49 protein-coding genes and 1 pseudogene are annotated in these 57,671 nt (G+C 64.3%); 35 read left to right on the forward strand and 15 right to left on the reverse strand.

Annotated features, from left to right (window positions below):
* The 3 genes from BN9444_RS15135 to BN9444_RS07105 all read right to left on the reverse strand — a co-directional run.
* Positions 1 to 1,010: molybdate ABC transporter permease subunit (locus tag BN9444_RS15135; protein ID WP_233423609.1), on the reverse strand; the 1,010-nt coding region annotated here is incomplete at its 3' end.
* A gap of 28 nt (positions 1,011 to 1,038) precedes the next feature.
* Positions 1,039 to 1,869: a molybdate ABC transporter substrate-binding protein gene (gene modA, locus BN9444_RS07100; protein WP_420888718.1), complete on the reverse strand. Its 831-nt coding sequence runs from the start codon at positions 1,867 to 1,869 to the stop codon at positions 1,039 to 1,041.
* Between the two features lie 134 nt (positions 1,870 to 2,003).
* Complete coding sequence (locus tag BN9444_RS07105) at positions 2,004 to 2,264, reverse strand: DUF2249 domain-containing protein (protein WP_068801656.1); 261 nt, start codon at positions 2,262 to 2,264, stop codon at positions 2,004 to 2,006.
* A 186-nt stretch (positions 2,265 to 2,450) separates the two neighbouring features.
* Here BN9444_RS07105 and BN9444_RS07110 point away from each other — a divergent pair, with 186 nt between their 5' ends.
* From BN9444_RS07110 to BN9444_RS07120, 3 genes are read left to right on the forward strand one after another with little or no spacing between them, the layout of a single operon-like run.
* Complete coding sequence (locus tag BN9444_RS07110; RefSeq protein ID WP_233423561.1) at positions 2,451 to 3,371, forward strand: hypothetical protein; 921 nt, start codon at positions 2,451 to 2,453, stop codon at positions 3,369 to 3,371.
* Positions 3,328 to 4,575, forward strand: coding sequence for a beta-carotene 15,15'-monooxygenase (locus BN9444_RS07115; protein ID WP_066509372.1), 1,248 nt, complete (start codon positions 3,328 to 3,330; stop codon positions 4,573 to 4,575). The genes BN9444_RS07110 and BN9444_RS07115 overlap by 44 nt, the downstream gene beginning before the upstream one ends.
* Entirely contained in the window at positions 4,572 to 5,984 is a 1,413-nt protein-coding gene (locus BN9444_RS07120; protein WP_068801657.1) for a multicopper oxidase domain-containing protein, read from the forward strand. The genes BN9444_RS07115 and BN9444_RS07120 overlap by 4 nt, the downstream gene beginning before the upstream one ends.
* A 211-nt stretch (positions 5,985 to 6,195) precedes the next feature.
* On the opposite strand, the gene narI is transcribed toward BN9444_RS07120, so the two are convergent.
* The 5 genes from narI to BN9444_RS07145 are packed head-to-tail and all read right to left on the reverse strand — an operon-like array spanning position 6,196 to position 14,480.
* Positions 6,196 to 6,978 carry a respiratory nitrate reductase subunit gamma gene (gene narI, locus BN9444_RS07125; protein WP_066490788.1) on the reverse strand — a complete coding sequence of 261 codons (783 nt, stop codon included), beginning with the start codon at positions 6,976 to 6,978 and terminating at the stop codon, positions 6,196 to 6,198.
* A 9-nt stretch (positions 6,979 to 6,987) separates the two neighbouring features.
* Positions 6,988 to 7,794, reverse strand: coding sequence for a nitrate reductase molybdenum cofactor assembly chaperone (narJ, locus tag BN9444_RS07130; RefSeq protein WP_068801658.1), 807 nt, complete (start codon positions 7,792 to 7,794; stop codon positions 6,988 to 6,990).
* A complete protein-coding gene (gene narH, locus BN9444_RS07135) occupies positions 7,795 to 9,390 on the reverse strand; it encodes a nitrate reductase subunit beta (RefSeq protein WP_066490795.1) in 1,596 nt (531 codons plus the stop codon).
* Positions 9,390 to 13,127, reverse strand: a complete 3,738-nt coding sequence (locus BN9444_RS07140; RefSeq protein WP_068801659.1) for a nitrate reductase subunit alpha — start codon at positions 13,125 to 13,127, stop codon at positions 9,390 to 9,392. The genes narH and BN9444_RS07140 overlap by 1 nt, the downstream gene beginning before the upstream one ends.
* A 27-nt stretch (positions 13,128 to 13,154) precedes the next feature.
* Positions 13,155 to 14,480 carry a nitrate/nitrite transporter gene (locus tag BN9444_RS07145; RefSeq protein WP_066509389.1) on the reverse strand — a complete coding sequence of 442 codons (1,326 nt, stop codon included), beginning with the start codon at positions 14,478 to 14,480 and terminating at the stop codon, positions 13,155 to 13,157.
* 381 nt (positions 14,481 to 14,861) lie between these two features.
* Between BN9444_RS07145 and BN9444_RS07150 the strand changes: the two genes are divergently transcribed.
* Positions 14,862 to 15,245 (forward strand): molybdopterin-binding protein, encoded by a 384-nt coding sequence (locus BN9444_RS07150; protein ID WP_084759273.1) that lies wholly within the window; start codon positions 14,862 to 14,864, stop codon positions 15,243 to 15,245.
* A gap of 43 nt (positions 15,246 to 15,288) precedes the next feature.
* Here BN9444_RS07150 and mobA read toward each other — a convergent pair whose 3' ends face one another.
* The 5 genes from mobA to BN9444_RS07175 form a co-directional block, all read right to left on the reverse strand.
* Positions 15,289 to 15,855 carry a molybdenum cofactor guanylyltransferase gene (gene mobA / locus BN9444_RS07155; protein ID WP_068801660.1) on the reverse strand — a complete coding sequence of 189 codons (567 nt, stop codon included), beginning with the start codon at positions 15,853 to 15,855 and terminating at the stop codon, positions 15,289 to 15,291.
* Positions 15,855 to 16,307 carry a cyclic pyranopterin monophosphate synthase gene (gene moaC / locus BN9444_RS07160; RefSeq protein WP_068801661.1) on the reverse strand — a complete coding sequence of 151 codons (453 nt, stop codon included), beginning with the start codon at positions 16,305 to 16,307 and terminating at the stop codon, positions 15,855 to 15,857. The genes mobA and moaC overlap by 1 nt, the downstream gene beginning before the upstream one ends.
* 30 nt (positions 16,308 to 16,337) lie before the next feature.
* Entirely contained in the window at positions 16,338 to 17,564 is a 1,227-nt protein-coding gene (locus BN9444_RS07165) for a molybdopterin molybdotransferase MoeA (RefSeq protein ID WP_068801662.1), read from the reverse strand.
* 11 nt (positions 17,565 to 17,575) lie between these two features.
* Complete coding sequence (gene moaA / locus BN9444_RS07170; protein ID WP_068801663.1) at positions 17,576 to 18,694, reverse strand: GTP 3',8-cyclase MoaA; 1,119 nt, start codon at positions 18,692 to 18,694, stop codon at positions 17,576 to 17,578.
* A gap of 251 nt (positions 18,695 to 18,945) precedes the next feature.
* Positions 18,946 to 20,718: a long-chain fatty-acid--CoA ligase gene (locus BN9444_RS07175; RefSeq protein ID WP_068801664.1), complete on the reverse strand. Its 1,773-nt coding sequence runs from the start codon at positions 20,716 to 20,718 to the stop codon at positions 18,946 to 18,948.
* A gap of 401 nt (positions 20,719 to 21,119) precedes the next feature.
* Between BN9444_RS07175 and rho the strand changes: the two are divergent.
* The 22 genes and pseudogenes from rho to BN9444_RS07285 all read left to right on the forward strand — a co-directional run bounded on the left by rho (position 21,120) and on the right by BN9444_RS07285 (position 42,570).
* Positions 21,120 to 22,879 (forward strand): annotated as a pseudogene (gene rho, locus BN9444_RS07180) (transcription termination factor Rho).
* A complete protein-coding gene (prfA, locus tag BN9444_RS07185; protein WP_066509399.1) occupies positions 22,879 to 23,955 on the forward strand; it encodes a peptide chain release factor 1 in 1,077 nt (358 codons plus the stop codon). Before rho ends, prfA begins: the two are co-directional and overlap by 1 nt.
* 3 nt (positions 23,956 to 23,958) lie before the next feature.
* Positions 23,959 to 24,813, forward strand: coding sequence for a peptide chain release factor N(5)-glutamine methyltransferase (gene prmC, locus BN9444_RS07190; protein WP_068801665.1), 855 nt, complete (start codon positions 23,959 to 23,961; stop codon positions 24,811 to 24,813).
* Positions 24,814 to 24,886: 73 nt separating this feature from the next.
* Positions 24,887 to 25,549, forward strand: coding sequence for an L-threonylcarbamoyladenylate synthase (locus BN9444_RS07195; protein ID WP_068801666.1), 663 nt, complete (start codon positions 24,887 to 24,889; stop codon positions 25,547 to 25,549).
* 93 nt (positions 25,550 to 25,642) lie between these two features.
* Positions 25,643 to 26,818, forward strand: a complete 1,176-nt coding sequence (locus BN9444_RS07200; protein WP_068801667.1) for an MraY family glycosyltransferase — start codon at positions 25,643 to 25,645, stop codon at positions 26,816 to 26,818.
* Positions 26,819 to 26,867: 49 nt separating this feature from the next.
* Positions 26,868 to 27,359, forward strand: coding sequence for a Cg1360 family ATP-synthase-associated protein (locus tag BN9444_RS07205; RefSeq protein ID WP_420888713.1), 492 nt, complete (start codon positions 26,868 to 26,870; stop codon positions 27,357 to 27,359).
* A gap of 530 nt (positions 27,360 to 27,889) precedes the next feature.
* On the forward strand, positions 27,890 to 28,663 hold the full coding sequence (gene atpB / locus BN9444_RS07210; protein WP_230384023.1) for a F0F1 ATP synthase subunit A: 774 nt from the start codon (positions 27,890 to 27,892) through the stop codon (positions 28,661 to 28,663).
* Positions 28,664 to 28,767: 104 nt separating this feature from the next.
* Complete coding sequence (locus BN9444_RS07215) at positions 28,768 to 29,007, forward strand: ATP synthase F0 subunit C (protein WP_066490849.1); 240 nt, start codon at positions 28,768 to 28,770, stop codon at positions 29,005 to 29,007.
* 44 nt (positions 29,008 to 29,051) lie between these two features.
* The gene (locus BN9444_RS07220) at positions 29,052 to 29,612 is read left to right on the forward strand and encodes a F0F1 ATP synthase subunit B (protein WP_066490850.1); all 561 of its coding nucleotides are present in this window, start codon (positions 29,052 to 29,054) and stop codon (positions 29,610 to 29,612) included.
* 6 nt (positions 29,613 to 29,618) lie between these two features.
* The gene (locus BN9444_RS07225) at positions 29,619 to 30,437 is read left to right on the forward strand and encodes a F0F1 ATP synthase subunit delta (RefSeq protein WP_066490852.1); all 819 of its coding nucleotides are present in this window, start codon (positions 29,619 to 29,621) and stop codon (positions 30,435 to 30,437) included.
* A gap of 85 nt (positions 30,438 to 30,522) precedes the next feature.
* Complete coding sequence (gene atpA / locus BN9444_RS07230; protein ID WP_066490863.1) at positions 30,523 to 32,163, forward strand: F0F1 ATP synthase subunit alpha; 1,641 nt, start codon at positions 30,523 to 30,525, stop codon at positions 32,161 to 32,163.
* A 56-nt stretch (positions 32,164 to 32,219) separates the two neighbouring features.
* The gene (locus BN9444_RS07235; protein ID WP_066490870.1) at positions 32,220 to 33,194 is read left to right on the forward strand and encodes a F0F1 ATP synthase subunit gamma; all 975 of its coding nucleotides are present in this window, start codon (positions 32,220 to 32,222) and stop codon (positions 33,192 to 33,194) included.
* 3 nt (positions 33,195 to 33,197) lie between these two features.
* On the forward strand, positions 33,198 to 34,646 hold the full coding sequence (atpD, locus tag BN9444_RS07240) for a F0F1 ATP synthase subunit beta (protein ID WP_066490872.1): 1,449 nt from the start codon (positions 33,198 to 33,200) through the stop codon (positions 34,644 to 34,646).
* 10 nt (positions 34,647 to 34,656) lie between these two features.
* Entirely contained in the window at positions 34,657 to 35,028 is a 372-nt protein-coding gene (locus BN9444_RS07245) for a F0F1 ATP synthase subunit epsilon (RefSeq protein WP_066490883.1), read from the forward strand.
* A 270-nt stretch (positions 35,029 to 35,298) separates the two neighbouring features.
* Positions 35,299 to 35,802 carry a DUF2550 domain-containing protein gene (locus BN9444_RS07250; RefSeq protein WP_230384024.1) on the forward strand — a complete coding sequence of 168 codons (504 nt, stop codon included), beginning with the start codon at positions 35,299 to 35,301 and terminating at the stop codon, positions 35,800 to 35,802.
* Between the two features lie 81 nt (positions 35,803 to 35,883).
* A complete protein-coding gene (gene nucS / locus BN9444_RS07255) occupies positions 35,884 to 36,576 on the forward strand; it encodes an endonuclease NucS (RefSeq protein ID WP_068801668.1) in 693 nt (230 codons plus the stop codon).
* Complete coding sequence (locus tag BN9444_RS07260; RefSeq protein WP_068801669.1) at positions 36,576 to 36,860, forward strand: hypothetical protein; 285 nt, start codon at positions 36,576 to 36,578, stop codon at positions 36,858 to 36,860. Before nucS ends, BN9444_RS07260 begins: the two co-directional genes overlap by 1 nt.
* Before the next feature lie 38 nt (positions 36,861 to 36,898).
* A complete protein-coding gene (locus tag BN9444_RS07265) occupies positions 36,899 to 39,001 on the forward strand; it encodes a RecQ family ATP-dependent DNA helicase (protein ID WP_068801670.1) in 2,103 nt (700 codons plus the stop codon).
* A gap of 68 nt (positions 39,002 to 39,069) precedes the next feature.
* Positions 39,070 to 39,381, forward strand: a complete 312-nt coding sequence (locus BN9444_RS07270) for a thiamine-binding protein (RefSeq protein WP_066490903.1) — start codon at positions 39,070 to 39,072, stop codon at positions 39,379 to 39,381.
* Between the two features lie 3 nt (positions 39,382 to 39,384).
* Positions 39,385 to 40,296, forward strand: a complete 912-nt coding sequence (locus BN9444_RS07275) for a tetratricopeptide repeat protein (protein ID WP_068801671.1) — start codon at positions 39,385 to 39,387, stop codon at positions 40,294 to 40,296.
* A gap of 321 nt (positions 40,297 to 40,617) precedes the next feature.
* Positions 40,618 to 42,057 (forward strand): cation:dicarboxylate symporter family transporter, encoded by a 1,440-nt coding sequence (locus BN9444_RS07280; protein WP_066490913.1) that lies wholly within the window; start codon positions 40,618 to 40,620, stop codon positions 42,055 to 42,057.
* Positions 42,058 to 42,153: 96 nt separating this feature from the next.
* A complete protein-coding gene (locus BN9444_RS07285; protein ID WP_077210059.1) occupies positions 42,154 to 42,570 on the forward strand; it encodes an arsenate-mycothiol transferase ArsC in 417 nt (138 codons plus the stop codon).
* Between the two features lie 110 nt (positions 42,571 to 42,680).
* Here BN9444_RS07285 and glgB read toward each other — a convergent pair whose 3' ends face one another.
* Entirely contained in the window at positions 42,681 to 44,801 is a 2,121-nt protein-coding gene (gene glgB / locus BN9444_RS07290; protein ID WP_066490926.1) for a 1,4-alpha-glucan branching protein GlgB, read from the reverse strand.
* 129 nt (positions 44,802 to 44,930) lie between these two features.
* On the reverse strand, positions 44,931 to 46,976 hold the full coding sequence (locus BN9444_RS07295) for a maltotransferase domain-containing protein (RefSeq protein WP_068801673.1): 2,046 nt from the start codon (positions 46,974 to 46,976) through the stop codon (positions 44,931 to 44,933).
* 67 nt (positions 46,977 to 47,043) lie between these two features.
* Between BN9444_RS07295 and BN9444_RS07300 the strand changes: the two genes are divergently transcribed.
* Genes BN9444_RS07300 through BN9444_RS07340 form a run of 9 tightly spaced genes read left to right on the forward strand, consistent with a single transcriptional unit; the run spans position 47,044 to position 57,663 of the window.
* Entirely contained in the window at positions 47,044 to 47,871 is an 828-nt protein-coding gene (locus tag BN9444_RS07300) for an ABC transporter ATP-binding protein (protein WP_068801674.1), read from the forward strand.
* Positions 47,872 to 47,893: 22 nt separating this feature from the next.
* The gene (locus BN9444_RS07305) at positions 47,894 to 48,754 is read left to right on the forward strand and encodes an NUDIX hydrolase (RefSeq protein ID WP_068801675.1); all 861 of its coding nucleotides are present in this window, start codon (positions 47,894 to 47,896) and stop codon (positions 48,752 to 48,754) included.
* Complete coding sequence (locus BN9444_RS07310; protein WP_066490951.1) at positions 48,751 to 49,905, forward strand: THUMP-like domain-containing protein; 1,155 nt, start codon at positions 48,751 to 48,753, stop codon at positions 49,903 to 49,905. The genes BN9444_RS07305 and BN9444_RS07310 overlap by 4 nt, the downstream gene beginning before the upstream one ends.
* Before the next feature lie 42 nt (positions 49,906 to 49,947).
* Positions 49,948 to 50,736: an electron transfer flavoprotein subunit beta/FixA family protein gene (locus BN9444_RS07315; protein WP_066490956.1), complete on the forward strand. Its 789-nt coding sequence runs from the start codon at positions 49,948 to 49,950 to the stop codon at positions 50,734 to 50,736.
* A 12-nt stretch (positions 50,737 to 50,748) separates the two neighbouring features.
* A complete protein-coding gene (locus BN9444_RS07320) occupies positions 50,749 to 51,693 on the forward strand; it encodes an electron transfer flavoprotein subunit alpha/FixB family protein (RefSeq protein ID WP_066490961.1) in 945 nt (314 codons plus the stop codon).
* The gene (locus BN9444_RS07325) at positions 51,693 to 52,811 is read left to right on the forward strand and encodes a cysteine desulfurase family protein (protein ID WP_068801676.1); all 1,119 of its coding nucleotides are present in this window, start codon (positions 51,693 to 51,695) and stop codon (positions 52,809 to 52,811) included. Before BN9444_RS07320 ends, BN9444_RS07325 begins: the two co-directional genes overlap by 1 nt.
* A 60-nt stretch (positions 52,812 to 52,871) precedes the next feature.
* Positions 52,872 to 54,143 carry an alpha/beta hydrolase gene (locus BN9444_RS07330; RefSeq protein WP_066490963.1) on the forward strand — a complete coding sequence of 424 codons (1,272 nt, stop codon included), beginning with the start codon at positions 52,872 to 52,874 and terminating at the stop codon, positions 54,141 to 54,143.
* Positions 54,130 to 56,475 (forward strand): bifunctional lysylphosphatidylglycerol flippase/synthetase MprF, encoded by a 2,346-nt coding sequence (locus tag BN9444_RS07335; RefSeq protein ID WP_068801677.1) that lies wholly within the window; start codon positions 54,130 to 54,132, stop codon positions 56,473 to 56,475. The genes BN9444_RS07330 and BN9444_RS07335 overlap by 14 nt, the downstream gene beginning before the upstream one ends.
* A 48-nt stretch (positions 56,476 to 56,523) precedes the next feature.
* Entirely contained in the window at positions 56,524 to 57,663 is a 1,140-nt protein-coding gene (locus BN9444_RS07340) for a glycoside hydrolase family 25 protein (RefSeq protein WP_066490973.1), read from the forward strand.
* The last annotated feature ends 8 nt before the right edge of the window (positions 57,664 to 57,671 follow it).

Below are 57,671 nucleotides of genomic sequence, written 5' to 3' on the forward strand. Positions count from 1 at the left end.
CCGGCGATGATATTCATGAGCGTCGTCTTACCGGCGCCATTTTCGCCGATGATGGCGGAGATCGTGCCGGCCGGGAAGACCGTCGTGTGGTCGCCGTGGGACACCGTGACCGCGGCCGCTGAGTCCGGTGCGGTGAGCTCGCGCAGGCGCGCGGAATCGAGACACCCCAGCTCGCGGGCGCGCTGGCGCGGAGTCTTGCGGACCAGCGTCGGCACGCCAGCCACCGCGAGCGAGACGATGGCGAGCGCGATGAGGATGGCTGAGAGCACGTAGGCGTTTTCGGTGCTTACTTCGCGCTCGAGGTAGATGCCCAGCGGCATCGTGCGCGTAATTCCAGGCATGGAACCGGCGAAGGTGATGGTCGTACCGAACTCACCCAGGGACCGTGCGAAGGCGAGCGCGGCGCCCGTGAGGATGGCTGGGGCCGTCATGGGTGCGGTGATTTTGCCCAGAATCTGCCACTGCGTGAGCCCAATGCCGTGCGCCGAGGCGAGGATCTCCCCGTCGATTTGGCGCAGTGCCGTGTCGACGGCGACCACAACGAAAGGCAGCGCGACAAAGATATGCGCCAACACGACGCCGGAGAAGTCGAAGGCGAATTGGATGCCGAGGGCGTCGAGTATCGGGGCGAGCAGTCCGCGGCGCCCGAAAGCTGCGGTCAACGCGAGGCCTGCGACGACCGGAGGCATGGCCAGTGGCACGTAGACAAGCAGGCGCACGATGGATGCGCCGCGGCGCAGGTTGTGCAGCCACACGGCCAGCCCCACACCGAGTGCTACCGCGATGACTGTTGCTTGTGCGGCTGCCGCGAGCGTGATGATGAGCATCTCGCGGGTCTCGGCACGCGCGGCAATCTCGACGAAGCGTCCCCACGGCACGCGCAGGCCCAAGGCGATGATGGGCCCTACAATATACGCCACTGCCGCGATACCCAGCACGGTGAAGACGACCGGCGTCGCTACTGGAGCGCGGCGCAGGCGAAGCGGGGATTCGAGGTCAGTGGCGTTCATGTAAACAGCAGGTGGGGGTATCCGGGAACTAATCAGCCGGGGTGAAACCGAACTCCGTCCACGTGGAATCGAAGTCATCGGCGAGCGTATTCAACAGCTTAGTCGCCGCGTCCTTGTGCTCGGAATCCTTGACGGTGGCGCCCAGGATGGAGTTGGTGAACTTCTCGGCTCCCGGAATCTCGATGACCTCGACGGCATCACCGGCGGCTGCGGCGTCCGTGGAGTAGACCCAGCCTGCGTCGGCCTCGCCAGAGGTGACCTTGCCCAGCACGTCCGCGACCTGGCTCTCGAGCGAGTCTGCCTTGAGGTCGAGGTCCTTGTCGTCCATGATCTTCGTCGAGACGTCGCCGCACGGCACGGTGGGGTCGCAGAGCACGAAGGTCGTGTCCTCGTTCACGTCATCAAGGGACGTGATTCCCGCCGGGTTGCCCTTGGGCACGACCATGACCATGACGTTTTCGGCTAGCGTCTGCGGCTCGTCTACGGTGCCGTCCGCGACGGCTTGGTCCATCGTCTTCTTCGATGCAGTGAGCAACAGGTCCGCCGGAGCGCCCTCCTTGATCTGCTGGACGAGCGCAGCCGAACCACCGTTGTTGAAGGTGAGCGTGGCCGGGATGTCTGCCGCGGCCTTCTCCATGGCCTCGTTGAGGACGCGCGTCGAGGACGCGGCGAAGAGAGCCAGCTGCACGGATTCGGCGGCATCGGAAGCCGGGGTGTCAGAGGACCCGGAATTATCGGACGACGCAGACGCGGCTGTGTCGGCCGAGCCGGTGCTCGAGTCCTTCTGCTGAGTCGGGGAGCAGGCGCTCAAGGTGACGGCGGTGGCAGAGGCTGCAAGGACGGCGAGAAGCGGACGGATAAGACGCATGAGTGAACTTTCTGCAGAGGCGAGTAATGGGTTCAAGTTTAGTGGGTGCAAATACAAATATCTGATGAAAAACGCACCATCGCCCCGCACTGTGGGGCGGGGCGATGGTGCGAAGGCAGGGGAGTTTACGCGGTGCGCGTGAACTTGATGTGCACCTCCTGCGGCTCCTTCTTGAGGTACTCGAGCTCGAAGTCCTCCTCGCGGGCCTCGATCTCGCGCAGCAGCGGGATTGGGTCATGCGGGGCGACGAGCACCATGGACTCACCCACGTTGAGGGTGCCCAGCGCACCATGAATGGCGCCGTGGCGCACGACGTGCGGAATCGTGGTGGCATCGAGGGTCGGGATGTTGTTGCCCTTGTGGGCGTCAGAGATGGGCAGCTGCATGGCTGTGGTCCTTTCGGTTGATATTCGCTTTTATCTTAGGCTCAATATTAGTACGATAAAAGTCGTGAAAAATAATCGAGCCACGCAGAACGTCGCGCACCGGATGGCGTTCCTTGCCGTCGCGGGCGCGTCGCTCCTCGTCGGTCTCGCCGCCGGCGCCTCGTTGCTCGGCTTTACGTGGGGGNCGTGCGCACGTCCTGGGCGTGGGCGGGACCGGCGTTCCACGTCCTGGGCGTCGTGACGTTGCTCGCGGGCCTGCCGCGTGCCGTGCCCGCAGCCGCCTTTGCCGCTTCGTTCCTCGTCCTCGGCGCGATATACACCGAGATTTACCGCCACCGTCAGCCCATGCTCGCCGTGCTCGTGCAGGCCGTCGGCGTGCTCGGCGGAGTCTCCGCGGCCGTCCAGTGGGCCACCACCGGCGGATTCGCCGCCGCGATGCCGCTCGCGGTGCTCTACGCCGTGGCGACCATCCTGGGTGAACGCATGGAGCTCGCGCGGCTTACCATGTCCGGCGCCCGCGCCGGAGGTTCGCTCGCCGCACTCGTGTTGGCACTCGCCGCCGCGGCGGTGCTCTTCCTCGCCAACCCGGCCATTGGCTACCGCGTCATGGGGCTCACCCTCGTCGCGTGTGCGGCCCGCGCGGCCCAGCTCGACGTCGCGAAGAACCTCGTGCGGTCCACCGGCCTGCCGCGCTATACGGCCATCGCGATGCTCGCCGGCTACGGCTGGCTCGCCCTTGGCGGCGTGTTCTGGCTGGCCTTCGGGCCGGACGTGACGGGCTTTGCCTACGATGCATCCATCCACGCGGTCTTCCTGGGCTTCGTCATCTCCATGATCTTCGCCCACGCGCCGACCATTTTGACCTCGGTCATCCGGCGCAAGCTCCCGTATCACCCGGCGCTCTACGTGCCGCTCATCCTGTTGCACCTGGGACTGGCCCTGCGCATCTACGCGGATCTGCGCCAGTACGCCGGGGCCTATCAATCGGGCGGGCTCGCGACCATCCTCGCGGTGCTCGTGTTCTTAGTTACCGGCATAATTCTTACCTGGAAGGAGGCGCGTCATGGAGATAGGACTCGGCCCCAGCGCACCGCAACCACGGCTTAAAGCGCAGGCCGCGCCGTTGAGCGACGTCTCGCTCGCAGGCCGCCGCCGCTGGCACACGCTGGCCTTCGCGGTCATCGCGCTGTGGATTTTTATTGGCATGGGCTACGTCATCGCCCGCCAATTCGGCGCACCTGTCATCTGGTGGGAGCTCATCCACCCGTTTACCATCGGCGCGCTCACCACGGCGATCATCGTCTATTCCACGCACTTCGCCGAGGCGCTCACCCGCACCGCGACACAGGATTACCGCGCCGTTGCCGCGCGCGTGGCGCTCGTCCAGGTGGGACTCCTCCTCCTGCTCATCGACCGCGCGGGCTATGACTGGGGCCCGCTTGCCGATGCCGCCTCGCTCCTCATCATTGCCTCCCTCGCGTGGCACATCTGGGCCATCGCGCGCGCTCTGCGCGGTTCGCTCGCCGGGTCCTTCGCCGTCACCGTGCCCTTTTACATCGCGGCCGCCGCCTTCATGATCGTCGCCGTCGTCTGCGCCGTGCTCGCCGGGCGGGGAGTGGGCAACTATTCCTCGCTCATCGCGGCCCACCAACGCGCGGCGGTCTGGGGCTTTGCCTTGCTCACCATCGTCGGCACCGTGGTGACGCTGCTGCCCACCCTCTCCAGCACGAAGATTTCGCCCACCGCCCGCGCCCGCTGCCTGCGTGCGCTCACGGTGCATTGCAGTGGGCTTTCGGCCGCCGTCGTGTGCTACGCGCTCGGCCTGCCCGTGCCCGCGGGCATTGCGCAGCTGCTCACTGTGCTCGCCAGTGCGCTCGTAATCGCGCCGGTCGTGTCGGGCGTGCTGGGCGGGGCGCCGCAGGTAACGGCGGCATCGGCAAGCGTGCTGGCCGGAGTGTTCTGGATGGTGGCGCTCAACGCTGCCGATGCCGCCTCAGTCCTGGCCGGAGCCTTCCCCCGGGCAGTCACCCTCGTGCTCATGCCGGCCTTCGTGGGCGGCGGGCTGCTCCAGCTCGTTACGGGCGTGCTCACGCACCTGCTGCCCACGCTGCGCGGTGGTGGGCGTGAGGCCGTTTACGAAGGGCGTCGACGCGGCACGTTCGCGGCGCCCGCGCGTGTGGTGCTGGTCAACCTTGGCGCGCTCATTACGCTTACCGGCCCAGCACTGGCCGGGATTATCATGATGGGGTTAGGCCTCATCGGTCACGTGGCGGCTATCTGCTGGTCGCTGAAAGTTAGGAAGTCCGCATGACGAATCTTATGTCCCCGCAACCCTCCCAACCGTCCCAGCCGGCTCAACCGGCGAAGTCGAACGCCAACGGCTGGGCCGCCTGGCTGCTCATTGGCCTCGCCATCGCGGCCGTGGTCGTGCTCGCCGTGGTGAACACGACGGCAACGAACAAGGCCTCATCGCCGGCGGCTCCGGTCGCGGCATCTGGAGACGATGTCGTTGTCGATGTCACCGTGGACGGCATGGCCTTCGTGCCGAATTCCGTGGACGTGCCCGCGGGCTCGCGCCTCATCGTGAACTTCACGAACACCGGCGACAAGGTCCACGACTTGAAGATCGGCGATAACGAGACCGGCCGCATCGAGCCGGGCAAGTCCGCGCAGCTCGACGCGGGCGTCATCACGGAGGACATCAAGGGCATCTGCACGATTGCTGGCCACGAGATGCAGGGCATGACGTTCATGGTGCATGCGACGGGTGCGAACTCCGAAGCCTCATCTGGTGAGCACAACCATGCCGTCGCCGGTGCCTCCAACCCGTTTGTCACCGTGCCGTCTGCCGCGGACCGCACGAAGAAGCGCGACGATTTCCAGGCGCGCGACGCCGCTCTGGCACCGTCGACGGGCACGGTCCACGAGGAGACGTGGGAGATGACCGAGGAAGTCCGCGAGGTCGCGCCGGGCGTGAAACAAGTGCAGTGGCTCTTTAACGGCCAAGCCCCGGGTCCGACGCTTCACGGTAAGGTGGGTGACACGTTCAAGATCACGCTTGTCAACAACGGCACCATGGGCCATTCCGTCGACTTCCACGCCGGCGAGGTCAACCCCGACACCACCATGGCGACCATCGAGCCCGGCGAGGAGCTCACCTACGAGTTCACCGCCAACCGCTCGGGAATCTGGATGTATCACTGCTCGACCGACCCGATGAGCCTCCACATCGCCAACGGCATGATGGGCGCGGTCATCATCGACCCGGTCGGCGACGACGCCCTGAGCGACGTTGACGGCGAGTACACGTTCGTGGCCTCCGACGTCTTCCTCGGCGACCAAGCCATCGGTGCCAACCCCGACCGCGTCGCGAACGGTGACTTCGACCTCATGGCGTTTAACGGCTACCCCAACCAGTACGACCTCGAGCCGCTGCACGCCAAAGTCGGCGAGACCGTCCGCCTGTGGGTCCTTAACGTCGGCCCGGACCAGCCGCTGAGCTTCCACGTCGTGGGCGAGCAGTTTGACACCGTCTACAAGGAGGGCACGTACCTCATCCGCGACGAGAAGCGGACCGGCTCGCAGGCCCTCGATCTCCTGCCTGCGCAAGGCGGCTTCGTGGAGATGACCTTCAACGAGCCCGGCACGTACAGCTTCGTCAACCACATCATGACGAACGCTGAGAAGGGCCAGCACGGCAAGATCATCGTCACCGAGTAGACCGCAGCCACCTGGCACCCGAGACACCGCGCCCCGGTTCGAGGCGCGGTGTCTTTGTGTCTTCCTATCACGGGGCGGAAGTTGTGGCCGCCGACGGTGCCCAAGAGCGGCACATGTAGGGACTTAGACGGCGTAAAGACACAGGGCAGGGATCGGGAAACGCCCGCGCTCCTGTGCGAGGAGAGCGGGCGTTGGTGGGGCAGGGCGCCGGTTAGGCGCCGTGCGAAGGTGTCTCGGACTTGTCGAGCTGGGAGTGGTGGTTGCGCACCGGCTCCCAGGCGACGTGGCGGCGCATGTCCGTCGCGCGGGAATCGCGGGAGCGGTAGACCACATACGGGCGCGTGACGTAGCCGACCGGCGCGGAGAACGCGTGGACCAGGCGGGTGTACGGCCACACGGCGATGATGGTGAAGCCAGCGAGGACGTGGAGCTTGAACTGCCAGGGGACGTCAACCATCGTCTCCGGGTGGATATTGAACACGATGAGGTCGCGCAGCCACGGCGAGATGGTCTCACGGTAGTCGTAGCCTTGCGGGCCGCCGAAGACCTGGGTGGAGAACGTCGCGATGGTGCCCGAGAGCAGCGCCAGGCCCAGGAAGACGTACATCACCTTGTCCGACTTCGAGGTGGACAGGAAAACGGAGCGGTTGACGATGCGGCGGTAGAGCAGGCCACAGAAGCCGAGGACCACGGCGACGGCGGCGATGGAGCCGGGGATCGTCGCGATGAGGTGGTAGGCGTGGTCGCTGATGCCGACGGCACGGGTCCAGGACTTGGGCATTGCCAGGCCCATGAGGTGGCCGATGACGACGAAGACCATGCCCCAGTGGAAGAGCGGGGAGGACAGACGCAGCAGCTTGGATTCGTAAATCTGGGACGAGTGCGTGGTCCAGCCGAACTGGTCGGTGCGCCAGCGCCAGAAGATGCCCACGAAGAAGGCGGCGATAGCGAGCCACGGGAACGCACCCCAGAGGAAGTTATTGAAATGTTCCATGGTGGATCCTTAATGAATGTCGGGTTGAGCGGTGGGGAAGGGAAGATCGGCGATACCCACCATCTCAGCGGGCGGGCCGGTGCGGATAAGGTCAACGTATTTCTGCGCGGTCTCCTCGTCGACGTCGGGCAGGGCCTTGCATAGCGCGACGATGAGGTGCGAATACGGCGAGCCAAGCTGCTCCAGCGCGGCGCGGAGCACCTCAATGCCTTCACGATAGCTGGCGAGCATCTCCACCGCGCGGGCATGCGGCTCGCCCTCGGTGTAGGCGAGTGCCTCGAGCATGACGCAGAGGTGGTCTGGCATCTCATCGGAGTCGAGCTCAAAGCCCAAAGACTTGAGCTGCTCACCGATGGACAAGATGGCCATGCCACGCTGACGCGTATCGCCCACCGCGTAGTAGGTGAGGAAGAGCGAGCAACGGCGGCGCTGGTCGAAGATCTCGACGTAGTGCTCCTCGAGCCCACGCAGGCCGGTCGAGCGCGCCCAGTCCGCAAAGGTCATGAAGTCAGTCGCAATCGCCATGGGCAGCTCACCAAGCTGCTCCTGGACGATGTCGAGGCGCTCGAGGTAATCCTCGCCCGGGTAACGCAGCAGCACGGAGGCGGCCATGGCGACGATGCGCCGCTGGTCGTCGGTAACCGCGACGGGCGCGACGAGTGTTGCTGGAACCTTACCGGTATGCGTGCGCACGGTGCGCTTGACGTCGGCGGCGCCACCCATGCTGCCGATGCCGGCGGGCGTGCCGAAGCCCGCGGGGGCATCGTCAGGCTGGGGCACCGGCATGCGCGCGGCGAGCTTTTCGAAGATACCCATTTAGCGCTCCGGGAACATGGAGTCCGGGCGGTCGCCCGTCCAGCTGAGCAAGGAGACCTTGCCTTCCGATGCCGCCGCACCCTCGGTGTGGCAGGCTTCCGGAGCGCCCATGCCGAGGTCATGGAAGACATCGTCGCTGGCGCGGGACGGGTCGACGTTGCCGAAGGGATCGAGCGAGGCGATGCCGCGCGGGGTCTCCGGGGACGCAGTCGGGATGACGTAGCGGTCATCGTACTTCGCGATGGACAGCAGACGGTACATGGAGAGCATGTCCTCGCCGGTCATGCCGACGGCCTGTGCGATCTCTTCCTGCGGTTCGTTGCCCAGGTTGATATCACGCATGTAGGAACGCATGGCGACGAGGCGGCGCAGGGACTTCTCGACGGGCACCGTGTCGCCGGCCGTGAACAGGCCTGCGAGGTACTCGAGCGGGATGCGCATATTCGACAAGGCGGAGAAGAGGATCTTGTGGTCCTCGCCGTCGTTGCCGGACTTGGTCACCTGGTCGACGATGGGGGACAGTGGCGGGATGTACCAGACCATGGGCAGCGTGCGGTACTCCGGGTGGAGCGGCAGTGCCAGACCGTACTTGAAGATGAGGTCGTAGATGGGCGAGTTCTGCGCGGCATCGATCCAGGAGTGCGGGATGCCCGCAGCCTGGGCGGCCTTGACGACCTCCGGGTCGTGCGGGTCGAGCATGATGGACTTCTGTGCCTCGAAGAGGTCCTTCTCGTCCGGGACGGATGCGGCCTCGGCGACGCGGTCAGCGTCGTAGAGGATGACGCCGAGGTAGCGCAGGCGGCCCACGCAGGTCTCGGAGCAGACGGTCGGCTGGCCGACCTCAAGGCGCGGGTAGCAGAGAGTACATTTCTCAGCCTTGCCGGTCTTGTGGTTGAAGTAAACCTTCTTGTAGGGGCAGCCGGAGACGCACATACGCCAGCCGCGGCACTGGTCCTGGTCAACGAGGACGATGCCGTCCTCGGCGCGCTTGTACATGGCACCGGACGGGCAGGAGGACACGCAGGTGGGGTTCATGCAGTGCTCGCAGATGCGCGGCAGGTAGAACATGAACGAATCCTCGATCTCCTTCTTCACGGAGAGATTCATCTTGTGCAGCGTGGGGTCTGCGTCCATCGTGGTGGTGGAGCCGCCGAGGTTATCGTCCCAGTTGGAGGACCACTCAATCTTGTTGATCTCGCGGCCGTCGATCTGGGAGACCGGCTTGGCGGTGGGCTGGGTCTTCTGCCCGGCCTTGGCACCCATGAGGTCCTCGTACTGGTAGCTCCACGGCTCGTAGTAGTCCTGGATGGTGGGCAGGTTCGGATTGTGGAAGATGGTGGCCAGCTTCTTCAAGCGTCCGCCCGCCTTGGGCTTGAGCTTGCCGGAGGAGGTGAGCTCCCAGCCGCCCTTCCACTTCTCCTGGTCCTCCCAGGTGCGCGGGTAGCCCAGACCCGGACGGGTCTCGACGTTGTTGAACCAGATGTACTCGGTGCCTTCGCGGTTGGTCCATGCCTGCTTACAGGTGACTGAACACGTGTGGCAACCGATGCACTTGTCCAGGTTCATAATCATGGAGATTTGGGCCATGACCTTCATTAGTACGTAACCTCCTGGGAACGACGGCGCACGCGCGTGACCTCGTCACGGTTGTTGCCGGTTGGGCCGATGTAGTTGAAGTGGTAGGTGAGCTGGCCGTAGCCGCCCGCGATGTGAACCGGCTTGATGGAAATACGCGTGAGCGAGTTGTGCGTACCGCCGCGGCGGCCAGTGTGCTCGTTGAGCGGCGTACCCACTGTGCGTTCCTGGGCGTGGTTCATAATCATCGTGCCCTCCGGGATGCGGTGGGAGACGATGGCGCGGGCGGAGACGATGCCGTTGCGGTTGTAGACCTCGACCCATTCGTTGTCCGCGACGCCAATCTTCTTGGCGTCCTTGTCGGACATCCACACGACCTGGCCACCGCGGGAGATGGACAGCACGTGCAGGTTGTCGAAGTACTGCGAGTGGATGGACCACTTGTTGTGTGTGGTGAGGTAACGCAGGGTCACCTCGGCCTCGCCGCGGTCGTTGGTCAGCTGCTGGCCCGGCTCGAACTCGCCGTGCATGCGCAGGTGGTCGAGCGGCGGGCGGAAGACCGGCAGCGACTCGCCGTAGTCCATGAACCAGTCATGGTCGATGTAGTAGTGCATGCGGCCAGTGATAGTGTGCCACGGCTTGTCGAATTCGACGTTGATGCTAAACGCCGTGTAGCGACGGCCATTGCGCTTATCTGCGGTCCACTCCGGGGAGGTGATGATCTCGGTCGGACGCTCCTTGATGGAGTCCCATGTGATGCGCACATCCTCGTCAGCGGTGCCGAGCGGGGTGAGGTCCTTGCCGGTACGCGACGAGAGGAACTCGAAGCCCTGCTTGGCGAGCTCGCCGTTGGAGACGCCGGACAGATGCAGGATGGCGTCGATGACCTTGGTGTCCTTCGTGAGATCCACGAGCTCGCCCATGGAGGTCTTCTCGGTGCCGCAGATGAGCTTAAGCTCTTCGACCTGCTTCTCCACGTTGAATTTCGTGCCGTGGACGCCGGTGCCGGCCTTGGCCGACAGCGGGCCCAAGTGGGTCCACTTCTCGTAGATCTTCGTGTAGTCGCGCTCGATGGTGGCGATCTTCGGCATGGTCAGCCCCGGGACGAGGCCGACTTCCTTGATATCGGGGACGATTCCGCGGGCCATGCCCATCTCATCCGGGGTGTCGTGGTGGCTCGGCTGCGTGACCACGTCGGTTTGCGTGCCCAGCCACTTCACAGCCATCGCGGACAGCGAGGCAGCGAGGTCACGGAAGACCTCGAAGTCCGTGCGTGCCTCCCACGGCGGGTTAATCGCCGCGTTGAAGGAGTGCAGGTACGGGTGCATATCCGTCGAGGACATGTCGTGCTTCTCATACCAGGTGGCGGCTGGGAGCACGATGTCGGAGACGAGCGTCGTGGATGTGTTGCGGAAATCCGTGGTCAGCATGAGGTCGAGCTTGCCCTCAGGCGCGTCGTCGACCCAGGTGATGGACTTCGGGCGCTCCTCCGGGGAGAGCTCGGCCGCGGTGGCGTCCGAGTCCACGCCCAGCAGATGGCGCAGGAAGAATTCCGTGCCCTTGGCGGAAGAACCCAGCAGGTTCGTGCGCCAGTTGAGCAGGATGCGCGGCCAGTTTTCCTTGGCCGACGGGTTGTTGTAGGAGAACTCGAGGTCGCCGGATTCCAGCTGGTTGACAACGTAATCCTTGATGTCCTGGCCAGCGGCCTTGGCCTCGTCCGCGAGGAGCAGCGAGTTCTTGTTGAACTGCGGGTAGGAGGGCATCCAGCCGCGGGTCATGGCCTCGACCATCGTGTCGGCGACCATCTTGTCTTCGATGGAGCCGTGGCTAGCCAGCGGCGAGCCCAGGTGCGAGGCGTGCGAGTTGTCGTAGCGGTACTGCTCCGTGGCGAAGTAGTAGAAGCCGGTGGAAATCATGTGGCGCGGCGGACGTTGCCAGTCCGTGCCCATGGCCCACTGGGTCCAGCCGTTGATGGCGCGCAGCTTCTCCTGGCCCACGTAGTGAGCCCAGCCGCCGCCGTTAACACCCTGCGTGCCACACATGGAGGTGAGCGCCAGGAATGTGCGGTAGATAGTGTCCGCGTGGAAGTAGTGGTTGACGCCGGCGCCCATGATGATCTGGGAGCGGCCCTGTGAATCTGCGGCGTTCTGCGCGAACTCGCGGCCGATGCGGATGCAGGTCTCAGCGGCGACGCCGGTGAGCTCTTCCTGCCAAGCCGGGGTGCCGACCTCGGAGGCATCGTAGAAGTCCTTGGGCCAGGACCCCGGGAGATTGAGCTCCTCGCGGTTGACGCCATAGTGGGCGAGCAACACGTCGAAGACGGTGGTCACGAGCTGGCCGTCGACCTCGCGGACCGGGACGCCACGGTGGACAACGCCGGCGCCGATCGGCTTATCGGTGCCCACATCGCTCGGGTCAGCATCGAGGTCGAAGCGCGGGAAGAGCACCTCGGCGGTGGAGTAGGAGTCGGTCTCCGCGATGGACATGACCGGATCGGCGTTGCCCAATGAGAGGTTCCACTTGGAGGATTCCATGTCCCAGCGGTCTGCCATCGTGCCGCCCGGGTCGACGACCTTGCCGTCTTCTTCCATGACGAGCGTGCGGTAGGCGGCATTGGGGGAGCCGTTGAGGGAGGCATCGGAAAGCTGGGCAGCGGTGAGGAACTTTCCTGGGGTGTACGTGCCATCCCCGCGGTCCTCGAGGGTGATCAGGAACGGTGAGTCCGTGAACTTACGCATGTAGTTCATGAAATACGGTTCCTGGCGCTCGACGTGGAACTTCTTGAGAATGACGTGGCCCATGGCGAACGCGAGGGCGGCGTCGGTGCCCGGGTTGATCTGCGCCCACTCGTCGGCGAACTTCGTGTTATCTGCGAAGTCCGGGGAGACGACAACGACCTTGGTGCCGCGGTAGCGGGACTCGACCATGAAGTGGGAGTCCGGCGTACGGGTCACCGGAATGTTGGAGCCCCACATCATGAGGTAGGACGAGTTGTACCAGTCGCCCGACTCCGGGACGTCCGTCTGGTCGCCGAAGGTCTGCGGGGAGGCCGGCGGAAGGTCGGCGTACCAGTCATAGAAGGAGAGTGCTACGCCGCCGATGTGCTGAAGGAAGCGCGAACCAGCACCGTAGGAGACCTGCGACATGGCCGGAATAACGGTGAAGCCGAAGATGCGGTCTGGGCCGTGCTCACGAATGGTGTAGACGTGTGCCGCGGCGGCCATCTCGATGGCCTCCTCGTAGGTAATGCGGATGAGTCCGCCCTTGCCGCGCTGCGAGATATAGGCCGCGCGCTTGTCCGGGTCTTCCTGGATGGCGCGCCAGGCGAGGACCGGGTCTCCGGTCTTCTTCTTTTCCTCGCGGTACATGTCGACGAGCACGCCACGGGCGTACGGGTAGCGCACGCGGGTGGGCGAGTAGGTGTACCAGGAGAAGGATGCACCACGCGGGCAGCCGCGCGGTTCGTATTCCGGCATGTCATTGCCGGTGGTGGGGTAGTCCACTGCCTGGGACTCCCAGGTGATGACGCCGTCTTTGACATAGACCTTCCACGAGCAGGAACCGGTGCAGTTCACGCCGTGGGTGGAACGGACCATTTTGTCGAAGGCCCAGCGGTTGCGGTAGAAGACATCAGCCTGGCGGCCGCCCTGGAGGAACAGCTGCTGGCCGGAGTCGCTGGCCTCGCCGTGGCGCAGGTAGGCACCCAGCTTGAACAGCGGGTTGAGTTTGCCATTCTGGGGCTCAACGTGAGTAGTCATGGGTGAAAATACTCCTAGGAAGTTGGTTTAGCCGGGGAACGGAGCGTTGGGGCGGGCGTAGTAGATCCACACGAGCGCCGTGGTGATGATGAAGTAGACCACGCAGCCCCAGAAGAACGTAGCCGCAGGCATGGCGGAAAGCAGCACACCCACGACGAACGGGCCGAAGGCACCAATGGCACCGGTCCAGCCGATGACGCCGCCAGCCTGGCGGGCCGGGAGGATCATAGGCATCTGCTTGAAGGTGCCGGCGTTAGCGAGACCCGTGAAGAAGAACATGATGAGCATGCAGGTGAGGAACCACTTGAACTCGCTCGGGTCGCTCGGGTTGAGGAAGAGCGCGGAGGCTGCGGTGAAGACCGTCATGCCGAGGCAGCCGATGAAAGTCCAGATGGCGCCGCCGAACTTATCGCACAGTGGGCCCCAGAGTGCGCGGACGAGTGCGCCGATGAGTGGGCCGAGGAAGGCGTAGGTCGCGCCCTTGGGCAGGTTCTCGAAGGTGCCTGCGAAAGAGGAGTTAGCGCCGTAGATGTTGTTGATGAGCAGTGCCATCTGAGCCGCGAAGCCGGAGAACGCACCGAAAGTCATGAGGTAGACGATGGTGAGGATCCACGTGTTCTTATTGCCGAAGATGTCGATCTGCTGGCGGAAGTTGGCCTTGATCGGCACGTCCTTGAGCATGGTCCACGCGAGGATAGCTCCGACGAGGGCCCACGGCACGAGGAAGATAGCCGGGTTGTGCACGAAGATATCGCCCTCATCCGTGCGCTGCGGCGCCACGAAGCCGATGCCCAGGAGCGTAAAGCCCATGAGCCACGGCGCGACGAGCTGAATGAAGGAGATACCGAAGTTACCGATACCGGCCTGGATGCCCAGCGCGGTGCCCGACATGCGCTTGGGGAAGAAGTAGCCGGTAGACGGCATAAAACCGGAAAAGACGCCGCCGCCGACGCCGGAGAGGAAGGCCAGCACCATGAACCACCAGAACGGGGTCGAGGTGTTTTGCACGGCGAAGAACCAGCCGAGCATCGGGATGATAAACAGCAGGGAGGACAGCGTCACGAGCTTGCGCGTGCCGATGATCGGCGGCAGGAACATGAACAGCAGTCGGAACAGGCCGCAGGCGAGGCCCGAGATGGAGGTGAGCCAGTACAGCTGGCTCTTCGACAGATCGAAGCCGATCTGGTTGAGCATCGGCGCGATGGCGGATACCAAGTACCACGTGGCGAAGCCGATGATGAGGATAAAAGTGGAGAGCCAGAGGGTCTTCCACGCGATCTTGGAATCCCAGTGGTCTGGATCTTCCGGGTTCCACCCTTGAATGGTAGAACCGGAGGTATCGAGAGCAGTCATTATTTTCCTTGCCATATCTCGTAGAAAAGGGCTCCTATCCAATTTATCGTGGTTTATGCTGGAGCATGACCTTTTTTACGGGTTCTTCCGTGTTTAATTACGGCATGAAAATGTTGCGAAAATAATTCACTCGCGCCCGGTGCAGGTTAACTTGAAGAAGGTCACCCTAAGTTTTGTTTACGTTTGAATGTGTTGAATTTGTCACACATTGTGTACGGAATTGAAGGAGTCAGATATGACGCCCACCACGGCCGCCATCATCGTTACCGCCGACAGGATTCTCAGCGGCGAAAAGCCCAATACGGCGGGGGAACTCGCGGCGGCGCTTTTGGTAGATNCGGCGAAAAGCCCAATACGGCGGGTGAACTCGCGGCGTCGCTTATGGTAGATGCGGGCTTCGAAGTGGGCTCCCACGTCGTGATCGCGGAAGGCTACGCCCGTGTTGCGGAGGCGCTGCGCGCCGAGGTGCGCGCTGGCACGCACGTTATCGTCGTCATCGGCGGCACGGGCGTAGGCACCACGAATTACACACCAGAAGTCACCGCGGAGTTTGTCACCGCGCGGCTTACCGGCCTGGAGACCCAAGTCTTGCTCAAGGGGCTGGAGTCCTCGCACAAGGCGGGGCTGTCGCGTGGAATCATCGGCATGACGGATCGCGGCGGTGGATCGCTCATCATCAACTCGGCGTCCTCGCGCGGCGCGGTCGCTGACACGCTTGGTGTGGTGCTGCCACTCGTGGGGGATATCTTCCGGGACGCCCGTTAGGCCTTCAGTATTAGGTCTTCAGTGTTAGGCCTTCAGCCTTCGACTAGGTTGAGGCGCGGGCAGCCCAGGCACACAATTCGGCGGGGGTGTCGTAGTCGACTTCGGCACCAGTGCCGGGCACGCGGACAAGGGCGCCGGGGGCGGCGCGCAGGAGACGGCGCGCGGATGTATTGTGCGGCGAACCTAGCGCCGCCAGCGCGGCCGCAAGCGCGTCCGCGTTCCACAGCGCGATGAGCGGCTGGATGCGTGAGCCGGTCTTGGCGACGGCTGCCGATGCCCCCGGTGCGGCGTCGAGGGCCGCTACCAGGCGGGGAAGCATGCGCGGAGAATCGGGCGCATCGACGGAGAGCACCGCGACCCGCGGGGTGTCGAGCGCGTGGAAGCCGGTGGCGATGCCGGCGACGGGACCGCCAAAGAGCGGAGACTCGCAGACTTGCGGCAGACCCAGCGGGTACGGCGAGACCACCGCGGTGGGCGTGCCGTAGGGCAGCGCGGCGAGCACGTGGTCAATAAGGCGCGCGCCGCGCGCGGTGACGGAGCCTTTATCCACGCCGCCCATGCGTGTGCCGCGTCCGCCGGCGAGGACGATGACTCCGGTTGTGGGGCGCATTACTCAGCGGCCGGGATTTCGGCGAGCTCCGGCAGCTCGCGAGACCAATCGCCGGAGCGGCCCCCGGACTTGGCGACGATGCCCGTACGGCGAATGTAGGCGGCGCGGTCGACGCCCTTGACCATGTCGATGACGGCGAGCGCCGCGACGGAGACGGCGGTGAGTGCTTCCATCTCTACGCCCGTGCGGTCTGCGGTGCGCACGGTGGCTTCAATGAAGACGCAGTCCTCGCGCAGCTCAAGGTCGACCGCGGCGCCGTGGACGCCGATAGTGTGGGCGAGAGGAAGGAGNAGGACGTCGCCCTTGGGCACCGTGCCGTCGCGCAGCGCGGCAAGGACCTCCGGCGAGCAGTAGACCTCGCCGCAGGCGGTGGCCGTGCGCACGGTGGGCTTCTTTTCCGTGACGTCGACCATGTAGGCGGCGCCGGCGTCGTTGAGGTGAGTGAACTTCATGAGGGCTCCAATCAGTGGGAAATCTGGGGGTTAGTAAAAGTAGACGTCGACGGATGCGCCGTCTGGGAGCGTGGATTCGAGGACAGCGTAGCCGTGTGTGCCGGCGAGCGAGCCGACGAGGTGACTGCCCACGTGGCGGCCGCTAAAGGGCGTGGCTCGCGGCGGCGAGACGGTGAAGTCCAGGCGCACGGGCACTATGAGGACGCGGTCGCGTACGCGCGGGAATTCAGCGTCGGGCTGGGCGACAACGCGCGGGGCAGGGGCGTTGGGCAGACCGCGCAGGCGCCGCAGGACCGGCGCACCGTAGAGATGGAAGGACACGAAAGCCGCCACGGGATTGCCCGGGAAGGAGAGTACGGGCACGCCACGCCACGTCGAGGCGCCCTGTGGCGCGCCGGGTTTCTGGCAGACCTCGCCGAACCAGGCGTCAGGCGAGGCGCCGAGGACCTCGTGAACAACGTCGAAGGCACCGGCGGACACGCCACCGGAGGTGATGATGAGATCGACCCCGGCAGCGGCGAGCGAATCGAGCTCCGCCGCGAGCGCCTCGGGTGAGTCCACGACGTGACGGTACGTGACCTCACTGGCGCCAGCAACGCGGGCGAGCTCAGCGAGCATGGGGGCATTGGAATTGGGAAGCGCCCCAGCCGGGAGCGAGGAGAGCGCCGCGGCGTCGGTCGCCGTGAGCAGCTCGGAGCCGGACGTCACGACGGCGACGGACGGCGCCGGGTAGGCAGAAACCGAGGCGACGCCTGCCGACACGAGCGCGGCGAGGGTGGGCGCATCCGCAGGCGTGCCAGCAGTCGCCGCGGGGTGGCCGGGCTGGAGGCTATCGCCCGCGCGCCGGATATGCGAGCGCTCGCCCAGCCTAAAAACAGTGACCGACTCTGGCAGCGGGTGCGGGCCGGACGGAATGTTGGTGTCCTCGACCGGGATGACGGCAAGTCCGGAAGGATCTCCGGTGGGTGCGCCCGTCATAATGCGCACGGCGTGGCCAGCAGGCACGGACAGCGGCGCGGAGCCCGCGGGGACATCGCCTGCGACGGGCAGCGTCCACGGGCCTTTGCCCTTGAGATCGGCACGGCGGACGAGGAAGCCATCCATTGCCGAGTTATCGAAAGGCGGGACGGGGAAACGTGCAGGAGCGTCAGCAGCGAGAACGCGGCCAGGCAGCTCCGCGAGCGGTGTGTCGACGGGCATGGCCGGATGTGCTAGCGCGAGGACGCGCGCGCGGTGCGCAGCGATGGTAATGGACATAGATGTCTACGTTAGCCGCCAATGGCGGACATAGGACGATCTGGTTGCAAGAAGCCTTCGTCGTTGACGCCGTGGCCCGGCAGCTTGGCCCACATCTCGCCGGCCCAGGCGGTCATGAGCTCCTCGTCGGTGGCACCCGCACGCATGAGGTCGCGCAGGGACGTCTCCGAGTTGCCGAAGAGGCAGTTGCGCACCGCGCCATCCGTGGTAAGCCGCGTGCGGTCGCAGTCGCCGCAGAAAGGATGCGTCACCGAGGCGATGATGCCGATCGTGCCGTGGAGGGTGCCGTCGTGGGAGGTTACCTCCCACAGTTCGGCCGGGGCGGAGCCGCGCGGCTCGCGGGCCGGGGTAAGTTCCAAGTCTTCGCGCAGGTAATCGAGGATTTGGTCCGCCGTGACGAGCTGGTCGCGGCGCCACTTCTCACGCGGACCCAGCGGCATCTGTTCGATGAAGCGCAGCTGCGCGCCGTGCTCGAGGCAGAAGCGGGCGAGCGGGACGATGCCGTCCTCATTAACGCCCGGCATGACCACGGCGTTGACCTTGACGGGGTGAAGGCCCGCTTCGCTCGCGGCAGCGATGGCCTTGAAGACATCCTTGATACGGTCGCGGCGGGTGAGCTGCGCGTAGAGCTCGCGGTCGATGGTGTCGAGCGAGATGTTCACGCGGTCGAGGCCCGCCTCCTTGAGCGCTTCAATGCGGCGGGGTAGGCCTAGACCGTTGGTGGTGAGCGCGATGGTGGGCGCGACACCTTCGTCAGTGCGCAGCTGCTTGGTTGCCGCGATGATTTTCTCCAGGGACTTGCGCAGTAGCGGCTCGCCGCCGGTAAAACGCACCTGGCGAATACCGAGACGTTCGACGCCCAAGCGGATAAGGCGGATGGTCTCCTCGTCGGAGAGGGTGTGTTCCGTGGGCATCCAATCGAGGCCCTCGGCGGGCATGCAGTACGTGCAGCGCAGATTGCAGCGGTCAGTCAGGGAGACGCGCAGGTCGCGCGCGACGCGGCCGTAGCGGTCGATGAGCGCGCGCGAACCGTCCGCATGAGCTGCGGGCATATCCGCGGGTGGCGTGGGAGCGCCGCCGATGCGCGGCAGCGGAAGTGCGACGCGGGTGAGTTGAGACGGGGAAGTCATAGGGTTTCCACCATAGCTTGGACGTGGGCACGGGTATAAACAATATAACGCGAGTTTGTTCGTGTTTATTCCCTGGGCGTGTCGAGCTGCCGTAAGTAGTGCTGACCCACCGAGAGTGCTCTCCCCGCAATAACGGGATTTCGCGGAAACGGCGGCGCAGCATCCAGGCCGTCACGGCGAGCGTGGTGAGCACGGAGCCGGTGATGATGCTCAGCGTCGCCCCGTTAATGCCGGAAGCGGCGACGGCCAGCCTAGAATTCCTCCGCTTCGAACTCGTCGAACTCGGGACGGTGGGTCTCGCCCGGACCGGAGAGGCGAATGATGTTGTACTCACCTTCGGCCAGGTGCATGCGCAGGTCCTTCTTATCGAATTTATCCACGGAGGTCTTATCAATGGACTTCACGAAGGTCCAGTATTCCGGCAGCATCCAGCTGGGTAGCTCCTTGCGCATCGCGTCGCGCAGGGACTCAGCCGTCTCAATGGTGGGGGAAGTCTGCGGGTCGAGCACGGTGACGGCGAGCGGACGTTCGCCCCACTGCTTATCCGGGTAGCCGATGACGGCGGCCTCGATAACGCGCGGGTCAGACATGATGAGGTTTTCCAGCTGGACCGAGTAGATCCACTCGCCGCCGGAGCGAATGACGTCGCGGGCGCGGTCCTCGATGGTGAGGAAGCCGTCGTGTGTGACGGAGCCAACGTCGCCGGTGCGCAGCCAGCCATCTGCGGTGAACTTGGAGGCGGCGTTCTCCACAGCCTTGCCGCGGAACTCGCTGGCCGGGCCACCCGAAGAAGCCGTGGGGGAGTCGTAGTAGGACGCGGTGACGAGGTTGCCCCGCACCTGAATCTCGCCGGAGTTGCGGTCCGTCTTGGGCACGACTTGGCCGTCGTTGACCACGCGGTACTGTAACGAGGCGGGAATGCGCCCCTGGGAGATGCGGTAGGCCCAGCGCGCCGGGCCGTTGACGCCCTGCGGTGGGCGGGCGACGGAGCCCACGGTGGAGGTTTCCACCATTCCCCACACGTGGATGACGTCCACGCCGTAGCGTTCCTCCCAGACCTTGATGAGCTGCGGCGGCACCGGCGAGCCGCCCGCGTAGATCTCAGTGAGCGACATGCGCTCCGGCGGGTTTTGCATGTAGTGGACGATGAGCTGGAGCCAAATAGTGGGCGCGCCGTGCGCCACGCGCGGGTGGGTCGCAGCGATGAGCTTGGACAGCGTGGGTGCCGAGACATCCGAGTCCGGAAGAACCAACGGGGTGCCCGTCATAAACGCTGCAAAGGGTACGCCCCAGCTGAGCACGTGATAGATGGGGATGCAGCATAAGAAGGTCTCGCCGTGCGTGACGCACAGCGAATCCGAGGAACGCAGCTGCATGGCCTCCAAGTAAATGGAGCGGTGGGAGTAGACCACGCCCTTGGGCGCGCCGGTCGTACCCGTGGAGTAGCACAGCGCCGCCGCAGTGCGCTCGTCGAGCTCCGGCCAGCGGTAGCGCGAGGACTTGCCGTCGAGGAGCTGCTCGTAGGAGTACGTCGCGACGCTGCGGGGTATGTGGAGGGCGGCATCGGCAAGCCCGACCGAGCCAGTAAAGACCACGGACTCGACCTCCGGCGCGCCGCTTAAGATACGCTTCAGCTGCACGGCCAAGCGCGGGTCCGCAACGATGACCTTTGCCTGCGAGTGGTTGATGATGTGGCGAATCTGGTCATTCATGAGCTGCTTATTAAGCGGCACGAAGACCGCGCCCTTACACGCTGTGCCGAAGAGAATCTCCAGGTGCTCCGCGCAATTCCACATTAGCGTGGCCACGCGCTCGTCGCCGGTAACCCCCAGGTCTTCGTGCAACGCATGCGCCCACGCCGCCGCACGCGCTCCGATATCGGCAAACGTTGCGACCTCTTGTGGCTCCTCGCCCGCGGCCGTGTCCCCACGCCACGTGGTCACCGGGGTGGCCCCGTGGACCGTGGACCCGTAGTCCAAGATGCGTGAGATATTCAGCGGCACGTCCTGCATCGTCGAAAGCATGCCCTTTATGGTAGCCGCACACCTGCCACGCGTGGGTGCCTGTTGCGACATGGGGCGAGCGGTGATCTATACTGGGTGGCGACTGTGCGGATTGTGACGGTCGCCCCCCTTTGACGCGCTGCACTCGGCGTGCTCGGCTCGAAGACTCGTGGCGCCGCTGTCCCCGCGAATTTCATTCCACCAGTCACCCGATTTCTACTCATGGCCGCGTGTGTCTTCACTCACGGGTAACGCGTTTCGCACCGTGATTGCGTCCATGGGCATTCATAGACATTGTTTGAAGATGGCTCCCTGGGCCTTATCGCACGTGCGTGCGCGGCGATCCCACCCATGGCCCGGGGAGAAACGAAAGGATATCCGTGAGCACTACGGACACCACCGCAGCCGCTGACCTTGCGTCGATGAAGCTGCCGGAACTGCGCAAGCTCGCCGCCGAGCGCGGCCTCAAGGGCATTTCGGGCCTGCGCAAGGGGGAACTCATTGAGGCGTTGACCACGGGCACCGCGCCGAAGCGCGCTAAGGCTGCCAAGGCTGCCGATGCCCCCGCGACCTCCGCGCCCAAGCGCAACGTCCTAGGCGGCGACAGCCCGCGCCGCGTCCCGCGCAAGGCTGCCTCCGAAAACGCTTCTGTCTCTGCAGCCGTAGAAAATGCCGCTGAGCAGGAGCCGCAGGAGCAGGCCAACCAGGGTGAGAAGCAGGACGGCGGCGATAACCGCACCTACGAGTCCCGCTCTCAGGCCCGCCGCGCCCGCCGCAATCGTGCGCGCCGCGAGGCCCGCAACGAGCAGGGGGAGAACGGTGCGCAGGACGACGACTCGAAGAAGTCCCTGCGCGAGCGCAGCCGCGTCGGCGACGACGAGGCTGCACAGGACTCCTCTGCCGACTCCAACGCGGGCGATAGCGCTGAGCGTTCTTNCGCGGTGGCAACGACGGTCAGGGTGGCAACAATCACGGCGGCAACGGCGATCTGCAGGTCCGCGAGGGCGACGAGCTGCAGGCCGTGGGCGGCATCCTTGAGGTCGTCGACAACAACGTGGCCTTCCTGCGCACGACCGGCTACCACGCCGCGGGCAGCGACGTCTTCGTCAACAACAACTTGGTGCGCCGCTTGGGTCTGCGCTCCGGCGACGCTGTGACCGGCCAGGTCAAGGTCGGAGCTGGTACTAAGACGCTGGGCAACGGCCGTAACCGCCGCAAGTACAACCAGCTCGTGCAGGTCGACTCCGTCAACGGCCTCGACCCGCAGACGGCGAAGGATCGCCCAGAGTTTAGCAAGCTCACGCCGCTCTACCCGAACCAGCGCCTGCGCCTAGAGACGGATCCCAAGATCCTCACCACGCGCGTCATCGACCTCATCATGCCGATTGGTAAGGGACAGCGCGCGCTCATCGTCTCCCCGCCGAAGGCCGGTAAGACGACCATTCTGCAGAACATCGCGAATGCGATTTCCACGAATAACCCGGAGTGCTACCTCATGGTTGTCCTCGTTGACGAGCGTCCTGAGGAAGTCACGGATATGCAGCGCAGCGTCAAAGGCGAGGTCATTGCCTCGACCTTCGACCGTCCGCCGTCAGAGCACACCGCCGTCGCGGAGCTGGCCATCGAGCGCGCCAAGCGCCTCGTGGAGCAGGGCAAGGACGTCGTCGTCCTCCTCGACTCCATTACCCGTCTGGGCCGCGCGTACAACAACTCGTCCCCGGCCTCGGGCCGCATCCTTTCCGGTGGTGTGGACTCCAACGCGCTCTACCCGCCGAAGCGCTTCCTGGGTGCTGCGCGCAACATCGAAAACGGCGGCTCGCTCACCATCATCGCCACCGCGATGGTGGAGACCGGCTCCACGGGTGACACGGTCATCTTCGAGGAGTTCAAGGGCACCGGTAACGCGGAGCTCAAGCTGGACCGCGCGATTTCCGAGCGCCGCATCTTCCCGGCCGTCGACGTTAACCCGTCCGGCACCCGTAAGGACGAGCTCCTGCTCGTCCCAGAGGAGGCGCGGATCATGACGAAGCTGCGTCGCATCCTCTCTGGCCTCGACTCGTTCGCGGCCATTGACCTGCTTATCAAGCAGCTCAAGAAGACCAAATCGAATGGCGAGTTCCTCATGCAGATCGCCAGCTCCGCGCCCATGGTCGCGGACAAGGATGTGGAGGATTACGTCTAATGGCTAGCCAAGTTTCCCTCGTTGACGACATCGTCTCCGAGTACCAAGGCATCGAAATGCAGATGGCCGACCCTGAGGTGGCCGGTGATCAAAAGATGTTCCGCAAGCTGTCCAAACGCTATGCGGAGCTTCGTCCCATCGTGAGCATCAACAATGAGCTCGTACAGGCTCGCGAGGATCTCGCGGACGCCAAGGAGATGGCCTACGAGGACCACGACTTCCAGGCGGAGGTCGACCGCCTCGAGCCGCTCGTGGTCGAGCTCGAAGAAAAGCTCGCTGACTTGCTCGCGCCCCGCGACGAGCACGATGGCGACGACATCATTATGGAGATCAAGGCTGGCGCCGGTGGCGAAGAGGCCGCCCTCTTCGCTGGCGACCTAGCCCGCATGTACGAGCGCTTCGCCGATAAGGCCGGCTTCGCGTGGGAGGTCCTCGGCCTCAACGAATCCGACCTGGGCGGCGTGAAGGACATGTCCATCTCCTTCAAGTCCAAGACCCCGTCGCGCGACGGCGCCTGGTCCGTCTTCAAATTCGAGGGCGGCGTACACCGCGTCCAGCGCGTGCCGGTTACCGAATCCCAGGGCCGCATCCAGACCTCCGCGGCCGGCGTGCTCGTCTACCCGGAGCCGGACGAGATCGAGTCTGTCAGCATCGACGAGAAGGATATCCGCGTCGACGTCTACCGTTCTTCCGGTAAGGGCGGCCAGGGTGTTAACACGACCGACTCGGCCGTGCGTATCACCCACCTGCCCACCGGCCTGGTTGTGACCTGTCAGAAGGAACGCTCCCAGATCCAGAACAAGGCGCGTGCCCTGCAGGTTCTGCAGGCCCGACTAGACCAGATGGAGCGCGAGGCCCGCGAGGCCGAGGCCGGCGAACAGCGCGCTTCCCAGGTGCGCACCATGGACCGTTCCGAGCGCATCCGCACCTACAACTGGCCGGAGAACCGCATCACGGACCACCGCATTGGCTACAAGGCCAATAATCTGGACCACGTGTTGAACGGCGACATGCAGGATCTCATCACGGCCCTGCAGGCCCAGGAGCGCGCCGAGCGCCTCGAGGCCGAGGACTAAACGGTGCCCCACACCTACGGACAGGCGCTTCGCAGTGCTGCGGAGCGCCTTCGCGCGTCTGGTGTGTCCAGCCCCGAGTGGGACGCGAGACTCATGGCCGCGTATCTCATACACACCGGACACATGGATATTCCTCTCCATGAGAAACCCATGCCCGGCTTCGACGTCGCCTATGAGGCACTCGTCTCCCGCCGTGAACGCCGCGAGCCGCTCCAGCACGTCCTTGGCATCGCCTGGTTCGGACCCCTGGAACTCGAGGTCGGCCCCGGTGTGTTCATCCCGCGTCCAGAGACCGAGGTCCTCGCGGAGTGGGCGGTGCGCTCGCTCCGCACCGCGCGCGCAGCGAGCGGGACGCCGCTGGTGGTGGACTTGTGCACCGGCTCCGGAGCTTTGGCAGCGTATATCGCGCACGAGGTCCCGAACACCCGGGTTTATGCCGTCGAGCTTTCCGATGCCGCCTTCTCCTACGCCCAACGCAACCTCGCCGACTCCGGCGTGACGCTCATCCAAGGCGATGTCACGGATCCCGAAATCCTGGCGGAGCTTAATGGTAGCGTTGACCTCATCGTGACGAACCCGCCCTACGTTCCAGAGACCGATGACCTGGAGCCGGAGGTCTACGCCGACCCGCACGAGGCGGTCTTCTCCGGTGCAGACGGCATGACGCTCATTCGACAGATGGTGCCGGCGGTGTCCCGCTTGCTGAAACCGTGCGGCCGCGTGGGCATCGAACACGACGATACGACCAGTTCCTTGGTCCAGGCCGCGCTGCATGACGCCGGGGGATTTACAGCAATTAAACCCCTCACGGATCTCACGGGCACACCACGCTTCGTGACTGCCCTACGAGACGAGTAAGCTAGTCCGGGTTAACAGGAACGCACCCCATTAACCGTCCCCACACACCGTCAAGGCTGGAGAATCCTTAGACATGCAAGGAAAGATTTATAACTGCGCCGATGAGGCCACCCGTGCCGAGGGCATCGCTGAAGCCGTCAAGGCCGCGAAGTCTGGGCGCCTGGTCGTCATGCCGACGGATACCCTCTACGGCATCGGCTGCGATGCCTTCGACAACGACGCCGTAGCGAGCCTGCTCGCTGCGAAACACCGCGGCCCGGATATGCCGGTGCCGGTGCTCGTCGGTTCCTGGGATACGTACAAGGGGCTCGTCGCGTCGATGACGGATACCATGCAGCTGCTCGTCGAGGCCTTCTGGCCGGGCGGACTGTCCATCGTCGTTCCGCAGGCTCCCAGCCTGCCGTGGAACCTGGGCGATACCCGCGGCACCGTGATGCTGCGCATGCCCTTGCAGCCCGTCGCTATCGAGCTGCTCCGCGAGGTCGGTCCTATGGCTGTGTCCTCTGCCAACATCTCGGGGCACACTCCGCCGACCACGGCCATCGCCGCCAAGCAGCAGCTGGGTAAGGCCGTGTCCGTGTACCTTGACGGGGGAGAGGCCGCCATCGGCAAGCCGTCGACCATCGTCGACCTGTCCCAGGCGCACCCGTACCTCCTGCGCGAAGGCGCGATTTCTGCCGAGCAGATTTCTGAGGTCATCAGTGTTCCTGCGGAGACTCTGCGCACGCGTCCGTAACTGGCCGTCCGCGACTAACCGTTCAAAACTGATACTGCCCGGCGCCGATTTCCCTGTGGAATAGAGCGCGACATGACGAAGGAAGAAAGATAGATGGCTGGAACCGGCGTACCGCTGCGTGAGCTTGGTCTCGTGCTGCTCGTCGCCGCCGCCATCACGTACTTGTGCACTGGCGCGGTGCGCTCGTTGCTTGTTCGCACCGGCCGCGTGGCGGAGATCCGCCAGCGCGACGCCCACTCGCAACCCACCCCGCAGCTGGGCGGCGTGGCGATGTTTACCGGTTTTATCGCGGCCATCTTTCTTGCCCAACAGCTTCCAGCCTTGACGCGCGGGTTTATGCCCGTCACCCCGGAGATGACCGCGGTCCTCTGGTCGGCCGCCGCCATCGTCCTGGTCGGCATCATCGATGACCTCTACGAACTGTCTGCCATGGTCAAGCTCGTGGGACAGGTGGTCGCCGCCGGCGTCATGAGTGTGCTGGGGCTGAGCTGGACTCTCTTCTTCGTCCCGGCAGGCGATGGAACGACCATTGTCCTCGACCAAGTCCAGTCCACACTCTTTACTGTGTTCATTACGGTGTTGCTCATCAACGCGATCAACTTCGTCGATGGCCTGGATGGGCTGGCTGCGGGCCTGGGCATGATCGCAGGAGCCGCAATCCTCATCTTCTCCTTGACCGTCCTGCATGACCAAGGTGGCGCGGTCTCGGCGTACCCGCCGGCCATCATCGCGGCGGCGCTCGTGGGCATTTGTTCCGGAATCCTTCCGCACAACTTTGAGCCTTCCCGCATCTTCATGGGAGATACCGGCGCCATGCTCATCGGCTTGCTGCTCGCCGCTGCGTCGACCTCGGCCTCGGGCAAGATCAACATGTCGCTCTATGGCGGCGTGGACATGGTGGCTCTCATGAGCCCCTTAATCGTGGTGGCGGCCGCAGTCTTTGTGCCCGTGCTCGACCTCGTGTGGGCCGTCGTACGCCGCGTCTCGCACGGCAAATCCCCGTTCGCAGCGGACAAGCTCCATATCCACCACCGCCTGCTCTCCCTGGGACACACACATCGCCGAACGGTGCTCGTGCTCTACATGTGGGTCTCTGCTGTGGCTTTTGGTGCAGTGAGTTTCTCTATCGTGCCGCCGGCGGCTGCAGTGACGTTTACCATCGTCGCGCTAGTCCTCGCTTTCGTTGCGACCCTCATTCCGCTGCGACAAGGCAAGATCGGCCGACAGCGTCGACCGACAACGGTCGTGGAGCACGTCCATCCGGCCTAAGCGACTTAAGCATTGGGGGAGTGCGAAGGGTGCGGTATTATCATCTCCCGTGTCTGAATCCACCGCTTCCCACAACGACAACTCCGCGGACAATTCCGCGGACAATTCCGCGCAGCTGCCTCCGCTCAACAGTGTTGAGGGCATTGATGACCCGCGCCGTCCGCTTCAGCGTGCCGTGAGCTTTGGCTGGAAAGGCCTTGTAGCTATCACGATTGTGTCGCTCGCTATCTGGGGCGGCGTAGCTGGGCTGCCGGGTATCTGGGGAGTGCTCATCGGAGCGGCCATCGGCGGCGCATTCGTCTTGATGACGGCAGCGTCGGTGCTTTTTACCTCCAATACGACGCCTAATACGACCCTTGCTGTCGTATTCGGTGGCTGGTTGCTCAAGCTTGTGCTCTTGATTATTGTCATGGCGGCTATTCGTGATCTCGAGTTCTACCATCACGTGGCCTTGTTTATCACCGTGGTCGCCGTTCTCGTGGTCGTCCTAGCTTCCGAGGTGTGGGGAGTCATGACTTCGCAGATGTCGAACGTCTTCTAAAAATTAGCTCAGCACTGGTCCACGCCCGTCCCCGAAGAAGTGGGGGCGGGCATTCGGTGTTGATACGTGCTTTAAGAGTTTAATCCCCCGGTTAGGGGCGGGTTGAATAAGTGCAGCTACCCCCATTTACTGCGGGATCATCTCCTTTGTGACGCATCTTACTTATGTCAGGTGGGCAGGGTAAATCGCGTGCTCAGTGACACGGGTTTGTGATAAAAGTCGGTAGGCGTTGTCAGGCGAAACAAAAGCGCGCCCCCGCGGGCGAAAACCCGTTACTAACCTGATATTATTTACCGCGGGTTACCGCAGATTCGACATTTTCGCCGCATAACCTGCGAGGATGACGGATCTTGGTTGGTAAGTCCCTGCCACAACGTGTGATGTGCGACGGAGTCCGAGGTTGTGGCAGAGAGCTTGAGACGTCCATCGCACCGTGCGTGAGTTTTCACGAACTACGTACGGCCCAAACACGGGAGAGAACGCTGAGCGTTACAACTTTGGCCCTAAGTGGCCACTTCCACGAGCCCAACTTGGGTGAGGAATTCTTCCCGGGGCAAATTAATCCTTCTGAGCTGTTCCTTCGGGACTTTGCTGGCGGCGCGTTTGCGTTCGACCGCCTTATGTTCGTTCGCGTTTTGATGACGCTCGTTCTGGTGGTCCTTTTCGCGCTGGCTTTCAAGAACCCGAAGCTGGTTCCTAAGGGTCTGCAGAATGTCGGCGAGCACGCGGTCGATTTCGTCCGCATCTATATTGCTGAAGACATTCTGGGTAAGAAGGAGGCGAAGCGATTCCTTCCGATTATCGCGACCATCTTCTTCGCGGTCCTTTTTATGAACGTACCGACCATTATTCCGGGATTGAACATCTCTCCTAATGGTCGTATCGGCATGCCTATCGTGCTCGCCGCTGTTGCGTACATCGCCATGATTTACGCAGGCGCAAAGCGCTACGGCTTTGGCAAGTTCATCAAGTCGTCGGTGGTTATTCCTAACCTACCGCCGGCACTGCACCTGCTCGTCGTGCCGATCGAGTTCTTCTCGACCTTCATTCTTCGACCGGTCACTCTTGCCATTCGTCTCATGGCGAACTTCCTGGCTGGACACATCATTCTGGTCCTGCTGTTCTCTGCTTCGAACTTCTTCTTCTGGCAGCTGAATGGTTGGACGGCTCTCTCGGGTGTCACCATCATCCTGGGTATTGCTTTCAGCTTGTTCGAAATCATCGTCATCTTCCTGCAGGCGTACATCTTCGCTCTGCTGACGGCGGTGTACATCGAGCTGTCCCTCCACGCGGATTCGCACTAGGGCGAAGGTCGGCTACACGACCTAAGAATTCTTTCAACTCCATCAACATCTTCATCCCGGACTGATACACAGGCCGGGGAACACGAAAGGGAACGACTTTCACCATGAACGAAATCATCCTGGCTGCTGACGCTGCTACCAAGTTCACTGGCTTCGGCACCATCGGCTACGGCCTTGCTGCTATCGGCCCGGGCATCGGCATCGGCATCGTCGCCGGCAAGACCGTCGAGGCAATGGCTCGCCAGCCCGAAATGGCCGGCCAGCTGCGTACCACCATGTTCCTGGGTATCGCCTTCACCGAGGCCCTCGCCCTCATCGGCCTGGTCGCCGGCTTCCTGTTCTAAAAAGTTCGCGTTAACCACACCAACCTTTTTAAGACTGGAGACCAATGAACAACGTCTTTTATTTGGCTGCGGCCGAAGAAGGGAACGAGGACTCGTTCTCGGTTCTTCTCCCCGCGACTTATGACATCGTCTGGTCTTTGATCTGTTTCGTAGTCATCTTGCTCCTGTTCTGGAAGTTCGTTCTTCCGGCGTACAACAAGATGCTCCAGGCACGCGAAGACCAGATCGAGGGCGGCCTGAAGCGCGCCGAGGCTCAGCAGGCTGAGGCCAAGGCTGCACTCGAGAAGTACAACGCTCAGCTGGCTGATGCCCGTGCCGAGGCTGCCGAGATCCGTGAGCAGGCGCGTGAGCGCGGCAAGCAGATCGAGACTGAGGCAAAGGCTCAGGCTGAGGAAGAGTCCCGCCGCATTGTCGCCGCTGGCGAGAAGCAGCTGGAAGCTTCCCGTGCACAGGTCGTTACCGAGCTGCGTTCCGAAATCGGTCAGAACTCCATCAACCTCGCAGAGAAGCTGCTGGGCGGCGAGCTTTCGGACGCCACCCGCAAGTCCTCCACGATTGATGCTTTCCTGTCCGAGCTCGACACTGTGGCACCGGCCGGAAAGTAGGCAGACATGAAGGCAGCTAGCCGCGAAGCACTCGCGACCTCGCAGACCACCTTGGACTCTGTCCTTTACGGTGGCGACGCGGTCGCAGACTTTGCACGCACCGGCCTCGATCTGTTTGAGGTTGTCGAGGTTCTCGATGGCGACCGCGAGCTGCGCGGCGCCCTCAAGGACCCGGCTGCTTCTGCAGATGCTCGCAAGGCGCTCGTGAACACCCTGTTTGGTTCCAAGGTCTCGGACCGCGCTCTGCGCGTGCTCGAGGACGTTGTGACCCACCAGTGGTCGTCCGCTCGCGACCTCGTGAACGGCTTGGTTAATCTCGGCCGTCGCGCTCTTCTGCGCGGTGCCGAGGCTCAGGGCCAGTTGGGCCAGGTTGAAGACGAGCTATTCCGCCTGTCGCGCATTCTGGACCGTGAGGGCGAGCTGACCCAGCTGCTTACCGATCGCACTGCTGAGTCTGCGCGTAAGCGCGGACTGCTGGCGAACGTGCTCTATGGCAAGGTCACGATGTTCACTGAGGCGCTTGCGCTTCAGACCATCGCTCGCCCCGAGCACAACCCGATTGATGACATTGCCGGTTTGGCATCCCAGGCAGCTGAGCTGCAGGGCCGCTCCATCGCCTATGTCACCTCCGCGGGCGCACTGAATGACAATCAGCAGCAAGCACTCGCCGACAAGCTGGGCAAGATTTACGGTCGTGCGATGTCCATTCACTCCGAGGTTGACGAAAGCATCCTTGGCGGAATGATCATCCGCGTCGGCGACGAGGTCATCGACGGTTCCACTGCGGGCAAGATTGCTCGTATGCGTACCGCGATGTCGAAGTAAAGGCTTTAGCCTTTCCTTCAGCTCGTCTTCGATGACGACACAACTTTAGAAATTATTGGACGATACTACCGAGAGTAGGAACAACATGGCGGAGCTGACGATCTCCTCCGATGAGATCCGTAGCGCGATTGCGAACTACACCTCGAGCTACTCCGCGGAGGCCTCCCGTGAGGAGACCGGCGTGGTGATTTCGGCAGCCGACGGTATTGCGCAGGTTTCTGGCCTGCCTTCCGTTATGGCTAACGAACTTCTCGAGTTCCCCGGCGGCGTGATTGGCGTCGCACAGAACCTCGACACCAACTCGATTGGCGTCGTTGTCCTGGGCAACTTCGAGTCCCTTACTGAGGGCGACGAGGTCAAGAGGACCGGCGAGGTTCTCTCCATTCCTGTGGGCGAGGCATTCCTCGGCCGCGTTATCAACCCCCTGGGCCAGCCGATTGACGGCCTTGGCCCGATTGAAGCCGAAGAGGACCGCGTCCTCGAGCTGCAGGCACCTTCCGTTCTCCAGCGTCAGCCGGTGGAAGAGCCGATGCAGACCGGCATCAAGGCTATCGATGCAATGACCCCGATTGGCCGTGGCCAGCGTCAGCTGATCATTGGCGACCGCAAGACCGGTAAGACCGCAGTCTGCATCGACACCATCCTGAACCAGAAGGCTAACTGGGAGTCCGGCGACAAGAGCAAGCAGGTTCGCTGCATCTACGTCGCTATCGGCCAGAAGGGTTCCACCATTGCTGGCGTGCGCCACACGCTCGAGCAGCACGGTGCCCTGGAGTACACCACCATCGTGGCTGCTCCGGCTTCTGACTCCGCAGGTTTCAAGTGGCTGGCACCGTTCTCCGGTGCTGCTCTTGGCCAGCACTGGATGTACCAGGGCGACCACGTCTTGATCATTTACGATGATCTGACCAAGCAGGCTGAGGCCTACCGTGCGATTTCCCTTCTGCTGCGTCGTCCGCCGGGACGCGAAGCATACCCGGGCGACGTCTTCTACCTGCACTCCCGTCTGCTGGAGCGTGCTGCAAAGCTCTCCGACGACATGGGTGCTGGTTCTATGACGGCTCTCCCGATCATCGAGACCAAGGCGAACGACGTCTCCGCCTTCATCCCGACCAACGTTATTTCCATTACCGACGGCCAGGTCTTCCTGGAGTCCGACCTGTTCAACCAGGGCGTCCGTCCGGCAATTAACGTCGGTGTGTCGGTGTCTCGTGTCGGTGGTGCCGCTCAGACCAAGGGTATGAAGAAGGTTGCCGGTAACCTGCGTCTGGACCTCGCGTCCTACCGCGACCTGCAGGCCTTCGCCGCGTTCGCGTCGGACCTTGACTCTGCTTCCAAGGCTCAGCTGGAGCGCGGTGAGCGCCTTGTCGAGCTGCTGAAGCAGTCCGAGTCCTCCCCGCAGCCGGTTGAATACCAGATGGTGTCCATCTTCTTGGCCGACGCCGGCATCTTCGACGTCGTTCCCGTCGAGGACGTTCGCCGCTTCGAGCGCGATGTGCAGGAGTACCTGCGTTCCAACGCGCCGCAGGTCTTCGAGCAGATTGCTGGCGGCCAGGCTCTGACCGACGAGTCCAAGGAAGCGCTTCTCGCTGGTGCAAAGGACTTCACTCCGACCTTCCAGACGACCGAGGGCCACAACCTCGGCACCGAGGCTCCGGTGGAGCCGCTGGCAGAGGCGGAGCACAAGAAGACCGAGCTCAACGTCTCCCGCAAGACGGCCAAGTAAGTCACACATCCAACGACTTTTAACCGTCTAGATTAAAGAAGGGAGGAGCGAACACCATGGCAAATCTTCGCGAATTGCGCGACCGTATCCGGTCCGTGAACTCGACTAAGAAGATCACCAAGGCTCAGGAGCTCATTGCTACCTCGCGCATTACCAAGGCGCAGGCTCGCGTGGAAGCGTCCCAGCCGTATGCACAAGAGTTGAACAACGTTATGAATCGACTCGCTGCGGCTAGCTCGCTCGACCACCCGATGCTTACGCCGCGTGAAGACACGCGTGTAGCTGCCATTCTCGTGGTCTCCTCGGACCGCGGTATGTGCGGTGGCTACAACAACAACGTCTTCAAGAAGGCGGCCGAGCTGGAAGCGGCGCTCAAGCAGCGCGGCCTCGAGGTCGTTCGTTACGTCACCGGCAACAAGGGCGTGGGCTTTTACAAGTTCCGCGAAGATCCGGTTGCAGGTGCCTGGACCGGTTTCTCTCAGGATCCGTCCTGGGAGGCAACCCACAACGTGCGCCGTCACATTATTGATGGCTTCCTCGCGGGTTCGAATGGTACGGCCAAGTCGCGTGAAGGCGTCAACGAGGGCCAGCCGGTCCGCGGTTTCGACGAGGTTCACGTTGTGTTCACGGAGTTTGAGTCCATGCTGTCTCAGACTGCGCGTGCGCAGCAGCTGCTGCCAGTCGTTCCGGTCATCCAGGAAGAGGATCTGCAGCTTCCGGAGTCCGCCACTGCGGCGACGACGGAAGAGGTTACTGCAGACTACGAGTTCGAGCCGGACGCAGACACTCTCATGAATGCCCTGCTTCCGCAGTATGTCTCGCGTACGCTGTTCTCCATGTTCTTGGAGTCTTCGGCGTCCGAGTCCGCTTCCCGACGCAACGCTATGAAGTCTGCAACTGATAACGCGACGGCCCTGGTCAAGGACCTGTCGCGTGTGGCCAACCAGGCCCGTCAGGCACAGATTACCCAGGAAATTACAGAGATTGTCGGTGGCGCTGGCGCGCTATCTGACAGCGCAGAAAGTGACTAGATTATGACTACAGCTCTGCAAGAGCAGAATGCACAGGATTCGGCGGTTGCCGGTCGCGTCGTGCGCGTCATCGGTCCGGTCGTCGACGTGGAATTCCCGCGCGGCGCACTGCCGGCACTGTACAACGCACTGCACGTCGAGATCTCCCTCGAAGCTGTTGCAAAGACTGTCACCCTCGAGGTCGCTCAGCACCTCGGTGACAACCTCGTCCGTGCCGTGTCCATGGCACCGACTGACGGCCTCGTTCGCGGTGCCGTCGTAACCGACACCGGCAAGCCGATTTCGGTTCCCGTCGGTGACATCGTCAAGGGCCATGTGTTCAACGCCCTCGGCGACTGCCTCGACCAGCCGGGTCTGGGCCGTGACGGCGAGCAGTGGGGCATCCACCGCGAGCCGCCGGCATTCGACCAGCTCGAGGGTAAGACCGAAATCCTTGAGACGGGTATTAAGGTCATCGACCTTCTGACCCCTTACGTCAAGGGCGGCAAGATTGGCCTCTTCGGCGGCGCAGGTGTGGGTAAGACCGTTCTTATCCAGGAGATGATTACTCGTATCGCACGCGAGTTCTCCGGTACCTCCGTTTTCGCCGGCGTCGGCGAGCGTACCCGTGAGGGCACCGACCTCTTCCTCGAAATGGAAGAGATGGGCGTTCTGCAGGATACGGCCCTTGTGTTCGGCCAGATGGACGAGCCGCCGGGAGTTCGTATGCGCGTGGCCCTGTCCGGCCTGACCATGGCGGAGTACTTCCGCGATGTCCAGAACCAGGACGTGCTGCTGTTCATCGATAACATCTTCCGTTTCACCCAGGCCGGTTCTGAGGTGTCGACCCTTCTGGGTCGTATGCCTTCTGCCGTGGGTTACCAGCCGACCCTGGCTGATGAGATGGGTGTTCTGCAGGAGCGCATTACCTCCACCAAGGGTAAGTCGATTACCTCCCTGCAGGCCGTCTACGTCCCGGCGGATGACTACACTGACCCGGCACCGGCGACGACCTTCGCCCACCTTGACGCCACGACCGAGCTTGACCGTGGTATCGCGTCCAAGGGTATTTACCCGGCCGTGAACCCGCTGACCTCGACGTCTCGTATCCTCGAGCCGTCCATCGTCGGCGAGCGCCACTACGCAGTTGCGCAGCGCGTCATCGGTATTCTGCAGAAGAACAAGGAACTCCAGGACATTATCGCCATCCTTGGTATGGACGAGCTGTCTGAAGAGGACAAGATCACCGTTCAGCGTGCACGTCGTATCGAGCGCTTCCTGGGCCAGAACTTCTTCGTCGCAGAGAAGTTCACCGGCCTGCCGGGCTCCTACGTCCCGCTGTCCGAGACGATCGACGCTTTCGAGCGCATCTGCAATGGCGAGTTCGACGCTTACCCGGAGCAGGCTTTCAACGGCCTGGGTGGCTTGGACGACGTCGAGGCTGCGTACAAGAAGCTGACCGAGAAGAAGTAGGGAGACGCACATGGCTGACATCACCGTGGAACTGGTTTCCGTCGAACGCATGCTGTGGACTGGCAAGGCCACCATCGTCACGGCTGAGACCACCGAGGGTGAGATCGGCGTGCTTCCTGGCCACGAGCCCATGATCGGCCAGCTGGTCGAGAACGGCGTCGTGACCATCCGTCCGGTCGACGGCGACCGTCGCGTCGCCGCCGTGTCGGGTGGCTTCCTCTCCATCAACGCAGACAAGGTGACCGTCCTTGCCGATTGGGCCGTGTGGTCCGACGAATACGGCAAGGACACCACCGTGGGCAACGAGCACACCAGCGAATGGCTGGAGAATGCTCGTAAGACCGCCGGTGAGCGCGCCGTCCGTCGTGCCCAGGAGTCTTAAGACTCTGCGGCTGGAGAGATGACAAGGGCAGCAAGGCCCTTCCTGCTCTCGCTTGAGTCGCATCCCGCCTGTCCTTCCTTCGGGAAGGGGAGGCGGGATTCGTCGTTTTGGCAGTCGGACCGGGTGCGTCTCTCGGCGCAACGAAATGCCCCGTGCCCACCACAAACGGGCCAGTACGCGTGTGATCCTTGACCCGCATTCGGTCATTTTTTAGCGCAAGGGAATGCGAACGCGCTAGAGTTGCCTCTAACCCCAATTTAGATTTATCTCTTGCATGGAGGTGGCACCGCCGTGGAGACCGTGATGACCATTCTGGGCTGGCTTGTTCTGCTCATCGTCGTCGTTGTGGTGCTGCTCGCCGCCGTGCGCTTCTTTGCTCTGCGTTCCAACGGCACCCAGGTGCTTCTGCGCACCGTGCCGGCCAAGGATACGCACAATTGGCGCCACGGCCTGCTGCGCTACCGTGGTGAGCTCATGGAGTTCTACAAGCTGCGTTCCGTATGGCCGGCCGCCGATCTTACGCTAGGTCGCCTCGACATCGAATTGTTGGGTTCTCGCACCCTCGACGATGACGAGGCTTCTTTTATGACGGAGGCCACCGAGGCCGTTCATTTCCAGGCCGCCGGCCAGGAGTACGAACTTGCCACGGATCTCCATGGGGCGATGGCGCTCAACGCTTGGGTTGAGTCGGCGCCGTCCAAGCGGCTTGAGCGCATGGACATTAAGAAGCTGCGCGAGCGCGTGCAGCGGGATAAGCGCCAGCAGGGACGCTAAGCCAGCCTGCATGGCTGGGCACAAGGGGGCATCGGAAAGCCGATTGCAAGGGCGCGCGCCGTCCGCGCTAGGGTAGTGAGCATGCGTTTAGTCATCGCCCGTTGCTCCGTGGATTATGTTGGCCGTCTCGATGCACACCTGCCGCTCGCAGACCGCCTGCTCATCGTGAAGAAGGACGGCTCCGTGTCCGTCCACGCGGACGATCGCGCTTATAAGCCGCTCAACTGGATGCAGCCGCCGTGCACGCTCGAGGAGTCGCCCATTATGGACCTCGACGGCGAGGACACGGGCGAGATTCTGTGGCTCGTAGAAAATCCCAAGGGGGAGCAGCTGCGCATCACTATCCAGGAAATCCTCCACGAGTTCGCCTATGACCTCGGCGAGGACCCAGGCTTGGTGAAGGACGGTGTCGAGTCCCACCTGCAGGAGCTGCTCGCCGAGCACATCACGACCCTCGGTGAGGGCTATACCCTCGTGCGTCGCGAGTACCCCACGGCCATCGGACCCGTGGACATCATGGCGCGCGACGCTGAGGGCCACCACGTGGCCGTGGAGATCAAGCGCCGCGGCGGTATCGATGGCGTGGAACAGCTCACGCGCTACCTCGACCTGCTCAACCGCGACGCGCTGCTGGGTAAGGTCCAGGGCGTCTTCGCCGCCCAAGAGATTAAGCCACAGGCTCGCACCCTCGCCGAAGACCGTGGCATCCGCTGCGTCGTGCTTGACTACCAGGATCTGCGCGGCATTGAGAGCAACGAGCTGCGCCTGTTCTAATGCCACGTCGCAATAGAAGAATCAAGACCGAACCACGCTACCTGCCTGCCGATGGCTCTTCCTTCTTCGGTTCCCAGACCGTCGAGGGGCCCAGCTGGACTCACGGCGAGCCCTACATTATGCGACACATCGGCTCGGCTGCTGCGAAGAAGTTCTATATCTGCCCCGGCTGCAACCAGAACATTCCGCCCGGCGTCGCGCACATCGTGGCATGGCCACGCGATACCGGCGGGCGCGCGGATGACCGCCGCCACTGGCACCGGCATTGCTGGGAACGCCGCTAGGGCGTGACGCTTCGCGCACGCCGATAGACTTGGAAGGCATGAACCCCGCAACCCGTGAAGAAGCCGACGTCCTCCTCCAAGGCATCGCCGGATCCGAGGCCCATCTGCGTGACGACCAGTGGACCGCCATCGACTCGCTCGTCAATCAGCGCCGCCGCATGCTCGTGGTGCAGCGCACTGGTTGGGGCAAGTCAGCCGTGTATTTCATCGCGGCCAAGTTGCTGCGTACCCGTGGCTTTGGGGCCTCGGTCATCATTTCGCCGCTGTTGGCGCTCATGCGCAATCAGGTGGAGGCCGCCGCCCGCGCGGGCATCCGCGCGGTGACCATTAACAGCGCGAACATGACGCAGTGGGATGATCTCCACGCCGCGATTGCTGCGGGGGAGGCTGACCTCGTGCTCATCTCTCCCGAGCGCCTCAATAATCCGTCCTTCCGCACCGCGGTGTTGCCCCAGCTTAGCCGTGCCGCCGGCATGCTCGTCGTTGACGAGGCGCACTGCATCTCCGATTGGGGCCACGACTTCCGCCCGGACTACCGGCGCATCAAGGATCTGCTCGCTGGCCTGCGCCCAGATACGCCGGTGCTGGCCACGACAGCGACGGCGAATGACCGTGTCGTCGCGGATGTTCAGGCACAGCTGGGGGAGAACACCGGCGTGCTGCGCGGCGGGCTCGACCGTGAGTCGCTCTACCCGGCGGTGCTGCGCCTCGAGGATACGACGCAGCGCCCGGCCTGGCTCGCGACGCACCTGAATGAGTTGCCCGGCTCGGGCATTATTTACTGCCTTACCGTCGCCGCGGCGGAGGACCTCGCGGAGGTGCTGCGCGGTGCCGGCTTTGAGGTCGCCGCCTACACCGGTCGCACAGAGGCCGAGGAACGCGAGCGCCTTGAGCAGGCACTCATCCACAATGAGCTCAAGGCGCTTGTAGCGACGTCCGCGCTGGGCATGGGCTTCGACAAGCCGGACCTGGGCTTCGTCATCCACGTCGGTGCACCCGGCTCGCCGGTGTCTTATTACCAGCAGATCGGCCGCGCGGGCCGCGGCACCGATCACGCGGAAGTCCTCCTTTTGCCCGGCGTTGAGGACCAGGACATCTGGGGTTATTTCGCGTCGCTTACCTTCCCTCCCGAGCCGGTCGTGCGCCAGCTCCTCGAGGTCCTCGCGAACACGGACGGCCCGTTGTCCACGGCGAAGATTGAGCCGCACGTGGACCTTAACCGTTCGCGTTTGGAACAGGCGCTCAAGGTCCTCGACGTAGACGGCGCCGTCCAGCGCGTGCAAGGCGGCTGGCAGTCCACCGGGCAGCCGTGGTCTTATGACTCGGCCCGCTATGAAGGCCTCGCCGCCGCGCGCACAGCGGAGCAGCAGGCCATGCTTGACTACGAGGCGACGACGGAATGCCGCATGCTCTTCCTGCGCCACCAGCTCGATGACGCCACCGCGACCGACCCCTGCGGTCGCTGCGACAACTGTACGGGCAGACGCTGGGATCCGAGCGTCGACGCCGCCGTCGGCCAGTCCGTTAGGGCGCAACTTACCGCGCCCGGCGTCGCACTCGCACGCCGTAAGATGTGGCCGACGGGTATCACCCGGCCCGTCGCGGTCAAGGGCCGTATCAAGGGCGTGGGTGAAGGCAAGGCGCTCGGACGTCTCAATGACATTGGGCGTGGCCCGGCGCTTACCACGCTCGTCACGGAGCGTGCCTGGGTGCCCAGCCAGCCGTGGCAGCAGGACCCGTGGTTGCCGCAGGTCGTCGAGGTCCTCGCCGGCTGGGACTGGCAGACGCGTCCCACCTCCGTCGTCGCACTGGGCAACGTGGACCCGGAGACCACGGCGTTCGTCGAGCGCCTCGCCCAGGCGGTCGCAGGACTGGGACGCATGCAGTTCGCCGGCACCCTGCGCACCGCGCCCGGCGTCACGGAGGTCACCGCGCAGAACTCCGCCTACCGCGTCATGGGGCTGCTACAGCACTATGACTTTGCGAGCATCAATCAGGACGTCCTCACCGCGGCGGGCGGACCGGTGCTTCTCGTGACCGATCTCGTGGACACGGCGTGGTCCGTCACCGTCGCGGGCAGCGGCATTTTCACAACAACGGGGGCAGAAGTCCTGCCCTTTGCACTCGCGGCTCGGGGGTGATCACAGGGCTGATCGTTGAGTGCGATCCACCCGGCGGTGGGGTGGCTCGCGCGCGTAGAATCGCACGCATGATTGTCGCTTTTTCTGTCGCGCCCACGATTGTGGAGTCGCCCACCGCAGAGATGTCCGAGGCCGTCGCCGCCGCCGTGAAGGTCGTGCGCGAATCCGGCCTTCCCAACGAGACGAACGCCATGTTCACGCTCCTGGAAGGGGAGTGGGACGAGGTCTTCGCCGTCATTAAGAAGGCCACGGACGCCGTACGCGCGGTTTCGCCGCGTACGGGTCTTGTGATTAAGGCCGATATTCGCGAGGGCGTGACGGGCCAGCTCACCAGCAAGGTCGAGGCCGTCGAGCGCCACCTGAAGAATGGGGAGGTTTAAGCCATGACTATTCCGAATCGTTTCGTCGGCGGTGCCCTGGATCTGGGCGAGCTTAAAGCACGCAATGACGCGCGCGCCAAGGCGGCATCTGCCCCGCAGCCAGGTGGCTCGTCTGCCGGCGTCCAGCCCTTCTTCCAGGTGACCGAGGCCAACTTCGAAGAAGACGTCGCGCGCCGCAGCGCCCAAGTGCCCGTTGTCGTCCTCGTGGGCACGGCGCGCTCGCCGCAGTCGGAGCAACTGAAGGCCGACTTCGCGGACCTCGCCGCGGCTGGCGGCCTGAAGTTCGTGGTCGGCTACGTCGACGCGGATGCCACCCCGCAGGTCGCGCAGGTCTTCGGCGTACAAAACCTGCCTACCGTCATTGCGCTCGCCGCGGGCAAGCCCATCACCCACTTCGAGGGGGGCCAGCCGCGCGAGAGCCTCGAGCAGTGGGTCGCCGCCCTCGTCCAGCAGGTCGGCGCCCAACTGTCGGGCATCCCGGACGCGGGGGATACGCCCCAGGAACCGGAGCTCGATCCGCGCGTGACGCAGGCCGAGGACGCGCTCAACGCGGGCGACTTCGACGCAGCCATCGCGGTCTACGACTCGATCCTCGCGGACGACCCGAAGGCAACGGACATCAAGCAGGCGCGCGACACCACGAAGCTGCTCAAGCGTATCTCCGGCGTCGAAGACCCCATCGCCGAGGCAGAGACCGACCCTTCGCCGGCCGCGCAGATGCATGCTGCGGACGCCGAGGTCGTCGCCGGCGTGCCGGAAAAGGCCTTTGACCGCCTTATTAACACGATGAAGGTCACGGCGGGTGACGAGAAGGCTGCGTTGCGCGACCGCCTGCTCGAGCTCTTCGGACTCTTCGACGCGGGCGACCCGCGTGTCCTCGCGGCACGTACCAAGCTGGCGAGCGCCCTGTACTAGGCGAGTGTGACCAGCTGCACGCTGCGGCGCGTCCAACAGCCACGATAGCGACCTGGCTGTCGGGTTATCCCCCGCACGGGTGAGAGAAATGCTCACCCGTGCGGGGCTTTGTGTTCGCTTGGCGAATTTCGCGGACACCCCTTTCCTAGCCCTGGGGTTAAAACCACATTAACCCTGTACTTCCTAGGTTTTCGCGACAGAAAAGAGCGGGTCTAGTATCCCTATATCACCCGTACGTGAGCCGCTTCACGTTTGGTGCAGAAGACGATACATAACTCTGTGCGCTATCGAGCGGCTCACACTTTCAAGAAAGGGACGGCTATGGTTTCGCCAGTTACCACCACCCCAAAAATTGCTCAGGCGAAGGGTCCGAAGAAAGACCGCACGCACTGGCTCTACATTGCTGTCATCGTCGCGGTCGTCGGTGGCGTGGTTTTCGGCCTCGTCGCGCCGGAGGCCGCCGCGCCGTTTAAGATCCTCGGCACGATGTTCGTGAGCCTCATCAAGATGATCATTGCCCCGGTCATCTTCTGCACCATCGTGCTCGGCATTGGCTCCGTGCGTGCCGCAGCCTCGGTGGGCAAGGCCGGCGGCATCGCCCTGGCGTACTTCATCATCATGTCGACCTTCGCGCTCGGCGTGGGCCTCCTCGTCGGTAACTACATCGAGCCGGGCACCGGTTTGGACATCTCTGCTTCGCAAGGTGCTGCGGATTCCTTTATTGCTCAGGCAGAAGAGAGCCACGAGGGCCTCACGGGCTTCATTGCGTCTATCATCCCGGACACGCTGTTCTCGTCTTTTACGTCAGGCTCGGTGCTCCAGGTTCTCTTCGTCGCGCTACTCTGCGGCTTCGCCGTGCAGTCCATGGGCCCGTCGGGTGAGCCCATCCTCGCGTTCATTGCGCACCTCCAGCGCCTCGTGTTCAAGCTGCTGTCGATGATCCTCTGGGTCGCGCCCATCGGCGCGTTCGGCGCCATGGCCGGCGTGGTTGGCGCCACAGGCTTCGATGCCGTGAAGTCGCTCGCCATCCTCATGCTGGCGTTCTACATCACGTGTTTCCTCTTCGTCTTCCTCGTGCTCGGTACCATCGCCCGCGTCTTCGGCGGCATCTCCATGTGGAAGCTGTGCAAGTACCTGGGCCGCGAGTTCCTCCTCATCCTCGCGACCTCGTCCTCCGAGTCCGCGCTTCCGAACCTCATGCGCAAGATGGAGCACCTCGGCGTGGAAAAGCCCACCGTCGGCATCGTGGTCCCGACTGGTTACTCCTTCAACCTTGACGGCACCGCCATCTACCTCACGCTGTCTTCCATCTTCATCTCGGAGGCCATGCACATGCCCATGAACCTGGGCGAGCAGATCGGCCTGTTGGTCTTCATGATCATCGCCTCCAAGGGCGCGGCCGGTGTCTCCGGCGCCGGCATCGCGACGCTGGCCGCGGGCCTGCAGTCGCACCGCCCGGAGCTCCTGCACGGCGTGGACATCATCGTCGGTATTGACCGCTTCATGTCCGAGGCCCGCGCGCTGACCAACTTCGCGGGCAACGCCCTGGCCACCGTCCTGATCGGCCGCTGGACGCACTCTGTCGACATGAACCGCGTTCACCAGGTGCTCGACGGCCAGCTGCCTTATAAGGAGACCGACCTCGACAGCGACGTCGACCTCAAGCTGCCGGACGTCGTCAACCCCGCCAACGAGACGCTGCAGCCTACGCAGCAGATTGACCTGGACAACTACGAGAAGGGCTCGGGCATCTACAAGTAAGAGCTCAACCCCACCCGCCCGCGCTGCCATTCAACCGGCCGTGCGGGCGTTGTCATGTCTACAATGACCCACATCAACCGTTCCCTGTACTGAAAGGTGACCACCATGCCCTCCGTTTACTTCCTGTGCAATAGCAACCGTGGCAAGTCCCAGATGGCCGAGGCGCTGGCGCGTAAGCACGCTCCGGAGTGGGAGACGTACTCCGCGGGCGTGAAGGTCACGAAGTCGGGTGCCGAGGGTGAGGTTAACCAGGAGTCCGTCGAGGCGCTCGCCGAGGTCGGCGCGGACATGACCCACGGCCAGGCCGAGGCCGTGGACCCACAGTTGCTGCGCAGCGTCGACCACGTGGTCATCGTGGGTGGCGCGGAGCTGGACTGGCCGGAGGACGCGACTGGAAAGCTGGAGCGCTGGGAGGTATCCGAACCCGTCGATCAGGACATCCACGGCATGGAACGCATGCGGATTATCCGCGACGAGATTGACGCGCACGTGCGCGGGCTCGTGGGGAAGTAACCTGGCGATCTGAAAATGACCACAACGCCCGAATAAGCCTGAAAAATTTTGAATTTCGAGACCTTATTCGGACGTTGTGGTCATTGAGTCTCAGGGCGAGACTGGAAGAACTAGCCGCGGTAGACGTACCACTGCGCCGAGTTGGCGGGCAGGTGCAGCCAGGCACCGTCGTCGCCCGCGGTGAACTCGGAGGGCAGGTTGTTGCCCGCGCCCTCGTAGCTGGAGTCATCCGTGTTGAGGACGAGCTCCCAGCAGCCCGGACGGGTGGGGTGGAGCTGGTAATGAGTGTGGGAGGAACCGGAGAGGTTGATGACCGCGAGCAGCGCGGAGCCGTCCTCGCCGTAGCGCTCGTAGGCGAGCACGCTGCCGTTGGCATCATCGCCCACGACCCAGTGGAAGCCAGAGGGATCGAAATCGCGCGTGTAGAGCGCCGGAGTGTTCTTGTATAGAGCACCGAGGTCGCGCGAGAGCTTCTTGATGCCCTGGTGCCACTCGTGGCCCCAGCCTTCCAGGTTGGACCAATCGACGGAAGAAGACTCGTTCCACTCGGTGGTCTGGCCGAATTCCTGGCCCATGAACAGCAGGTTCTTGCCGGGGTGGGAGTACATGTAGGCATACAACGCGCGCACGCCGGCCGCCTTGTTCCAGTCATCGCCAGGCTGGCGGCCCCAGATGGTGCCCTTGCCGTGGACGACTTCGTCATGGCTAAACGGCAGGATGTAGTGCTCGGAGTAGGCGTAGACCATGGAGAAGGTGAGCTCACCGTGGTGGTAGGAGCGGTGGACCGGCTCGCGCTTGAAGTACTCGAGCGTGTCGTTCATCCAGCCCATGTTCCACTTAAAGTCGAAGCCCAGGCCGCCGTCGGAGGTGGGGCGGGTAACACCATCCCAGGAGGTGGACTCCTCAGCGATGGTCCACACGCCCGGGTGGGCGCGGTGGAGCGTCCCGTTGGTTTCCTGGAGGAACTGGACAGCCTCGAGGTTCTCGCGGCCGCCGTACTGGTTGGGCAGCCACTCCTCGCGGGAGTAGTCGAGGTAAAGCATGGAGGCCACGGCGTCGACGCGCAGGCCGTCGACGTGGTATTCCTCGGCCCAGTACAGAGCGTTGGCGACCAGGAAGTTGCGAACCTCGTTGCGACCGAAGTCGAAGACGTAGGTACCCCAGTCGGACTGCTCGCCACGGCGGGGGTCCGGGTGCTCGTAGAGGGCTTGGCCGTCGAAGCGGCCGAGCGCGAACTCGTCCTTGGGGAAGTGCGCGGGGACCCAGTCGATGATGACGCCGATGCCCGCCTGGTGGAGGGCATCGATAAGCGCCTTGAGATCCTCTGGCGAGCCCCAGCGCGCGGAGGGCGCGTAGTAGCCGGAGACCTGGTAGCCCCAGGAGCCGCCGAAGGGGTGCTCGGCGACGGGCATCAACTCGACATGCGTGTAGTTGTGCTCCAAGAGGTAGGGGATGAGCTCCTCACGCAGCACGTTGTAATTCGAACCGATCTTCCAGGAACCGACGTGGACCTCATAGATATTGACCGGCACGTTGATATCGCCGGTGCGTGCGTCGATCCATTTGTGGTCGTTCCACTTGTAGGTGGAGCGGGCGACGACGGAGTCCGTCGCCGGCGGGGCAACGGTGGCCTTGGCGAGCGGGTCGGCCTTGTCGATGCGGCCGGAGTGCTTGGTCTGGATGGCAAACTTGTAGCGCTCGCCCACGCCGATGCCAGGGACGAAGACTTCCCAGATGCCCGTGGAGCCTAGCGAGCGCATGGGGTATTGGGTGGGGTTCCATCCGCAGAAGTCGCCGACGACGGCGACGCCCACGGCGTTGGGGGCCCACACGGCGAAGGCGACGCCCTCGACGACGCCGAGATCCGTCTCATAGGACTTGAGGTTCGCGCCGAGCACCTCCCACAGGCGCTCGTGGCGGCCCTCCCCGATAAGGTGCAGGTCAAAGGTACCGAGCGTAGGGAGGAAGTGGTAGCCGTCGGCCACCTCGCGGGCGGGCTGGCCCGGATAGGTCACGCGCAGGCGGTAATCGGCCTCGCGAACCAAGCAGGCTTCCCAGATGTCATTGCCCACGTTCGTCATGGCAATGGTTTTCTCGGCCGTGACGAGCTCGACCGACTCGGCACCCGGCTTGCGGGTGCGCACGACGCCGTCGTGCCAGCCATAGAAATCGTGCGGCGCCCAGTGGCGGCAGGAGTTGAGGAGATCGAGGTCAGACTGCGGGATGCTCATAGAGTCAAAAGTACCTTTATAGAGGGGTGCGTGCAGGCGATGTGAGTTTTCTCTTGATCGGCACCGAGCGGTTGATATTGTGCCCGCGGACCCTGCTCACTCGAACGGGCGTGCAGGGCCTGGCTGGCACTAGGCGCGGTAGGTGTCCTGCGGACGCCAGGCCAGCTGCGTGCGGCGGTCCTCGGCGACGGTGGGCAGCACGAGGACGTGGGCGACGTCGCCCTGCGGGGCGAGGCGCACGAAGTTGTGCGGCCCCCACGTGAATGTCTTGCCCGAGATTTTGTCGTGGACCTCAAAGCTTGCGCCTTCGTCCTGGCCGATGGCCGCGTAATTGATGTGGACGGTGGCTTCCTGGGTATTGCGCGGGTCGAGGTTGACCACGGTGAGCACGACGTTGCCCGTGGCGGCGTCCGCCTTGGAGTAGGCCATGACGTTGTCATTGTCTACCTCGTGGAAGGTGAGCGCGCGCAGCTGCTGCAAGGCCGGGTTTTCGCGGCGGATGCGGTTGAGCATCCCGATGTAGGGCTCGAGCGAGTCGCCGGAGTTGAGCGCCGCCTGGAAGTCGCGCGGGCGCAGCTCGTACTTTTCGGAGTCGAGGTATTCCTCACTGCCGGGCTTGACGGCCTCGTGCTCGTAGAGCTCGAAGCCGGAGTACACGCCCCATAGCGGGGAGAGCGTCGCGGCGAGCGTGGCGCGGATGGCGAACATGGCGCGTCCGCCGGTCTGCAAGGACTCGTGCAGGATGTCTGGGGTGTTGACAAACATATTGGGGCGGCAGATATCGGCCTGCTCCAGGTGGTGCTGAATGAACTCCGTGAGGTCGTACTTGGAGGTCTGCCACGTGAAGTAGGAGTAGGACTGCGAAAAGCCCGCCTTGGCCAGGCCCAGCAGGCGCGGGGCGCGCGTGAACGCCTCGGCGAGAAAGATGATGTCTGGGTGCGTGGCATGCACCTTGGCGATGAGCCACGCCCAGAAGTTGGCGGGCTTGGTATGCGGGTTGTCCACGCGGAAGGTCTTTACACCGGCGTTCACCCAGATCATGACCATGTCGTAGATGGCCTCGTAGATGCCGTCTGGGTCGTTGTCGAAGTTGAGCGGGTAGATGTCCTGGTACTTCTTGGGTGGGTTCTCTGCATACGCGATGGTGCCGTCGTCGAGCACCGTGAAGAACTCCGGGTTGGACTGCGCCCATGGGTGGTCCGGTGCGCACTGGAGGGCCAGATCGAGGGCGACCTCGAGGCCGAGCGACTCGGCGTAGGAGAGGAGGTCCTTGAAGTCCTCCATCGTGCCCAGCTCCGGGTGCGTGGTCGTGTGGTCCTGGATGGCCCACGGGGAACCCACGTCGCCCGGCTGTGCCGTTACCGCATTGTTGCGGCCCTTGCGGTGCACCTCGCCGATGGGATGAATGGGCGGGAAGTAGACGGTGTCAAAACCCATCTCCGCCACGCGGGGCAGCGCGCGCTTCGTGGTCTCAAAGGTGCCGTGGACGGGGTTGCCATCTGCGTCCCAACCGCCGGTGGAGCGGGGGAAGAGCTCGTACCAAGAGCTGTAGCGGGCCTTGGCACGCTCGACGTCGACTTCGTAAATCTCGCTTTCGGTGATGAGCTCGCGCAGCGGGTGGTGCTCGAGAATTTCGGTGACCTCGGGGGAGAAGGCGGGGGCGACGCGCTCGGTGAAGGGGGCATCGGAAGCAAGTGCCTTGGCCGCAGCGAAGAGCGGGCCCGCCTGGTCCGTGGGGGTCTGGAGTGCGGCGCGGGTAAAGAGGTCGGCGCCGTGGGAGAGATCGTTGGCGAGCTCCTGCTCGGATTGGCCGGCGTCCATCTTCTTCGTCACGGCGTTGCGCCACGTGGACATGACATCGCTCCACGCGTCGACGCGGAAGAACCAGCGGCCCGGGGTGGCGGGGGTAAAGACGGCATGGACGCGATCCGGGTTGACGGGGTCGAAGTCCATGGTCGTCGAGGAGACCGTGGAGGCCTCCGCATTCCACACAGACAGCGTGGCGGCGATGGCGTCGTGGCCTTCGCGCCAGACCAAGGCCGTGACGGGGATGACCTCCCCAACGGTGCCCTTGGAGGGCAGCTTCCCGCCGGAGATGACGGGGCGGACATCGTCAATGCCCAGGCGGCCGAAAGCGTGGCCGTATATGCGCGGGGAGGAGGTGGGAGAAGTCATGCCTTTCAGCCTAACCTAGCTGTGTCACTTTCACCGGGGAAGTGGAACGTAAGGCACTATAGAGGGCATGACTGCGCAAGAGATCGCCGAACCTGAATACGTGGCTGACCCCGACCTTCTGATCGACTTCCACGGCGTGGAGCTGCGCCGCGGTGGACACACCCTTGTAGGTCCCATCGATTGGCAGGTAGAGCTCGACGAACGATGGGTCATTATCGGCCCCAATGGCGCGGGCAAGACCTCCCTTGTCCGCATGGCCGCGGCGGAAGAATTCCCGTCCAAGGGCACGGCGTTCTTAATGGGCGAGCGCATCGGCAAGACGGACATGCGCGACTTGCGCGCGCTCATCGGCATTTCCTCGGCCGCCGTGCAGCACCGCATCCCGGACAATGAGCGGGTCGACGATCTGGTCATCTCCGCCGGCTACGCCGTGCTCGGCCGCTGGCGTGAGGAATACCAGGATATGGATTTCGGCCGCGTCGAGGAAATCCTCGCCCAGGTGGGGGCGACCCACCTGGCCAAGCGCACGTGGGGCACCTTGTCCGAGGGTGAGAAGAAGCGCGTCATCTTGGCCCGCGCCCTCATGGTCAACCCGGAGCTGCTCATCCTCGACGAGCCCTCCGCGGGCATGGACTTGGGCGGCCGCGAGGACCTCGTGGGTTACCTGGGGGATTTGGCGCTCGATCCGGACGCCCCGGCGATCGTGATGATTACCCACCACGTCGAGGAGATCCCGTACGGCTTTACTCACGCGATGCTCCTCGACGAGGGCAAGGTCGTGGACATGGGCCTTATCAATAGCGTGCTGACTTCTGAGAACCTCTCCACGGCGTTCCATCAGCCTATTCAGGTTGACCGCATTGGAGAGCGCTATTTCGCCCGCCGCGTGCGCTAGGTTGCGGTAATCTGGCTTCACTATGCCAACCTATCGGGACCCTAACCGGACTTATTTCCGTGATGGCGTCGGTGAGCACGACGCCATCGACCACGCGGACCATACCGGTTTCAACGGCGGCAAGCTGGCTGCCACCGTCCTTATCGTTCGCGATGGCGAGGACGGACTCGAGGTCTGGGTACAAGAACGCGTGTCCACCATGCGCAATTATCCGGGGCATGTCGTATTCCCCGGCGGCGGCGTCGACCCCCGCGACTTCCCGCCGCGCACGTGGGATTCCGGCGAGCTGTGGTCCGGCGCGTCCACCATTTCCATGGCCCGCAAGATGGGCGTGACCCGCTACAAGACGCACGCCCTCGTCTTCGCCGCTGCCCGCGAGCTCTTTGAGGAGGCGGGCACGCTGTTGGTGCGCGGCCTGTCCGGCGAGGTTCTCGAGGATGCGCGCCGCTATCACGACGAGCGCCTTGAGCTCGAAAACCACACCATCTCCTTTACAGAGTTCCTCTCGCGCCGCCGCTTCAAGCTCGACGCAGATATGCTGCGCCCCTGGGCGCGCTGGGCGGGCGTCGATAAAGGCCAGTGGTTCGACACGTTCTTCTTTATCGCGACGCTGCCTCCGGGCCAGGAGCCGGACGCCACGACCTTTGAAGCCGCTGACGCCAACTGGTTCCCGCCCCAGCTCCTCCTCGACGGATGGCGCGCCGGGCTCGTGCGCCTTGCCCTGCCCACGTGGCGCCAGCTTGGCCGCCTCGCGGAGCACGACAGCGTCTCCGGCGTGATCAAGGCCGCGGCCAATGCTGACCTGCGCCCCGTCATCGGCGACCCAGTCGACGACCCACACTACAGCGACTACTTCGAGACCAACCCGGTGGACCGCATATGAGTTTTACCCTCGACGAGGTCGCCTTCCTCGCGGCCCACACCTTCGACCACGATCTTGAACTCACTCCCAAGACCCAGCTCAAGGACGTGGAGTTCCTCCGCGGGCTCTACGGCGAGCACGCCCGCGCGGTCGCCGAGCTCCTCCAGGCCCGCCGCTCGGGCAAGCTCCCTGCTCACTGGCTTGCCGATGCCACCTCGGTCCAACAAGCCACCCCACCCGCCGTCGCGTCCTTCCGCGCCCAGCATTTGGCTGCGCTCGGCGTCGAGTTCGTCCACGACGTCACCTGTTCCATCGGCACTGAGGGGGCATTGCTTCGCACTGCCCGAATTGACTATGTCGGCTCCGACCTCGACGCCTCACGCTTGGCAATGGCCCGCCACAACGTGCCCGACGGCTGGTTCGTTCGCGCGGACGCCTTGGCACCCGTGACCAACTCCGGCGTCGTCGTCGCCGACCCCGCCCGTCGCGCGGGTGGGCGCCGCATTACCGACCCCGCCAAGCTTCTTCCTCCGCTGCCAGACCTCGTCGCCGCGTACCCCGGCCGTCCCCTGGCCATCAAGTGCGCGCCGGGCCTCGACTTCTCCGAGTGGGACGGCGGCGTGGACATCGTCTCCGTCGACGGCGGCGTCAAGGAGGCCTGCCTCTACACGCCGGATCTCGCCGCCGCTCGCCGCCGCGCGGTCATCCTCCGCGACGGCCACACGGACATCGTCACGGACGCGCCCGTCGATCCACCCGCGCCCGGCGAGCCCGGCCGCTTCATCCTCGAGCCCGACGGCGCCATCATCCGCGCCGGGCTCGTCCAGCATTACGCCGCCCGCGAGGGGCTCTGGCAGCTCGACGAGCACTTGGCCTACCTCACCGGCGACCGGCTGCCCACGGGTACCTCGGGATTTGAATTCATCGAGCAGGTCCCCCTCAAGAAGCTCAAGGCCGCGCTCGCTTCGTACGACTGTGGCCGCGCGGAAATCCTCGTGCGTGGCGTGAACGTCGACCCAGACCAGCTCCGCAAGAAGCTCAAGCTGCGGGGCCCCGCAGCGCTCACGGTGGTGGTGGCGCGCGTCGACGACGGCCTCGCGGGCTCGGCCGCCGGAAGTTCGCGGCAGGTCGCATTTATCTGCGGCCCCCGAGTATCATCGAGCAAGGTTTAGCTAACTTTCATAACACACGCATGACGGAAAGGGACACGACACATGCCAACCATCGTGGCGCTGGTCAAACACGTACCGGATACCTGGTCGACGAAGACACTGGGGGAGGATCACCGGATTAACCGCGACGTGGACAACGTCATCGACGAGGTCAACGAATTCTCCGTCGAGCAGGCCCTTCGCCTGCGTGAAAACAATCCGGACGCCGGCTTCCGCGTCGTGGCTCTCACCATGGGCCCGGCCCAAGCCGACGAAGCTCTGCGCAAGGCGCTCGCCATGGGTGCGGACGCCGCTGTGCACGTCGTGGACGATCAGCTTGCTGGCGCTGACGCACTCTCCACCGCCTGGACCTTGAACGCCGCGCTCACCAAGCTCGCCGAGACCGACCCCGTCCAGATCGTCGTCGCCGGCTCCCAGGCCTCGGACTCCCAGACCGGTTTGCTCGCAGGCCTGCTCGCCGAGTACCGCCAGCTGCCCGCGCTCACCGGCGTGAAGACCCTGAACTTCACCGGCGACAAGCTCACCGGTACCCGCGAGGACGCCCGCGGTACGTGGGAAATCGAGACCGCCCTGCCGGCTCTCGTCACCGTTACAGACAAGGCGGACAAGCCGCGCTTCCCCAACTTCAAGGGCCTTATGGCCGCGAAGAAGGCCGAGGTTACCGAGTGGTCCGTCGCAGACCTTGGCATCGACGCCATTGCGCCGGCCACTCAGGTCACTGACTCCCAGGAACTGCCGCCGCGCACCGCCGGCGAGGTCATCTCCGGCGTCTCCGCCGAAGAGGCCGCCAGCCAGATCGCCGACTTCCTCGCCGCCCGCAACCTCATTTAAGGAGCACCCACCATGTCGCACGTTTACGTTCTTGTCGAGCACGAGGCGGGCCAGCTTTCACCGGTCACCGCCGAGCTCATCACCGCCGCCCGCCCGCTGGGCGTCGTCTCTGCCGTCGTCGTCTCCGCCTCGCCTGCAGGATTTGAGAAGGAGCTCGCCGAGCTCGGCGCCGCCCAGGTCGTCGAGGCCACCACGGCCGACTACGGCCAGCGCCTCATCACACCCGAGGTCGACGCCCTCCACGCCCTCGGCGCCGCGAACCCCGCGCCCATCGTCATCGCCGCGACGCCCACCGGCAACGAGATTGCCGGCCGCGTTGCCGCACGCCTGGCCTCCGGCGTCCTCGCGGACGTTACGGCCATCAACCCGGATCACTCCGCCACCCACGTCATCTTCGGTGGCACCTTCCAGGCGACCTCCACCGCCGCGGGCGCCTGCCCGGTCTTTACCGTGCGCCCCGGCGCCATCAAGGCCGAACCGCAGCCGGCCGCGGGCGAGCTCGCCCCCATGCCGCTGCCGGGTGCCACCGAGCGCGACGTCACCGTCACCGGTTTTAAGCCCGCCGAGCACTCCGCGCGCCCCGAACTCACCGCCGCCAAGGTCGTCGTCTCCGGCGGCCGCGGCGTTGGCGACAAGTTCGCCGAAGTTGTCGAGCCGCTTGCCGATGCCCTCGGGGGCGCCGTCGGCGCCACCCGCGACGCCGTGGACAACGGCGCCTACGACCCCGCGCACCAGGTCGGCCAGACCGGCGTCACCGTCTCGCCGGATCTCTATATTGCACTCGGCATCTCTGGCGCCATCCAGCACCTCACAGGCATGCGTACCTCGGGCACCATCGTCGTGGTCAACCAGGACCAGGACGAGCCCTTCTTCGAGATCGCTGACCTCGGCGTCGTGGGTGACCTCCACGAGATCGCCCCGGCGCTTACCGCCGAGATCAACTCGCGTCGCGGCTAATGTCACACTATTTCGACTACGCGGCGACCCAGCCCATGCGCCAAGCGGCCGTGGACGCCTGGGTCGCCGCGTCGGGCGCTCTCAACGCCGGCGCGACGTATGCTTCGGGCCGCCGCGCGCGCAGTGTGCTTGACGATGCCCGTGAGTCCATCGCCGCCGACCTCGGCTGCGAGCCCATCGAGGTCATCTTCACCTCGTCTGGCACCGAGGCGGACAACATCGGCATCCAGGGCCTTTATCGCGCCCGCGTGGCTGCCGGTGCGCCGGCGCGCGTTGTCTCCACGCCCATCGAGCACCCTGGTGTCCTCGAGACCGTTGCCGCCCTCGCTAAGGAAGGTGCGACCGTTGACCTGCTGCCCGTCGGCCACGACGGCCATCTGAGCGACCTCGCGGCGCTCGACGCCCCCGCTGCCGTGGCGACGTGCATGTGGGCCAACAACGAGACGGGCGCCCTCCAGCCCGTCAAAGAAGTCATCGACCGGGCGGGCGAGACCCCCGTCCACATCGACGCCGTTCAAGTCATGGGCAAGCTGCCTATCGACTTCCACGCGCTGGGTGCCACAACGTTGGCCGCCAGTGCCCACAAGTTCGGTGGTCCGCGTGGCGCAGGCCTCCTGCTCGCGCGCCGCTCGCCGGCACCGCAGCCCATCGCCTACGGCGGGGGACAAGAGCGCGGCATCCGCCCCGGCACCGTCGACGTGGCAGCCGCTTCTGCGACGGCGGCCGCGCTCCACGAGTCGCTCGCCGAGCTCGAGTCCGAGGCCGCCCGCGTGCGCGTACTGCGCGACGCTCTCCGCGATCGCCTATTGGCCGCCGTGCCCGACGCGATCTGCAACACGCATGAGCCGGCGTTGCCCAGCCACCTGCATCTCACGTTCCCGGGCACGGACTCGGATAGCTTGCTCATGCTGGCCGACGCTGCGGGGATAGAGGCATCGGCAGGCTCCGCATGCCATGCCGGCGTGTACCGCCCCTCGCACGTCCTCGAAGCTATGGGGATCGACCAGGACCACTCCGGTAGTCTGCGGTTTACCCTCGGCCCCGGCACCACGCAGGCGGACGTGGATGCTGCCTGTCAGGAAATTCCCAGCATCGTGGAGCGAGCTCGCAGCGTATAAGTAGGAAACTCGTGGGCTTTCGCCCGTAACGTTCCAGCAGGCGGGAACTACTGTTATCTCGTGCAATCAGTTATCGATTTTGTGCGGGAGATTCCGCTCACGGGAACCGCGGCGGGCGTCATCTACGTGGTGCTACTTGTCCTCGGCGCGGATGTCGTCCTCTGGGCCGGCTGGAAGCGGTGGCACCGCACGGGCCTTACCCTCGCCGTGGCGCTCGCCGCTGTCTCCGCGGCATGGTTTATTCTCCGCCATTGGGATATTCCCCTCTACCTTTTCGCCGCTGGGCTCGTCTCGGTGCTCGCGCTCGTGGGCGTGGCCGTCCTGCCGCGCCTGCGCGTGCTCCTCGCGCTCGTCGCCGTCGTCTCCGCCGTGTCCACCGCGGGCCTGGCCAACATGGAATACGGCACGTATCCCACGGTCGCCTCGCTCGACCCGCAGCCCGTAGCTCCGGAGATGACGCTCGATCAGGTCAAGGCTGCGTCGGCGACGGACGGCGCCCACGGCGCGCTCGTTACCTTCCCGGTGTCCTCCGCGGTCTCGGGATTCACCTCGCGCGACGCCACGGCGTATCTGCCGCCGGCGTATTTCACGTCGAACGCCACGTTGCCGGTTATCGTCTTGCTCCACGGCAACCCCGGCGGACCGGAGCAGTGGTTCGGCTCCGGTGAGGCAGCGCAGACCGCGGACCGCTTCCAGGCCGCCAACGGGGGAGTAAGCCCGATCGTCATCGCTGTCGATGCCACAGGCTCCGAGAACGCCAACCCCATCTGCGCCAACTCTTCGGTCGCCACAGTGATGACGTACCTCACGACGGACGTGCCGAACACGATTAAGGCAGACTTCCGCGTGGATGCGGATCAGAAGCACTGGACGGTCGCTGGTTTGAGCTACGGCGGCACGTGCACGCTGCAGATCGCCACGACGCACCCGTCCGCATTCGGCTCGGTCATCGATCTGTCCGGTGAGGCGGAGCCGACCATCGGCACGCATGCCGCGACGGTTGAGAAGTTCTTCGGTGGCGACGAGTCCAAGTACCAAGCACAAAACCCCGCTAGCCTGCTTACCGCACACAGCTACAAGGATTCGGGGCTGGCCGCCGTTTTCATCGCGGGCACCGCGGATGAGCATGCGAAGAGCGCGCTCACAGACCTCTCGGCCAAGGCGCGTGCCGCCGGAATTCCGGCGTGGTACGGCACGCTCGAAGGTGGACATTCCTTTGACGTGTGGCGCCCTGGCCTACAACGCGCCTTCGCGTGGGCCGCGCGCCGCGGCGGGCTCACTGTAACGACCGACCCCTTCGACGGACTGAAAGATTCCGATGTCACGCTCTAAAACCTTCCTGCGTCGCAACCCAGTGACGCTCCTCCTCATCGTCATCGTGTGGGCTCTGTGGATTCTTGGTGCCTCGGATGGGCTGCTCGATGACCTGTCCGTCCACACCGCCGGCGGGGCGTTCATGCTTACGCTGCTTGCCCTCGCCGTGGACATCCCAGCCGAGCGCACCCTGGGGTGGAAACGTTTCCTCGCCGTGGGCGTGGCAAGCCAGCTCATCGTCGTGCCGCTGTCCCTCGTGATTGCCAAGGGCATTGAGATTGCCGGTCTCAACCGCTGGGGCGATGATCTCCTGCGCTCGACTCGGATGACGCTCATCGCGTTCATCATTGGCACCGCCGGTTTCGCCTCCGCGCGGCTTCCCCGGCTCTGGCGCCGCCGCGTGCGCCTAGTCATCCTCGTGCTGCCCGCCACCATGGCCTTGTATTCGGGCACGCTTCCCGATGTCATCGGCGTGACCGCCGCCGTGTTGTCCATCGCCGCGGGAGCCTGGTGGGCGAAGGAAACCCGCGGCGCGGGGGCATCGGCAAGCGAGAAGCGCGTGCTCACTGCACTGGTGGTGGGGATCGTTGCGCTCGGTCCGCTCTTTGTTGCGCTCAATCCTGGCGCCGAGGGCCCGTTTAGCCCCGTCACCCAGCTCATGTGGTCCGGCGGTGCTTCCGATGCCCTCACCGCCGGCCTATGCCACTCCCTGCCCGGCTCGCAGGAGTGCCAGGACGCCCTCAGCTGGTCGCGTGTCTACGGCCTGGGCCCGGCCGTCGCGGACCTCATCCCGCTGCTCATCCAACTCGTGCTCTGTTATGGGCTGTGGAAGGGCCGCCTCGCCGCGTGGTGGGGTTCGCTTCTCGTTCAATTCGCTGCCATGGCCGTGCTCGTCACGCAGCTCTTCGACTTGGATGAAGACGGCGTGGCGCTCTACGGCATCAACCTAGCGGCGGTTCTCGTGCCGTGGCTGGGGTGTGCTTGTGTACTCGTCTGGAACCGCCGCGTGTTCAGCGTGCGCGAGAATTCCGCCTCGGTCCGCCGCGTACTGCTGCGCCTCCTGCTCGCTTTCGTTGTAGTGAGCGCCGTGTGGTTCGTGGGTGCCTGGCTTCTGAGGGCTTCCTTTGACGACGCGTCCTTCGGCTCTATCGCGTTTGAATGGCCGTTGCGCTTCTTCCCGCCCGTTGTTGCGCTGCTCCTGCCGTACGCGCTCGTGCCGGGCACCTCGGCGGCGTGGGCGCTCTACGAGTGGGTGGGCACGGTCTTCTGGCTCTATGCCGCGTGGCAAGGCTGGCGCATATTCGCTCGACCTGCTGACCCTTCCGGTGATGCCACTCACGCGCGTGCCATCCTCGAGTCCGGCTCTGGCGACCACCTGTCGTTCATGACTCTGTGGGAGGGCAACCGCTACTTCTTTAATGAAGAGGGGGATACGTATGTGGCCTACCGCGCCTCCCGAGGGGTGGCGTTGTCCTTGGGCCAGCCTGTGGGACTTGACACCGAGGGCTGCGCCGCCGAGTTCGAGGCCTTCGCGCGTGAGAATTCGCTGCGTCCGGCGTGGTACTCCGTTTCCGAAGCCTTCGAGCGCCCGGGGTTCCGCCGCCTCGAAGTCGCCGAGGAAGCAGTGCTCTCCACCGAGAACACTGAGTTTAAAGGCAAGAAGTTCCAGAACGTGCGTACCGCGCGCAACAAGGCCGGCAAAGAAGGCGTGACGACTATGTGGACGACGTGGTCGGAACTTTCGCTCGAGCTTCAAGCGGCCGTTATCGCCCTGTCTGAAGAATGGGTCTCCGAGAAGTCTTTGCCGGAGATGGGCTTTACTCTGGGCTCGCTGCCGGAGCTGCGTGTGCCCGGTACCCGCTTGCTGCTCGCCGTGGGTTCTGACGGTTCTTTGCATGGCGTGACGTCATGGTTGCCGGTCCACCATTCCGGCGAGATCGCGGGGTACACGCTCGACGTCATGCGCCGTTCCGAGCATGGGTTTAAAGGCGTCATTGAGCTGCTTATCTCCGAAGCGCTCCTGCAAGCCGCTGCCGAGGGCTGCGAGTGGATTTCGCTCTCGGGTGCGCCGCTGTCCGGCAGCTCGTCCGAGCCCGGTTTGCTCGACGCGCTGCTCTCGCGCGTGGGCGAGGAGATGGAGCCGCTCTACGGCTTCCGCACGCTCGCCGCGAGCAAGCGCAAGTTCCAGCCGACGGAGCACGCGTGGTACCTCGCGTACGACGATGAGTTGGCGCTGCCTGCTATCGCCGCCGCGGTCGTCCACGCCTATGTGCCGTCGCTCTCGGCTGCGGATGCGGCGCGTGCCGTGCGCGCGTGGCTCGCCGCGCGATCCGAAAAGTTAAAGCAGTAACGCGTGTTGTGTGTGTGACTCGTGTGATTGATGTGTAGTGTCGCAGACATGATCTCTGCACGCCGTATCGTCGCGGCCCTTACGGCTGCCGCACTTGCTCTGTCCACAGCCACCGTTTCCAGCACCGTCGCTCAGGCCCAAGACCTGGGCGGCCTCGTTGCACCCAGCGGCATCGATGTCTCTGGACACCAGCACACCACGCTCGCCGGCATTGACTGGAACGCCGTGAAGTCGGACGGCCAGTCCTTCGCGTTCGTCAAGGCCACCGAGGGCGAAGGCTGGGTTAACAGCCACTACGTCGGCGACGCGAACGCCGCGAAGATGGCCGGTCTCAAGGTCGGCGCGTACCACTACGCCCGCCCAGCAGCGGATCCCGCTCGCCAGGCCGCGGAGTTTGCTGCACAGCTCGCCCTCGTCCCGGGCCAGACCCTGCCGCCGGTCCTCGACCTCGAGGTCTCTGAGGGTAAGTCCCCGGCCGAGCTCGTGGCCTGGACGCGCACCTTCACCTCGGAGCTGCAGCGTCTAACCGGCCGCACCCCGATGATCTACACGTACAAGTACTTCTGGCTCCACGAGATGGGCAACACGACGGAGTTCTCCGAGTTCCCGCTGTGGCTCGCCGCGTACCAGGATCAGGCCCCGGAGCCGGTGGGCGGCTGGGACCGTATCGCCTTCTGGCAGCGCTCTGACTCCGGCCGCGTGGGCGGCATCACTGGCCCGGTGGATATGAACATCTTCAATGGCACCCAGATGCAGCTCGAGACGTTCTCTGCCGGTAACTACATCGACTTCGGCGGCATCCTTGAGAACCTCGTCATCCCGGGCGTTGACCTGTCCGGCGACGCACGTGCCGTCATTGCTGCCATCCTTGCTTTGTCCGTCGGCGCCGCCGTCGCTCCTGCCCTCACCGAGGCTGCCGGAGGGGACCAGTTTACAGATATGGCCAAGGCACTCATCGCCAACGACGCGCTGCCGAAGGAGAAGCTCGAGGAGATGCTGAAGAACGGTGCCACCCTCTCCGACCTCGCGCTGCTGCTCGACAACGCGGCGCACCTGTCCAACACCGAGGTCGACGCCGTCGAGGTCGACCACGCGCAGAAGGCCGCCCGCGAGGCTGGCGTGCAGTTGCCGCAGCTCGACTCCGGCGCTGTCGCGGCGGCCGTGAACCGGATGCTCGCCGGGGCTTAAACGGCAGC

The organism is Corynebacterium phoceense (assembly GCF_900092335.1).
GTDB classification, from domain to species: domain Bacteria; phylum Actinomycetota; class Actinomycetes; order Mycobacteriales; family Mycobacteriaceae; genus Corynebacterium; species Corynebacterium phoceense.

Coding starts and splice junctions, on each gene's coding strand:
- BN9444_RS07220 (WP_066490850.1), top strand. CDS start 29,052: ATGAACAACGTCTTTTATTTGGCTGCGGCCGAAGAAGGGAACGAGGAC.
- atpA (WP_066490863.1), top strand. CDS start 30,523: ATGGCGGAGCTGACGATCTCCTCCGATGAGATCCGTAGCGCGATTGCG.
- BN9444_RS07245 (WP_066490883.1), top strand. CDS start 34,657: ATGGCTGACATCACCGTGGAACTGGTTTCCGTCGAACGCATGCTGTGG.
- BN9444_RS07275 (WP_068801671.1), top strand. CDS start 39,385: ATGACTATTCCGAATCGTTTCGTCGGCGGTGCCCTGGATCTGGGCGAG.
- atpD (WP_066490872.1), top strand. CDS start 33,198: ATGACTACAGCTCTGCAAGAGCAGAATGCACAGGATTCGGCGGTTGCC.
- BN9444_RS07200 (WP_068801667.1), top strand. CDS start 25,643: ATGGCTGGAACCGGCGTACCGCTGCGTGAGCTTGGTCTCGTGCTGCTC.
- BN9444_RS07215 (WP_066490849.1), top strand. CDS start 28,768: ATGAACGAAATCATCCTGGCTGCTGACGCTGCTACCAAGTTCACTGGC.
- moaA (WP_068801663.1), bottom strand. CDS start 18,694: ATGACTTCCCCGTCTCAACTCACCCGCGTCGCACTTCCGCTGCCGCGC.
- BN9444_RS07260 (WP_068801669.1), top strand. CDS start 36,576: ATGCCACGTCGCAATAGAAGAATCAAGACCGAACCACGCTACCTGCCT.
- BN9444_RS07310 (WP_066490951.1), top strand. CDS start 48,751: ATGAGTTTTACCCTCGACGAGGTCGCCTTCCTCGCGGCCCACACCTTC.
- BN9444_RS07235 (WP_066490870.1), top strand. CDS start 32,220: ATGGCAAATCTTCGCGAATTGCGCGACCGTATCCGGTCCGTGAACTCG.
- glgB (WP_066490926.1), bottom strand. CDS start 44,801: ATGAGCATCCCGCAGTCTGACCTCGATCTCCTCAACTCCTGCCGCCAC.
- BN9444_RS07105 (WP_068801656.1), bottom strand. CDS start 2,264: ATGCAGCTGCCCATCTCTGACGCCCACAAGGGCAACAACATCCCGACC.
- BN9444_RS07320 (WP_066490961.1), top strand. CDS start 50,749: ATGTCGCACGTTTACGTTCTTGTCGAGCACGAGGCGGGCCAGCTTTCA.
- nucS (WP_068801668.1), top strand. CDS start 35,884: ATGCGTTTAGTCATCGCCCGTTGCTCCGTGGATTATGTTGGCCGTCTC.
- narJ (WP_068801658.1), bottom strand. CDS start 7,794: ATGGGTATCTTCGAAAAGCTCGCCGCGCGCATGCCGGTGCCCCAGCCT.
- BN9444_RS07120 (WP_068801657.1), top strand. CDS start 4,572: ATGACGAATCTTATGTCCCCGCAACCCTCCCAACCGTCCCAGCCGGCT.
- BN9444_RS07280 (WP_066490913.1), top strand. CDS start 40,618: ATGGTTTCGCCAGTTACCACCACCCCAAAAATTGCTCAGGCGAAGGGT.
- BN9444_RS07300 (WP_068801674.1), top strand. CDS start 47,044: ATGACTGCGCAAGAGATCGCCGAACCTGAATACGTGGCTGACCCCGAC.
- BN9444_RS07175 (WP_068801664.1), bottom strand. CDS start 20,718: ATGCTTTCGACGATGCAGGACGTGCCGCTGAATATCTCACGCATCTTG.
- BN9444_RS07265 (WP_068801670.1), top strand. CDS start 36,899: ATGAACCCCGCAACCCGTGAAGAAGCCGACGTCCTCCTCCAAGGCATC.
- narH (WP_066490795.1), bottom strand. CDS start 9,390: ATGAAGGTCATGGCCCAAATCTCCATGATTATGAACCTGGACAAGTGC.
- BN9444_RS07145 (WP_066509389.1), bottom strand. CDS start 14,480: ATGACTGCTCTCGATACCTCCGGTTCTACCATTCAAGGGTGGAACCCG.
- BN9444_RS07295 (WP_068801673.1), bottom strand. CDS start 46,976: ATGACTTCTCCCACCTCCTCCCCGCGCATATACGGCCACGCTTTCGGC.
- BN9444_RS07325 (WP_068801676.1), top strand. CDS start 51,693: ATGTCACACTATTTCGACTACGCGGCGACCCAGCCCATGCGCCAAGCG.
- BN9444_RS07270 (WP_066490903.1), top strand. CDS start 39,070: ATGATTGTCGCTTTTTCTGTCGCGCCCACGATTGTGGAGTCGCCCACC.
- BN9444_RS07140 (WP_068801659.1), bottom strand. CDS start 13,127: ATGACTACTCACGTTGAGCCCCAGAATGGCAAACTCAACCCGCTGTTC.
- BN9444_RS07305 (WP_068801675.1), top strand. CDS start 47,894: ATGCCAACCTATCGGGACCCTAACCGGACTTATTTCCGTGATGGCGTC.
- BN9444_RS07195 (WP_068801666.1), top strand. CDS start 24,887: ATGCAAGGAAAGATTTATAACTGCGCCGATGAGGCCACCCGTGCCGAG.
- BN9444_RS07165 (WP_068801662.1), bottom strand. CDS start 17,564: ATGTCCATTACCATCGCTGCGCACCGCGCGCGCGTCCTCGCGCTAGCA.
- BN9444_RS07225 (WP_066490852.1), top strand. CDS start 29,619: ATGAAGGCAGCTAGCCGCGAAGCACTCGCGACCTCGCAGACCACCTTG.
- BN9444_RS07150 (WP_084759273.1), top strand. CDS start 14,862: ATGGTAGATGCGGGCTTCGAAGTGGGCTCCCACGTCGTGATCGCGGAA.
- prfA (WP_066509399.1), top strand. CDS start 22,879: ATGGCTAGCCAAGTTTCCCTCGTTGACGACATCGTCTCCGAGTACCAA.
- BN9444_RS07340 (WP_066490973.1), top strand. CDS start 56,524: ATGATCTCTGCACGCCGTATCGTCGCGGCCCTTACGGCTGCCGCACTT.
- narI (WP_066490788.1), bottom strand. CDS start 6,978: ATGGAACATTTCAATAACTTCCTCTGGGGTGCGTTCCCGTGGCTCGCT.
- BN9444_RS07115 (WP_066509372.1), top strand. CDS start 3,328: ATGGAGATAGGACTCGGCCCCAGCGCACCGCAACCACGGCTTAAAGCG.
- BN9444_RS07315 (WP_066490956.1), top strand. CDS start 49,948: ATGCCAACCATCGTGGCGCTGGTCAAACACGTACCGGATACCTGGTCG.
- mobA (WP_068801660.1), bottom strand. CDS start 15,855: ATGCGCCCCACAACCGGAGTCATCGTCCTCGCCGGCGGACGCGGCACA.
- BN9444_RS07335 (WP_068801677.1), top strand. CDS start 54,130: ATGTCACGCTCTAAAACCTTCCTGCGTCGCAACCCAGTGACGCTCCTC.